The following is a 57671-nucleotide window of genomic DNA, read 5'->3' as shown; positions in this document are numbered from 1 at the left end:
CGTGCTGCTGCTGCCGCACGGCCTGGAGGGTCAGGGCCCCGACCACAGCTCCGGCCGCATCGAACGGTTCCTCCAGCTGTGCGCCGAGGGCTCGATGACCGTCGCCGTGCCGTCCACCCCGGCCAACTACTTCCACCTGCTGCGCCGGCACGCGTTGGACGGGGTGAAGCGGCCCATGGTCGTGTTCACGCCGAAGTCCATGCTGCGCCTCAAGGCCGCCGCCAGCCCGGTGGAGGACTTCACCAACGGGCGGTTCATGTCGGTCATCGACGACCCGACGCAGCCCTCGCCCGAGCAGGTCGACCGGCTGCTGCTGTGCAGCGGCAAGATCTACTACGAGCTGGCCGCCGAGAAGGAGAAGCTGGGCGCCACCAACGTGGCCGTGGCCCGCATCGAGCAGCTCTACCCGCTGCCCGAGCGCAAGCTGAAGGCCGTGCTGGACCGCTACCCCAACCTCACCGACATCCGCTGGGTCCAGGAGGAGCCGGCCAACCAGGGCGCGTGGCCGCACCTGGGCCTGGTCATCCCGGAGGCGCTGCCGCAGGTGCAGGGCAAGCTCACCCGCGTGTCCCGCCGCCCCATGGCCGCCCCGGCCTCGGGCTTCAGCAAGGTGCACGAGGTCGAGCAGCGCGCCGTGGTCACCAAGGCCTTCAGCTGACGTTGTAGTTTCCAACGGCCGGGTTCAGCGCCTTCTGGCGGGAACCCGGCCGTTGTTCGTAGGAGGAAAGCCTTGTACTTCACCGACCGTGGCATCGAGGAGCTGGAGCAGCGCCGGGGCGAGGAGGAGGTCACCCTGGCCTGGGTGGCCGACCGCCTGCGGGCCTTCGTCGACCTCAACCCCGAGTTCGAAACCCCCGTCGAGCGCCTGGCCACCTTCCTGGCCCGCGACGACACCGACGACATCGACTGAGTTTTTGCCGCGCGTTCCGCGCGGGGCGGGTTCGCCTCTAAGCCACTGCCTTCCCTTGTCTCGCGACGATCGATGAAAAGACTCGATCGTCGCGAGCCTGCGGTCCAGGCAGTGGCGCGAACCCGCGACTCGCTGGCATCCGACCCCTCCCGCCGGTAGGACAGAGGGGTGAACTCTCCTCTGCGCGTGCTGGTCACCAATGACGACGGCATCGACTCCCCCGGACTGATCGCCCTGGCGCGGTGTGCGGTGGAGCTGGGGCACGACACGATCATCGCGGCGCCCAGCGTCGAAGCGAGCGGGACGGGGGCGGGGCTGACGGCCTCGGGCGGACACCGGAGCGTGGGGGTGTCGCGGCGGATCGTCGAAGAGCTGCCGGACGTGCCCGCGTACGCCGTGGACTCCCACCCGGGGCTGATCGCGCTGCTGGCCTGCCGAGGGGCATTCGGGGACCGGCCGGACCTGGTGCTGTCGGGCATCAACTTCGGCGCGAACATCGGCCGCGCGCTGATCCACTCCGGCACGGTGGGCGCGGCGCTGACGGCGCACGTGAACGGGGTGACGGCGCTGGCGGTGTCGCTGGACGTGCCCTGGGACCCGCCGGGCACAGCGCTGTGGGACGTGGTCGACCCTTACGTGAAGGACGTGCTCGGCCTCATCGAGCCGGGCACGGTGCTCAACCTGAACGTGCCCAACCGCCCGGACCCGGGCCCGCTGCGCTGGGCCACGCTCACCCGGTACGGCCGGGTGCAGAGCCGGGTGGTGCAGCAGCACGAGGACCGGATCGAGCTGGCCACGGTGATCCTGGACGACGAGGTGGAGCCGGGTTCGGACGCGGCACTGCTGGAGCAGGGCTACGCCACCGTCACCGAGCTGCGGTCGGTCAGCGCTGTCGAGCGCCCGCGCGCCACACCGCCCAGGTGAGCGGCACGCCGGGCCGGTAGGCGAGGTGCGTGGTGGACGGCGCGTTGAGCACGTGCACGTCCGCCCGCGAACCGGGCCGCAGCACGCCGATGTCGTCCCGACGCAGGGCCTGCGCGCCGCCGAGCGTGGCGGCGCGCACGGCCTCCTCCACGGTCATCCGCATCTGGAGCACGGCCGTGGTCACGCAGAAGGCCATCGAGGACGTGTACGAGGAGCCGGGGTTGCAGTTGGACGCCAGCGCGACGGTGACGCCGGCGTCGAGCAGGGCGCGGACCTCGGGCAGCGGCTGCCGGGTGGACAGGTCGCAGGCCGGCAGCAGCGTGGCGACGGTGTCGGAATCGGCCAGCGCGGCGACGTCGGCGGGCGTTAGGTAGGTGCAGTGGTCGACGCTGGCGGCGTCCATTTCCACGGCCAGCCGCACACCGGGGCCGGGGCCGAGCTGGTTGCCGTGCACGCGAAGGCCGAGGCCCTTCTTGCCGGCGGCGGTCAGCACGGCCCGGGACTGCTCCTCGTCGAAGGCCCCGGTCTCGCAGAACACGTCGGCCCAGGTCACGTGCGGGGCCACGGCGTCGAGCATGGGCCCGCACACCAGGTCCACGTACTCGTCGGCGTCGGTGCCCGGCGGCACGAGGTGCGCGCCGAGGAAGGTCACCTCGTCGGCGTACCGGCCGGCCAGCGTGGCCGACCGGAGCTCGTCGGCGACCGTCAGCCCGTACCCGGTCTTGGTCTCGATGTACGTGGTGCCTTGGGAAACAGCCTCGTCGACGTGCTTGCGCAGCCCCGCGGCGAGTTGCTCGTCGCTGGCCGCGCGCGTGGCATCGTCGGTGACGGCGATGCCGCCGGCGGCGTAGGGCTGGCCGGACATGCGGGCCCCGAACTCGGCGGTGCGGTCGCCGGCGAAGACCAGGTGGGTATGGCTGTCCACCCAGCCCGGCAGCACCGCGCGACCCTCGACGTCGACGCGCTCGTCGGCGGCCGGGGCGTCGGCGGCGGCCCCGACCCAGGCCACCCGGTCGCCGTCGAGCACCACGGCCGCGTCGCGCAGCTTGCCCAGTTCGGCGTCGTTGGTGGTCAGCTCGGCGATGCCGGTGATAACTACCGCCACAGTTCCCCCATCACGTCCGCGAGAAGAGGTCCTACCTCCCCTAGCGTCGCATGACGTCCCCGGGTGGCCACAACCCGCCCTTCGACTATTACCGAGTCCACATCGGACGAATTCGCGGACAGCAGAACCTGTTCCGGTCGGCTACCCGCCGTTCGTAGTGAATCCAGGCCGACCGCGACGAGATCGGCCGGCGCGCCGACGGCGATCCGCCCGGCTTCGGGCCAGCCCAGGCAGGCGTGGCCGGCCGCGGTTGCCGCAGCAAGCAGCTCCTCGGGGCTGAACCGCCCGCGCTGCCCGGTGCGCAGCCGCTCGCCGTGTTCGAGGGCCCGGGCTTCGGCCAGCGGGTCGATCACGACATGTTGGTCGCTGCCAAGGGAAATCGGGCTGCCGGCGTCGAACAGCTCGCGCGCCGGGCCGATGCCGTCGGCGAGGTCGGCCTCCGTGGTCGGACAGAAACAGGCGGTGGTGGTGGACCCACCGAGCAGCGCGCGGTCGTGCTCGGTGAGATGGGTGGCGTGCACGGCGGTGGTCCGCGGCGACAGCACGCCGGCCTCGGCCAGCAGCGCGGTCGGCGTCATTCCGTACGCCGCAAGGCAAGCCTCGTTCTCGGCCGGCTGTTCGGAAAGGTGGACGTGCAGCGGCCCACCGATCGCGGCGACCTCGGCCAGCTGCTCGCGGGGCACGCCACGCACCGAGTGGATGGCCGCGCCGACGCGCATCACGTTGTCCGACTTCAGCCCGGAAACCCGGGCCGCCCAACGGGTCGCGTCGCCGTCGCTGAACCGGAGCTGGGTTCCTTCGAGTTCCGTGCCGATTCCCCCGGCCACGTAACAGGTGTCGAGCAGCGTGATGCGAATACCTGCCGTAGCGGCAGCTTCCCGCAGCACATGGCCCATCTCGTTCGGGTCGGCATACGGGGTTCCGCCGGGACCGTGGTGCAGGTAGTGGAACTCGCCGACACACGAGATGCCGGTGACGGCCATCTCCGCGAAGACGGCGGTCGCCAGCTTGAGGTAGCTGTCCGGCGTCAGCCGCTCGGCCAACTGGTACATCGCCTGCCGCCACGTCCAGAACGTGCCGCCATCGGCGTGGGTGCGGCCGCGAAGCGCCCGATGAAAGGCGTGCGAATGCGCATTGGCGAAGCCTGGCAACACAATGCCGTTCAGGCGCTGCGCACCGAACGGCGGTGAGTCCGAAGTGGACACTTCGGTTATCCGGCCGTCGTCGCCGACGTGCACCAGCACGCCGGCGACCACACCTTCGGGCAGCCAGGCCCGCTCACACCAGTAGTTCACGACGCCAGGTGCTCCAGCGTCGTGGCCAGCGCGGCGACCCCGGCCTCGCAGTCGTCCGGCTCCGCATACTCCTGCGGCGCATGGCTGACGCCGGTCGGGTTGCGCACGAACAACATCGCCGTCGGCACGCGGTTGGCCAGGATGCCGGCGTCGTGCCCGGCACCGGTCGGCAATGCCGGCACGCCACCGAGCACAGTGGACAGATCGTCCCGCAGCACCGGGTCGAACACCACGGTGTCGCCGTACGACTCCTGCGTGACGCGAACTCCGCAGCCTTCGTCGGCGGCGGCTTGTCTTGCCAGGGCTTGGATCTCGGCCACCACCGACTTCGTGGTGGCATCGTCCGAAGCCCGAGCGTCCAGCCAGACGTTGACCTCGGACGCGATCACGTTGGTGCCACCCGGAACCGGCACGATCCGGCCCACGGTCGCCCGCGCGTCGCCGACGGCCGCCTTGCGAGCGGCCAACACCAGTGACGCCGCCGGTACCATCGGGTCACGCCGGTCGGACATCAGCGTTGCCCCGGCGTGGTTTCCCTCGCCGGTGAAGGTGAACCGCCACCGGCCGTGGGCCAGGATCGACGAGGCCACGCCGACCGGAACCGTGAGGCCACGGCCCTGCTCCACGTGCAGCTCGACGAAACATCCGATGCGTGCCAGCGCTTCCTCGTCCGGCCCGAGCGTCGTCGGGTCAGCGCCGGCCTTGGCGATCGCGTCGGCCAACGACACCCCGTCCGGATCGAGCAGCGACCGTGCCTGGTCGGCGCCGATGGCCCCGGTCATCAGTCGGGATCCGAGGCAGGGCACGCCGAACCGGCCGCCCTCCTCCTCGACGAACACCACGACGGCCAGCGGCTTGCGAGGCTTGAATCCCTTGGCCTGCAACACATCCACCGCCGCCAACGACGACACCACGCCCAGCGGGCCGTCGAAGGCCCCGCCACCCGGCACGGAGTCGAGGTGGCTGCCGGTGATCACGGCGTCCGGGCCGGGGTTTCCCCACCACGCCCAGATGTTGCCGTTGCGGTCGGTCTCCACGGCCAGGCCCCGCTGGGCGGCCTCGGCGACGAACCACTCCCGCAGTTCCAGCTCGACCCGGTCGAACCCGTGGCGGGAGTACCCGCCCCGGGCGCGATCCGCGCCGACGTCGGCAATCGCGGCCAGCAGGCCGGTAGCCGTAGCCGCCATCAGTTGGCCTTCATCGGGATCTTGACGCCCTTGTCCTCCGCCACCTGGTCGGCCAGCTCGTAGCCGGCGTCGACGTGGCGCAGCACGCCCATGCCCGGGTCGTTGGTCAGCACCCGCTCGATCTTCTGCCCGGCCAGCGCGGTGCCGTCGGCCACGGTGACCTGGCCGGCGTGGATGGAGCGGCCGATGCCGACGCCGCCGCCGTGGTGGATGGACACCCATGTGGCGCCCGACGCGGTGTTGACCAGGGCGTTGAGCAGCGGCCAGTCGGCGATGGCGTCCGAGCCGTCGGCCATGCCCTCGGTCTCCCGGTACGGGGACGCGACCGAGCCGCAGTCGAGGTGGTCGCGGCCGATGACCACCGGCGCGGACAGCTCGCCGCTGGCCACCATCTCGTTGAAGCGCAGGCCGGCCAGGTGCCGCTCGCCGTAGCCCAGCCAGCAGATGCGGGCCGGAAGCCCTTGGAAGGCAACGCGTTCGCCGGCCATCTTGATCCAGCGCTTGAGCGGCTTGTTGTCCGGGAACAGCTCCAGGATGGCCTTGTCGGTGGCCGCGATGTCGGCCGGGTCGCCGGACAGAGCCGCCCAGCGGAACGGGCCCTTGCCCTCGCAGAACAGCGGCCGGATGTAGGCCGGCACGAAGCCGGGGAAGGCGAACGCCCGGTCGTAGCCGCCGAGCTGGGCCTCGCCGCGCAGCGAGTTGCCGTAGTCGAAGACCTCGGCGCCGCCGTCCTGGAAGCCGACCATGGCCTCCACGTGCTGGGCCATCGACGCCCGCGCCCGCTCGGTGAACTCCTCGGGCTTCTTGGCGGCGTAGTCGTGCCAGTCAGCCAGATCCACGCCGATCGGCAGGTACGACAGCGGGTCGTGGGCCGAGGTCTGGTCGGTGACGATGTCGATCTCGACGCCGCGGCGCAGCAACTCGGGCAGGATCTCGGCGGCGTTGCCGACGACACCGACCGACAGCGCCTTGCGGTCGCGCTTGGCCGCCTCGACGCGGCGGATGGCGTCGTCCAGGTCATTGGCGACCTCGTCCAGGTAGCGGTGCTCCACCCGGCGCTGCGCGCGCACGGGATCCACGTCGATGCACAGCGCCACACCGTCGTTCATGGTGACGGCCAGCGGCTGCGCGCCGCCCATGCCACCGAGGCCGGCGGTCACGGTGAGCGTGCCGGCGAGCGTGCCGCCGAAGCGCTTCTCGGCCACCGCGGCGAAGGTCTCGTAGGTGCCCTGGAGGATGCCCTGGGTGCCGATGTAGATCCACGAGCCGGCGGTCATCTGGCCGTACATGGTGAGGCCGGCGGCCTCCAGGCGGCGGAACTCGGGCCAGTTGGCCCAGTCCGGCACCAGGTTCGAGTTGGCGATCAGCACGCGCGGCGCCCACTCATGGGTGCGCAGCACGCCGACCGGACGGCCGGACTGCACCAGCAGCGTCTCGTCGTCGGACAGCGTGGTGAGCTCGCGGGAGATGGCGTGGAAGCTCGGCCAGTCGCGGGCGGCCTTGCCGGTGCCGCCGTAGACCACCAGATCCTCGGGGCGCTCGGCGACCTCGGGGTCCAGGTTGTTGTGCAGCATGCGCAGCGGCGCCTCGGTCTGCCAGCTGCGCGCGGTGAGCTGGGTGCCCCGGGCGGCCCGGATCTCGGTCATCAGGAGTTCTCCTCGACGGTGCGCGCGATCAGTCCACTTCGGACGAGCGCTTCGGTGGCCGCGATCTCCGGGGCCAGGTGACGGTCGGGTCCGGGACCCTGGACGTGCTCCCGGAGCAGCGCGACGACGGCGGCGGTGGCCGGCGCCGGCTTGAGCGGGGCACGCAGGTCGAGCGCGCGGGCCGCGGTGAGAAGTTCGATGGACAGCACGGTGGTCAGGCCGTCGACGGCCTTGCGCAGCTTGCGCGCCGCCGACCAGCCCATCGACACGTGGTCTTCCTGCATGGCACTGGACGGGATCGAGTCCACACTGGCCGGCACCGCCAGGCGCTTCAGCTCGGAGACGATGGCCGCCTGCGTGTAGTGGGCGATCATGTGGCCGGAGTCCACGCCCGGGTCGTCGGCCAGGAACGGCGGCAGGCCGTGCGAGCGGGCCACATCCAGCATCCGGTCGGTGCGGCGCTCGGCCATGCTGGCCACGTCGGCGACCGGGATGGCCAGGAAGTCCAGCACGTACGCCACGGGCGCGCCGTGGAAGTTGCCGTTGGACTCCACACGGCCGTCGGCCAGCACGGCCGGGTTGTCGATCGCGGAGTCCAGCTCGCGGTCGGCGACCAGCTCGGCGTGGGCCAGGGTGTCGCGGGCGGCGCCGTGCACCTGCGGGGAGCAGCGCAGCGAGTACGCGTCCTGCACGCGGGTGCAGTCCGGGCCGCGGTGGCTCTCCATGATCTCGGAGCCGGCCAGGATCTTGGTCATGCGGGCGGCCGACCGGGCCTGCCCGGGATGCGGGCGCAGGGCCTGGAGGTCGGCGGCGAAGACGCGGTCGGTGCCCAGCAGGGCCTCCACGCTCATCGCCGCGGTGAGGTCGGCGATGTCCAGCAGGCGGGCCAGGTCGGTGATCGCCAGCACCAGCATGCCGAGCATGCCGTCGGTGCCGTTGATCATGGCCAGGCCCTCCTTCTCGGCCAGCGCCACCGGCTCGATGCCGGCCTCGGCCAGGGCGTCGGCGGCGTCTCGCAGCTCGCCTTGAGCATCCCGGACCTGACCTTCGCCGATCAGGGCCAGCGCGACCGAGGACAGCGGGGCCAGGTCGCCGGAGCAGCCGAGGGAGCCGTACTCGTGCACGATCGGCGTGATGCCGGCGTTGAGCATGCGGGCCATCGTGTCCACAGTGGACGGCCGGACGCCGGTGTGGCCGGTGGCGAGCGTGCGCAGCCGCAGCAGGGCCAGCGCACGGATCACCTCTCGCTCCACCTCGGGGCCGGCACCGGCCGCGTGCGAGCGGATCAGCGAGCGTTGCAGCTGCGCGCGGCGGTCCGGCGGGATGTGCCGGACGGCCAGCGCCCCGAAGCCGGTCGACACGCCGTAGGTGGGCGTCGTCGCGTTGGCCAGCTCCTCGATGTGCGCCCGGGCCGTGGTGACGGCCTCGACCGCGGCCGGTTCCAGCTCGACCGCCACGCCGTCGCGGGCGACCGCGACGACCTCGTCACGCCGCAGCGGCTTCGCGCCGAGCTGCACTGCCTCCGGGTGTGCCATGGGTTCATCACAGCTGGTGGCGGGCGGTTGCACGAGTCCAAGGCGGGTGACAGTGTCTGAGATACCAGACAACGCGAGGTGTACCCGTGGGTAGCAGCAGTGACGTGCCGGCATTGCGCCGAGGACTGGCCGTGCTGCGCCTGTTGTCCACCCGGCCGGGGCCGATGTCCGCCGCGACGATCGCCCGCGAGTTGGATCTGCCCAGGTCGACGGCCTACCACCTGCTGGCCGAGCTGGCCGACGCGGGCTTCGTGACGCACCTGCCCGAGGAACGCCGCTACGGGCTCGGGGTGGCGGCCTTCGAGCTGGGGTCGGCGTACCTGCGCCACGACCCGTTGGAGCGGCTGGCCCGGCCCCTGCTGCGGCGGCTGGTCGACCGAGTGGGGGCCACCGCCCATCTCGGGGTCCTGCACGGGGCCGAGGCGCTCTACCTGCTGCGGGAGCAGCCCCGGCAGCCCAACACCCTCGTCTCCGACGTCGGTGTGCGCCTACCGGCCCATCTCCCCGCCTCCGGCCGGGCCATGCTGGCTTTTCTGCTCCCCGCCCAGGTCAGGGCCCTGTTCCCGGGAGTGGGCAGCTTCGTCGACCGCACCGGCCGCGGCCCCCGGGATCTGCCCTCGCTGCGTCGGCTCCTGTCGTCGGAACGCCAGCGCGGCTGGTTCGTCGAGGACGGCTTCGTGACGGCGGATTTCGCCTCGGTCGCGGCCCCCGTCTTCGACCACGGCGGCCGCCCCATCGCCGCCATCAGCACCACCTTCCGCCACGTCTGCCCCGATGCAAGCGCTTGCGGCACCGACTGGCCTGAGGTGGCGGCGGAAGTCCGGCGAACCGCCGAAGAACTGACCCTCAGAATCGGCGGCCACAGGTAGGCCCCCCAATGCAGGGAAGGACGCCTTACCCGCGTTGAACGAGGGTAAGGCGTCCTTCCCTGCATCAGGTGCAGCTTTTACAGGCCGGCGCTGGCCAGCCAGTCGGTGGCGATCTTGGAGGCGTCGGGCTTGTCGGGGGCACCGAGCTTGGTGTTCAGCTCGGTCAGCGTCTTCGTGTCGAGCTTGGTGGCGATGGCGTTGAGCGTCTTCTTCACCGTGTCGCTGGCCTTGCTGGTGTTGATCAGCGGCAGTACGTTCTGCGCGGCGAAGTTGAACTTCGGGTCCTCCAGCACGACCCAGCCGTTCTTCTCGATGGTGCTGTCGGTGGTGAACATGTCGGCGGCCTGGATGGTGCCCTGGGTCAGGGCGGCCACGGTCAGCGGGCCGTCGGCGTCCAGCGACTTGAAGTCCTTGAACGTGCAGTTGTAGGTCTTCTGCAGGCCCGGGACGCCGTCGGGGCGCTTCTGGAACTCCGGCGCGGAGCCGAGGATCAGGTCGCCGCAGTGCGGCGCGAGGTCGGACAGCGACTTCGCGTTGTACTTGTCGGCCGTCTCCTTGGTGACGACGATGGCGTCCTTGTCCTCGGCCGCCGACTTGTCCAACACGGACAGACCGCTGGGCAGCGCCTTGCCCAGCGCCGTGTACACGTCCTCGGCGCTGGTGGCGGTGGCGCTCTTGTCGAAGTACTGCAGCAGCACGCCGCTGTACTCCGGGATCAGGTCGATGGAGCCGTCCTTGAGCGCCGGGATGTAGGTCTCCCGGCTGCCGATGTTCAGCTTCTTGCTGACCTTCACGCCGGCCTTGGTCAGCGCGGCGGCGTAGATCTCGGCGAGCAGCTGGCTCTCCGGGAAGTTGGCCGACCCGACGGTGATCGTGTCCGACGGGGACTGGGAGCCGCTGTTGCCGCCGGCGAGCGGGTCGCCACCGCCGCCCCCACCGCACGCGGTCAGGCCCAGCGCCGCCACCAGGACGGTGACCAGGCCGGCTACGGTTCGCTTCATCTCTGGATTCCTCCACTCGTCCTCACCGGGCGCAACCCGGGTGAGACAACCAGCCGTTGCACGCCGGTGAGCACCAGCTCGACCAGCACCGCGAGCACGGCGACCAGGATCGCGCCGCCCGCCATCTGGGGATAGTCGTGCAGCGCCAGGCCGTCGAACACGTACCGTCCGAAACCGCCGAGTCCCACGTAGGCGGCGATGGTCGCGGTGGCCACCACCTGCAGGGCGGCGCTGCGCACGCCGCCGAAGATCAGCGGCATCGCGTTGGGGATCTCGACCTGGAACAGGATCTCCCGCTCGGTCATGCCCACGCCGCGGGCCGCGTCGACCACGACCGGCTCGACGGCGCCGATGCCGGCGTAGGCACCGGCCATGATCGGCGGGATGGCCAGCAGGGTCAGCGCGGCGATCGGCGGGATCAGGCCGATGCCGGCCAGCAGCACCACCAGCGTCAGCACGCCGACGGTGGGCAGCGCCCGCAGCACGTTGGCCGCGCCGACCAGCACGAAGCCGCCGCGCTTGGTGTGCCCGACCATCGCGCCCAGCGGGAAGCCGATCACGACGGCGATGACCAGGGCCAGCGCGGTGTACCAGAGGTGCTCCACCAGCCGTGCCGGCACGCCGGTCGAGCCGCTCCAGTTGGCGGGGTCGAACAGCCAGCTCGTCAACAGGTTCACGGCCTACCTCCCCACCCTGGTCCAGGGCGTCACGAGCCGCCCGATCAGCTGCAGCACCAGGTCCGCGATCAGGGCCAGCACCAGCGTCGCGACGATGCCGGTGACGATCTCGGTGACGAACTGGAGCTGGAAGCCGTTGGTGAACAGCTGCCCGTAGCCCGCGATGCCGATCAGCGCGCCCACGCTGACCAGGCTGATGTTGGACACCATGGCCACCCGCAGGCCGGCCACGACGACCGGGATGGCCAGCGGGAACTCGACGCCCACGAAGCGCTTGAGCGGCCGGTAGCCGATGGCCGTGGCCGCCGCGACGATGGTCGGCGGCACCGACGACAGCGCGTCGGCGATGGACCGGACCAGCAGCGCGATGGTGTACACGGTCAGCGTGATGATCACGTTGACCGGGTCGAGCGTCTTGGTGCTGATCAGCGCGGGCAGGATGACGATCAACGCCAGCGACGGGATCGTGTAGAGCAGGCCGCTGACCGTCAGCAGAATCGCCCGCGCGGGCCGCCAGCGGCTGGCCGCCCAGCCCAGCGGGATCGCGATGATCAGGCCGATCACCACCGGCAGCACCGACAGGTAGACGTGCGTCACCGTGAGGTCGCCGAGCAACCCCAGGTGGTCGAACACCCACGTCATTGCGGGACCTCGCCGGAGGTGCGCGCGGCGGCCAGCGCCCGGAGCACCTCGTCGGCCGTGATCGAGCCGACGAGCTCGCCGCCGCCGTTGACGGCGACGCCGTGTGCGGACGGGGAACTCAGGGCCGAGTCGAGGGCGCTGCGCAGTGAGCCGTGCTCGGTGTCGTACAGGGATCCGCCCGACATCACCAGATCCGCGTCGACGGTGGCGTTCTCGTCCACACCGGACAGACGGTCGGCCGACAGCCAGCCGCACGGGTGCCGGCGCTCGTCGACGACGACAATCCAGCCGTCGCTCAGCTTCCGCCGCGCGTCGCCGGCCGTGTCGCCGAGCTGCACGCTGGCGATCTCGCCGACCGTCAACCCGGACGCGGTGAGGAAGCCCAGCGCCCGGTAGCCGCGGTCGCGCCCGACGAAGTTGCTCACGAAGTCGTCGGCCGGGCGGGCCAGCAGCTCCGAGGGCTTGTCGTACTGGGCCAGGATGCCGCCGGTGCGGAACACCGCGACCTTGTCGCCCAGCTTGATGGCCTCGTCGATGTCGTGCGTGACGAAGACGATCGTCTTGTCCAGCTCGCCCTGCAGCCGCAGCAGCTCGTTCTGGAGGTCCTCGCGGACCACCGGGTCGACCGCGCTGAACGGCTCGTCCATCAGCAGCACCGGCGGGTCGACCGCCAGCGCGCGGGCCACGCCGACGCGCTGCTGCTGGCCGCCGGACAGCTGAGCCGGGTAGCGGCCGGCCATGGTGGCCGGCAGGCCCACCGTCTCCAGCAGCTCCGCGGCCCGCTTGCGGGCCTTGGCCCGGCTCCAGCCGGCCAGCACCGGCACGGTGGCGACGTTGTCCAGCACCGTGCGGTGCGGGAACAGCCCAGCCTGCTGGATCACGTAGCCGATGCCCCGCCGCAGCAGCGGCGGGTCCGACTGGCGCACGTCTTTTCCGTCGACCAGGATGGCGCCCGAGGTGGCGTCGATCATCCGGTTGATCATGCGCAGGGAGGTCGTCTTCCCGCAGCCCGATGGTCCGACGAACACCGTGATCCGTCCTGGATCCACGGTCAGGTTCAGTTCGTCGACGGCGACGGTGCCGTCATCGAACCGCTTGGTCACGGCCTGGAACTCGATCACCCCGAGGTCCTTCCGGTCGTTGCGGTAGTGCGGACGACAGTAGCCGCATGCTCTGACAGCGGCACTCCGTTCCACGATGTGCGAACCAGTAGGCTTACCCGATTGTGACCCCACTCGACCAGGCCCGCGCGGTCATTTCCGGCCACGGAGCGCGCACCGGGCCGGCACGGCGCGTGATCGACATGCTGTGCCGGCGCCCGCATTCGCTGGCTGAGCTGGTGCGCGACTCGGCCCTGCCACGGCGCGGGGTCGAGGAGTTGCTGTCCGCGCTGGACGGTGACCTGGTGCGAAACCGTGACACGTACGAGATCCGGGCCTCGGCCAGAGCCTCGTACACCGAGGCTTTCGCGGTTCCCCCGATCGTTGAGCCGGATCTCGCCATGATCCGTTCCGATGTGGACTCCGTGCCGCCGCCGCTGGCCGCGCTCGACCATGTGCAGGCCACGCCGGACACCGTGGCGCGGCGGGCGAAGTGGCTGAACGAGCAGTATGAACTGTCCGGGCGTACCGTGCTCTGCCTCGGCGACCACGACCTGACCTCGCTGGCGGTGGCCGCGGTCAACCCGGCCGCCGCGGTGATCGTCGTCGACCTGGACGACCGTGTGCTGGCCCACATCGACACCCGCGCGCGGGAGCGGGGCCTCAACATCCGCTGCCTGCACGCGGATCTCCGCTTCGGACTGCCGCCTGCCGTAACGGAATCGTCAGATCTGGTCTTCAGCGACCCGCCCTATACGCCGGAAGGCATGGCGCTGTTCGCCGGCCGCGGCATCGAGGCGCTGCGCGACACCGCTTCCGGACGGCTGCTGCTGGCCTACGGCTTCAGCGACCGGACGCCCGCGCTGGGCCAGAAGGTGCAGCAGGAACTGCTCGGCATCGGGCTGGCGTTCGAAGCGATCCTGCCGGGCTTCCACCGGTTCGACGGGGCGCAGGCCATCGGCAGCGCCGCCGATCTCTATGTGTGCCAGGCGACCTCTCGCGGCCGCAAGGCGGCGCAGCGCACCGGCATCTACACCCACGGCCCGCAGTCCATCGAGGCCACGTCCACTATGGACAACTCGGCGCTGCTGGCGTTCACCGGGGATTCCGTTGTGCAGCAACCGGATTGGACCCAACCGATCACCGGACGTGCCCTCACGGTCGACGCCTCGGCCGACCCCGGCCCGTGGCTGCTGCGAATTCTGTTGGCCTGCAACGCGGAGAAGCTGTCGGTGCTGGTGCCCAACAACCATGTGGACGTCCGCGACGAGCGGGGGCAGAAGTCACTGTCCACTGTGGTCGCCTCGAAGTACCGGCTGCGGTTCCATCGCAGCACCCCCGACGGCAAGCACGCGGTCGTGGTGGCCACGCGCAGCGGCGCCGGGTTGTTGGACCGGGTGCACGGCAAGCTCGGCAACATGATGCGGGAGGCCATGATCACCGAGTCCGGCGGCACGTTGACGAAGCGTGAGGCCAAGGAGCTCGTGGCGGCCAGGATCCCGGGCGAGACGGACCTCCGGCTGATCGACCTGCCGCGGCACCGGATCGAGGCTCTGGTCGCCTGAGAGGGTCAGCCGGCGCGGGGGACGTGGAGGGGGCCAAGGGCCAGGACGGCGCGGAACTCGCGTGGGGGGACGGGGCGGGAGAAGAGCCAGCCCTGGTAGGCGTCGACGCCGACGCCGTGCAGCACGTGGAACTGGGTCGCGGTCTCCACACCCTCGGCGACGCAGCTGCGGCCCATCGCGCGGGCCATGTCCACCACCGCGCGGGCGACCGCGAAGTCGGACGGGTCGTTCCCCACGCCGGACACGAACCGCCGGTCCACCTTGATGATCTGCGCCGGCAGGTCCTTGAGCCGGGCCAGCGAGGAGTAGCCGGTGCCGAAGTCGTCCACGGCGAACCGGACACCCTTGGCCACCAGGATGTCCATCTGCTGCATGGTCTTGCACGGCAGGTCGACCAGCGCAGTCTCGACCAGCTCCAGCACCACCCGGTCCCACGCGATGCCGGACTCGGCCACGGCGTTGGACACCGCGTCCACGAAGTCCGGGTCGCCTGGAACAAGCCCGGAAAGGTTTACAGCGACGGCGACGGGCTTGCCGTTCGGCACCGGCCATGTCGAAGCCTCGCGCAGCGCGGTGCGGAGCACCCATCTGTCCAGCTCACGCATCATGTCGGCCTGCTCGGCCACCGGCAGGAACGCGTCCGGCGCGAGCAGCCCGCGGTCCGGGTGCGGCCAGCGGACCAGCGCCTCGGCCGTCTGCACGGTGCCGTCCACGCCGACCACCGGCTGGAAGTGCAGCGTCAGCCCGTCCTTGGCCAGCGCCTCACGCAGCTGCCCCTCCAGGTGCACCTGCCGGTCGGCCGACGCGATCAACGCCGCCGAGGCCAGCGACACCCGCCCGGCGCCACGCCGCTTGGCCTCGAACATCGCGGCGTCGGCGAAGCGCAGCAGGTCGGCCCCGCTGGTCCGGGAGCCGTTGGGGATCGCGGCGCCGATCGACGCCGACACCCGCACCAGCTGACCGTGCACCGGCACCGCGGCCCGCAGCAGGCTGGCCACCCGCGTGCCGAGGGCCTCGACCCCGCCGGCCGCGTCGATGTCGTCGCAGATGATCACGTACTCGTCGCCGGACATGCGCGCCGCCGTGCAGCCGGACGGCAGGCCGCCCTCCAGCCGCCGGGCCAGCGCCACCAGCAGCTCGTCACCGGCGTCGTGGCCGAGGGAGTCGTTGACCCGCTTGAAGTTGTCGATGTCGCAGAACAGCACCGCGATCTTCTCGGCGCCCTCGCCGGCCAGCAGCCGGGTCAGCGTCTCCTTGACCGCGGCGCGGTTGGGCAGGCCGGTGAGCTCGTCGTGATGGGCCTGATGCCGCAAGGATTCCGCGACGCGGCGGCGCTCGGTGATGTCCTGGAACACGACCAGCCAGAACCGGCGGCCGTCGTCCTGCACGGAGATCGCGATGTGCAGCTCGCAGTACACCAGCTCGCCGTCCGGACGGAGCAGAATGCGTTGCGGCACCTTGAATCCGCCCTCGCGCTCGGACGTGAGGCGGGCCGCCGCGGACAGCCAGCCCACCGGCTCGTCCGGGTGCGTGATGCTGCTCGCGGTCATGCCGCGCAGCTGCTCCAGTTCGATACCGAGCAGGTCGCACAGCGCGTCGTTGGCGTCGACCAGGCGCTCGGCCTCGTCGAACAGGCCGATGCCGACCGGCGTCACCGCGACCAGGTCGGTGAAACGCTGGCTGGACAGCTTCATTCGCGCCTCGGCCGTGCGCTGCGCGGTGACGTCCTGCGCCGTGCCGACCAGCACCGGACCGACGCCCTGCACCGAAGCGCCGTGACAGCGCAGCACGCGGACCAGGCCGTCCGGGCGGACGATGCGGTGCTCGCACTCCACCGGCTCGCGATTGACCGCCAACTGCTGCCACAGCTCGTCCACCCAGCCGCGGTCGTCCGGGTGCACCAGGCTCATATAACGCTGGTAGGTGGCGCGTTCCTGCTCGTCCACGCCGAGCAGCTCGCGCATCATGCCCGACCAGTTGCAGTCGTCGGTGCCGGTGTTCCACTCCCAGGTGCCCAGGCTCGCCACCCGCTGCGCGTCGGAGAGCCGGCGGCGCTCGTCGCGCAGCTCGCGCTCCAGCGCACGCTGCTCGGTGACGTCCTGGATGGTGCCCAGCAGCTGTTCGACCTTGCCGTTGGAGGACAGCTGGGCCCGGGCGCGGCAGATGTACACGCGCTCGCGGACGTCGCGGATCTCCACCTCCAGCGGCTCGGTGGTCTGGGCCGCGAGCAGCTTGTCCCGCATCTCGGTGATCAGCAGCTGGTCGTCGGGATGCACGCCCGGCATCAGCGACGCGTCCGTCGCCGAGCCGCCCACCAGCTCGTACATCTCCCACAGCACCTCGCTGCGGTAGGTGTAGCCGGTGTTCACGTCCAGGGTCCAGCTGCCGATGCGGGCCATCCGCTGGGCCTCGACCAGCCGGGCCCGCTCGTGGGCCAGCTCGTCGTTGGTGCGGTTCCGCTCGGTGATGTCCCTGATGTAGCCGGTGACCAGGCCGAGCCGGCCGTCCACGCCGACCGTGGACCGGGCCTCGCCGCGCAGCCAGCGCACGTCCCCGTCCGGGCGCACGATGCGGTACTCGATGTCGATGGCCTCGCCCGAGAACTGGTGGTTGCTCCAGTAGTCCCGCACCATCTCGACGTCGTCGGGGTGGACCAGGTCCAGCACGGCCTCCGCGCCCGGCTCCACGGAGCCGCGTTCGATGCCGAGGATCTCGTAGTGGCTGTCCGACCACACCGTCTTACCGGTCGCCGGGTCGAACTCCCAGGAGGCGATGCCCGCAACGTGCTGCACGTCGGTCAGCCGCCGCTGCTCCTCGCGCAGCTCGGCCGCGGCGGAGGCGAGGTCGGAGACATCGACCAGCACGATGGCATGCAACCCGGTGCCGGGCACCGGCGTCTGAACCACACGGACCGGCAGTTCGCTGCCGTCCACACGACGGAGCCGGAGATCGGGCTCCTGCCCGGCGAACAGGTCGCGCAGCGCGACGCCGCCCAGCCGGTCGGGGTCCGTTGCGCCGATCATCGCGGCCGCGGCGGCGTTGGCCTGCATGACCACGCCCTTCGCGTCGACACGAAGGGTCGGCGGCTCGGACAGCGTCAGCCCGCCCAACTCGATCGGGCCACGGCGGGCGTTCGGCAGCCGGGCACCACCGAGCGTGACAGGTGCGCGTCCCGCCTGCCCGCTGCGCTCAGCCACGGCTCCGCCCTTCCGCGTCGGCCACCGGGGCGGCATGGGTGGGCCAAGCCGGCGACTGCATCACAGTGCGCCGGGGGCGCGTCGGTCACGACGCGCGGCGGGGGAGCACCTGACGCGAGCGACGGTATCGCGTCCACCGACGAACTCACAGCCGTCCCCGCCAATATCCTGGCGACGTATGAAAAAAGCGGATCGGCCGGCCGAGCGGGTCCGCGTTCGCGACTACGCTACTCCATCCGCCGCAGCGGCCGCGGCGACGGCCCGCGCGACCTCGACGGACACCCGCGGGTCCAGGGCGCTGGGCACGATGCGGTCCACCGCCAGCTCGTCCGTGGCGACCTGGAAGATCGCGTCGGCCGCGGCCAGCTTCATGTTCTCGGTGATCCGGCGGGCCCCCGCGTCCAGCGCGCCGCGGAACACGCCCGGGAACGCCAGCACGTTGTTGATCTGGTTGGGGAAGTCGCTGCGGCCGGTGGCCACCACCGCGGCGTGCCGGGCGGCGACGACCGGGTGGATCTCCGGGTCCGGATTGGACAGCGCGAACACGATGCCCTGCGGGGCCATGGTCGCGATCAGGTCCCTCCGCCACCCGTCGAGCCGGACAGGCCGAGGAACATGTCCGCGCCCTTGAGCGCCTCGGCGACGCCACCGCGCAGGCCCGAGGCGTTGGTGCGGCCGGCCAGCTCCCGCTTGATCGGGTTCAGGTCGTCCCGGTCGGTGTGCACGATGCCGCGCGAGTCGAGCATCGTCACCTCGCCCACGCCGCCGGCCATCAGGATGTTCGCGCAGGCCACGCCGGACGCGCCGGCGCCGGCCACGACCACCCGCAGGTCGGCGAAGTCGCGCCTCAGCACCGTGGTGGCGCCGCGCAGCGCGGCCAGCACCACGATCGCGGTGCCGTGCTGGTCGTCGTGCATGACCGGGCAGTCCAGCGCCTCGATCAGCTTCGCCTCCAGCTCGAAGCAGCGCGGGGCGGAGATGTCCTCCAGGTTCACCGCGCCGAACGACGGGCGCAGGCGGACCAGCGTCTCCACGATCTCGTCGACGTCGGTGGTGCTCAGCACCAGCGGGATGGAGTCAAGGCCGCCGAACTTCTTGAACAGCGCGGACTTACCCTCCATCACGGGCAGCGACGCGCTCGGACCGATGTCGCCGAGGCCGAGCACCGCGGTCCCGTCGCTCACGACCGCGACCAGGCGGTGCGCCCAGGTGTACTTCGCGGCCAGGGAGGGGTCCTCGGCGATGGCACGACTGACGCGCGCCACTCCGGGCGTGTAGGCGATCGAGAGCGCCTTGGGGTCGGCCAGCGGGGCCGTCACGGCGGTGCCCAGCTTGCCTCCCTCATGGGCGGCGAATATCTCGGTGTCGGTCAGTTCGGTGGCGGATTCGTTCACAGCAGTCACGGCGTCCCTCATCAGACACGGCGGCGTGGCGGGCGCGCGTGGTCGCGATCGACGCTGTCGCGTCGATCACTGCGCGTCGTGCAGTCGGTCCGAACACCGCGTTCCGGGTATCGAAACTGTGGTCGGACGACGCTGGGGTTGGCACAGTGTGACAGCCGATCACCGGTCTGTCTGCGGCGGGGATCACATTCTTTGCCCAGCTCAGAGGCGGTTCAGCAAGACGACCGTACGAATTGCTTGCACCGACCGGTCAGTTTCCGCAGGCAGTTCGGTTCACGATCGGTCAAGCGGCTAACCTCCGACGCCATGCAGGTTCGCGAGCTCGACATCGCAGGTTCTTGGGAATTCACTCCACCGGCCTTTCCGGACCACCGGGGCCGGTTCGCCGCCCCGTTCCAGGGGCAGGCGTTCACCGAGGCCGTCGGCCACCCGCTGCGTCTCGCGCAGACCAACCACAGCGTCTCCCGCCTGGGCACCATCCGCGGCGTGCACTTCGCCGACGTGCCGCCCAGCCAGGCCAAGTACGTCTACTGCCCGGCCGGCTCGCTGCTGGACGTGATCGTCGACATCCGCGTCGGCTCCCCGACCTTCGGGCAGTGGACCTCCGTGCTGCTCGAATCCGAGAAGCTCAACGCCGTGTACGTGTCGGAGGGCCTCGGCCACGCGTTCATCGCGCTGGCCGAGAACACCGCCATGGCCTACATCTGCTCCGAGGGCTTCAACCCCGGCGCCGAGCACGGCATCACGCCGATGGACCCGGCGCTGGGGCTGCCCTGGCCGTCGGACATCGAGCCGATCCTGTCCGACAAGGACCGCGACGCCCCGACCCTGGCCGAGGCCGAGGCCGCGGGCCTGCTGCCCAGCTACGACGACTGCGTCGCCTACCGGGACAAGCTGCGCGGCCTCAGCTGAGCCTTCCCGGGCGTGGCCACAGTCGCCAGGTGGCCACGCCCAGCACGTCCGCCGGTCCCAGGTCGCGGGAGTCCGTCGAGCCGAACTGGTTGTCGCCCACCACGAACCACTGCTCCCCGCGCTGGTCGACCGCGCGCTTCACCGACAGCTGCTCCGGTCTCTGCCGCCACCGGACCAGCACGATCGCGCCCGCCGTCGGCCGTCTGCGGAAGTTGACCAGCAGCACGTCCCCGTCCTTGAGGGTCGGCGCCATCGACGGGCCGCGCACCCGCAGTCGGCGCAGCGGCCAAAGATCTATTCCCACCGGTGCCAACGATCACCTCCACCTGCCCGCTCCGGCCGTCCGGAGTAGGGTTCCGCACGTCGGAGCATCCACTGTTTGGGAGGACCCATGCGACTGCTGTCGCGCATCCTCGGCCCACGCCTCGAGGCGACGGCGCACTGCGACCTTCCGTGCGGCGTTTACGACCCCGCCCAGGCCCGGATCGAGGCCGAGTCGGTCAAGGCGATCCAGGAGAAGTACCAGGGCAACGAGGACCCCGAGTTCCGCACCCGGGCGATCCAGATCAAGGAGCAGCGCGCCGAGCTGGTCAAGCACCACCTCTGGGTGCTGTGGACCGACTACTTCAAGGCGCCGCACTTCGAGAAGTACCCGGAGCTGCACACCTTGTTCAACAAGGCCACCAAGGCGGCCGGCGCCTCGGGCGCCAAGGGCTCCATGGACCCGGCCAAGGGCCAGGAGCTGCTGGACCTGATCGCCGAGATCGACAAGATTTTCTGGGAGACCAAGGCGGCCTGAGCACCATCGCCTGCTGACGGCGCCGACCAGCGGAGACGCGTTCCGCCGGTCGGCGCCGTTTTGTCGTTCCCGGCTAACGATCACCCGGTCGGGGACGAATGCTCTGCCGTACGGCCATTCGGTCGAGCCGCAGGGGAGCCGTCATGACGTATCAGATGCCCTATCGGGCCGCAGTCCAGCCGCCGGCCGTCTCGGACGGGCACGTGGTGTTCGCCTGGGTGGTGACGGTGCTGACGGTCGGCTACATGCTGCCGTGGGCGATCGCGGCGAGCGGACGCAAGTCCAACACGGCGTCGGTCGCGGTGATCAACCTGCTGCTGGGCTGGACGTTCGTCGGCTGGATCATCGCGCTGGTGATGGCCTGCTCGGCCGACCAGATGGCGCTGGCCGTGGCGCCATCGGTGCAGGTCAACGTCATGAACGCGACGCCGCCAGCCGGCTGGTACCCGGACGCGTCGGGGATGCAGCGGTACTGGAACGGCACGGCCTGGACGGGGCAGACGATCTAGGCTGGCCCTGTGACAACGGTCTGGATGCGCTACCTGTCCGGCGCCGACATCGACTCGCTGGGCATCACGGATGCCGAGATCGTGGCGGCGGTGGAGGACGTGCTGGCCGACCACGGCAACGACCGCGTGGTGTTCGAGCCACGGACCCACCTGGTGCCGGACAACGGCGGCCGGGGGCATTTCAACGTGCTCCGGGGCAGCCTGACCGACAAGGGCGTCGCCGGGGTGAAGGTGGTGGGCGACTTCGTCGCCAACTACGAGCGGGGCCTGCCCAGCGAGATGGCGCTGATCAGCCTGTTCGACCCGGAGACGGGCATGCCCAAGGCGATCGTGGACGGCACGATGATCACCGAGGCGCGGACCGGGGCGATGACCGCGGTGGGGGCGAAGTACCTGGCCCGCGCCGACGCCAAGGTGCTGGGGCACGTGGGAGCCCGCGGCACGGCCTGGTGGAACGTGGTGCTGCTGGACTCGGTCTTCGACTTCGACGAGATCCGGGTGACCAGCCGCCGGCCGGAGTCCCGGGAGCCGTTCGCCGAACGGCTGAGCGAGCATCTGGGCAAGCCGGTCACGGTGGCCACGACCTGGGAAGAGACGCTCGACGGGGCCGACGTGCTGGTCGAGGCGTCCCGGCTGAACGAGCCGGAGCCGTTGCTGCGCAAGGAGTTCCTCCGGCCGGGGAGCTTCCTCGTGCCGTACGGGACGATCAGCGCGCTGGCCCTTGACCTGCTCGACGACGTGGACAAGATCGTCGTGGACAACTGGCGGGAATCGCAGTCGGGCAACCCCAGGTTCGGCGCGCTGCGGCCGCACCTGAACGCGGGCCTGCTGACCGAGGACCGCATTCACGCCGAGATCGGCCAGATCGTGGCCGGCCACCGGCCCGGCCGCGAGAACGACAAGGAACGCACCCTGTTCTGGCATCGCGGACTGTCCACAACGGACCTCGCGGTGGCGAACATGATCCTGCACCGGGCCGAGGCGAACGACGTCGGCACGATGCTGCCGTACCGGTGAGGGACCTGGACATCCTGGCCGTGGCCAGGGGACAGCGGGTCGAACTGGGCCCGCTGGACGACGTCGCCGCCAACCGGCGGGCCATGCTGGCGGCGCTGGAGGCGGCCGACAAGCCCGTGTACGGCGTCAACACCGGCATGGGCCGGCTGGCCGGCGTCGCCCTCGACGCCGAGCAACAGGCCGCGCACCAACGGAATCTGCTCATCGGGCGGGCCGTCGGCGGACCGCCGTGGCTGCCCGAGCCGGATGTCCGTGCCCTGCTGGCGGTGAAGCTCCAAGGCCTGCTCGCGCCCACCACCGCCGCCGGCCCCGAGCTCGTCAAGTTCCTGGCCGACCGCCTGAACGACAACTTCGTGCCGGCCGTGCCACGCTCCGCGCTGGGCAGCGCCGGCGAGATCATCCCGCTGTCCCATGCCTTCCAGACCTTCGTGGGCATCGGCACGGTCCTGGAGGACGGCGTCGAGAAGCCGGCCGCCGAGGCGTTGAAGCGCCGCAAGGCGAAGCCGTTTGCCTTGGGCCCCAAGGAAGGCGCGAGCCTGATCCAGGGTTCCCCGCTGGCCCTGGCGCACGCCTACATGCGCGGCGCCGACGCCGCCCAGGCGCTGGAACTCCAGACCCTCGCCGCCGCCATGGCCATCGACGTGCTCGGTGCGCCCCGCTCGATCTACCACCCCGCGCTGGCCGGCCCCGACACCGTGCTCGCCGCCGTCCTCGATGACATCCGTTCCCGCACAACGGATTCCGCCACCCGCTCCGATCTCGTGCAGGCGCCGGTGTCGTTCCGCGTCGCCCCGCAGGCCATCGCCCACGCGCAGCGCACCCTCGACGACCTGACCGCCGCGCGGGGCCTTCTCCTTGCCGCGCCGACGGATTCCCCCTCCTTCCTGGATGGGCGCTTCACCTCCACCGCCGGCTACCACGCCGTCACCATCGGCCTGCGCCTCGACGCCGTCACCGCCGCGCTGACCCATCTCGCCGAGATCAGCGTGCAGCGGCTGCACCGCTTCATGGACACGCAGTTCACCGGCCTGAACGCCCAGCTCGCCGTCGATCCCGGCCCCCAGGCCGGCCTGTCGCCCATCCACAAACGGGCCGCCGGCGAGCTGCACGAGATCCGCCGGCTGGCCGCCCCGGCCACGCTCGGCTCCCTCGACACCTCCGCCGGCCAGGAGGACGTGCAGGCGCACGCCTGGGCCGCCGGCGAGCAGCTCCGGCAGGTGACCGACCACCTGTTGTCGATCACCGCCTGCGAGCTCATCGGCATCGCCCAGGCGCACCACCTCCGCGGCCTGCCCGGCGCTCCCCGCCTGCGCGGCGCCTACGCCTGGATCGCCGAGACCGTTCCCCCCGTCCTGGTCGACCGCCCCCTCGGGCCCGACATCGCACGCCTGCGGGCCAAATTCGCCGACGAGTGAACCGCGCCACCCCACGTGCGTCCAATGGGCAGCGAGTTCACTCGGACGGAGGAACGATGGGGCGTTGGCTGCCGGCCCGGCTTGTCGTGACACTGCTCGGCCTTGCCCTGCTCACTGCCTGCGGCGCCGGCCCCACCCACGCCCAGCCGCCCGCCGACTCCGGCTACACGCCACCGGTCGACTGCGGCCCCGTGAGCGGCCCCGCCGGCAAGCGCTCCCTCATCTCCCCTGCCTTTCCCGCCGGCACCGCCGCCTGCCCCGAGGCCATCTCCGTGCTCAGCTCCTACTACCGCGACGCCCCGCGCAAGGCCCAGGGCACGGCCCGCCGCCTCGTCGTCAACGGCTGGACCTGCGAGTCCGACACCGATTCCCACAACGCCCCCCAGGTCGGCTGCGACCGCAACGGCATCGCCTTCCTCACCCAGAACCACTGACTCACGCGATGGCGCGCCAGATCGCCGACCAGTGGGCGACGACGCCGGCGACGTCCGCGTCGAGACGCCTGTCGCTGCGGCGGCGGGAGGGGAGCAGGAGTTTTCCGCGCCGCACATCGAGAATCGCCGGCACGCCGTCCGGGAGGACCTGGTCCATCACGGATCGCATCATGTGCAGCGGGACGGCGGCGGCCTCGGGCCGCAGCTCCGGCTCCTTCATGTAGAGCTGGACGGCCAGCTTGGGGCCCTTGGCCGGCCGCAGGCCGAGCTGCGGGGCGACGTCGAACACGGCGTCGGACCCGACCCAGGTGCCCGTGCCGACCGGCACCAGCGTGCCGCGGAAACCCTCGTGCCAGCGCTGGAAACCCTTCTGCAGCTCGACGAAGTGCCCGCGCTTGGCCGAGTCCTCGACCTTGGCCACGGCCAGCTCCAACGCGATCTGCGGCGACGGATCGGCCAGCGCGCGGCGGATGGCCGCGACCATAGGACCGTAGTAGGCCCACGGCTGGCGGCCCTCGTCGAGATACATGCGCCGCTGGTCGGACACGATCCTGGTCTGCGAGCCGGGCCCGCAGTTGGCGAAGTCCACCACAACCCCGAGTTTTGGATGACGCACCGACGACACCGTCCTCCCCCCTGGACTACCTCCAAATTTTACCTCATCCAGCCCAATTGTTCGATCGCCTGTTCGATGCAGTGCGTTGGATCACACGACCGGCCGTGAGCGCACCGCGGGGCTACGATCCGCTGGGTGGCAGACGTGTACGTCATCAGGCACGGGGAAACCGAGTGGTCGCTGACCGGCAAGCACACCGGCAGCACGGACGTCCCCCTCACGGCTCACGGCGAGCAGCAGGCCCGCAAGGCCGGCGCCGTACTGGCCGAACTCCGAGGCACCACCGTCCCACCCAGACTCGTGCTCGCCAGCCCGCGCTCCCGCGCCGGGCGCACGGCGCAGCTGGCCGGTCTGACCGTGGACGAGGTGACCGAGGACCTCGCCGAGTGGGACTACGGCGACTACGAAGGCCTTACCACGGAACAGATCCGTGCGTCGGCGCCGGACTGGACGGTGTGGACGCACGAGATCCCCAACGGCGAGACCGCCAAGGAGGTCGGCGACCGCGCGGACGCGGTGCTGGCCCGGGCCCGCAAGGGGCTGGAGCGCGGCGACGTGGTGCTGATCGGCCACGGCCACTTCAGCCGCGTGCTGGTGGTCCGCTGGCTGGGGCTGGACCCCGCGGCCGGCGTGCGGATCGGGTTGGACCCCGCGGGCATTTCGGTGTTGGGTGACGAGCGAGGCCAGGCGCAGATCCGACGCCTGAACGTGCCGCCCCTGGGGGAGATCTGATGATCCGCGGCGTCCGTGAGTCCGATGTCGACGCGGTTGTGCAACTCGTGTACGACCTGGCGGAGTACGAACGGGCGCCGCAGGAGTGTCACCTCACGTCCGAGCAGCTGCGCACGGCCCTGTTCGGCCCGTCGCCCGCCCTGTTCGGCCACGTGGCCGAGGTGGACGGCGAGGTCGTGGGCATGTCCCTGTGGTTCCTCAGCTTCTCCACCTGGACCGGCACGCACGGCATCTACCTGGAGGACCTGTTCGTCCGCCCGGAGCACCGCGGCAGCGGCCTCGGCCGGGCGCTGTTCCTGGCCCTGGCCAAGGAATGCGCCGACCGCGGCCTCGGCCGTTTCGAGTGGTCGGTGCTGGACTGGAACCAGCCGGCCATCGACTTCTACGAGGCGATGGGCGCGGCCCGCGTCAACGACTGGTACCGCTATCGGCTGGCCGACGAGCCGCTGCTCAAGGCCGCGGCTCGGGCGTAGCCCCGTCCTCCTCGGTGATGCCCATCGCCCAGGCCCGTGAGGACGCGAGGAACAGCAGCAGGACGAGCACGGCCAGGCAGTAGGCCGTGAACAGGATGTCCACGGCCAGCGAGTCAATGGGGTCGAATCCCCACCAGATGCCGCCCAGCACCAGCAGCTGGAGGAAGACCGCGCCGTTGCGGGCGCCGCGCGTGCCGCGCCACAGCAGGATGCCGGGCACCAGGAACGCGGCGGCGATCACCACATAGACGCCGGCCTCACCGAAAGCGACGAGTGCCGGGGCTCCGCCGGACAGACCGAGCACAACCGTGACGATCGCGACCACCACGGCGGCGATTCCCTGCACGGTGACCAGCGCGCCGGCAGCGCGAACGGGTCCGGGGGCGGCGATTTCGCGTGACAACGGACACCTTCCTCGACCTGCTACCTGCGCACATCACGATCCGTGCGCACGGATCGATCGTAGGCCACCCGGACGGCCGGTCCCGCGGCGCCGACGCAGGGGGGAGGATTCCGGTGTTGTCGTAGAGCAGACGGTCGTCTGGGTGCACTCGCCGACAACGCAGGGTCCGAAGCGTCGTCGGCACGGAAGGGAGAGCTCCCTCACTTTCGATGAGCGACAGCCACCCGTACGGGGACGGAGGACCGGTCGCCGGTCACGGTCTGTCCTACGCTGCTGGTGTGCGTGCCCTTCTCGTGGTCAACCCGCAGGCGACGGCGACGTCCGCCGCCGGGCGGGACGTGCTGGCCCACGCGCTGGCCAGCGACGTGCAGCTGGAGATCGTGGAGACCAGCTACCGGGGGCACGCGGCCGACGCCGCCGCGCGTGCCGTGGCGGACGGGGTGGACCTGGTGGTCGCCCACGGCGGTGACGGCACCGTCAACGAGGTGGTCAACGGGCTGCTCTCGAAGTGCCCGGATCCGGCGGACACGCCCGCCCTGGGTGTGGTGCCCGGAGGCTCGGCGAACGTGTTCGCACGGGCGCTGGGGCTGCCGAGGGACCCGGTCGAGGCCACCCACCGGTTGCTGATGGCCATCGAGTCGGGCAGCCGCCGCGAGGTGGGCCTGGGCCTGGCTGAGCCGGCCGACGCCGACAGCCGCTGGTTCACGTTCAATGCCGGCCTCGGCTGGGACGCCGACGTGGTGGCCGAGGTCGAGCGCCGCCGGGACAAGACGGCCAGCCCCCTGCTGTACGCCTCGATCGCGCTGGCCAACTACGTCAGGCAGATGCTCACCGCCACCGACCTGGTGATCGAGCTGCCGGACGGCACGACGCAGAAGTCGCGGCTGGCGTTCGTCTCCAACACCGATCCGTGGACCTACCTGGGCGCCAAGCCGATCCACATGAACCCGGACTGCTCGTTCGACGGCGGTCTCGGCCTGTTCGCGCTGCAGAGCCTGGCCCCGCCGGTCATCGCGCGCACCCTGTCGCAGATCCTGCTGCCGCTGGGCCCACCCTCCGGGGGGAACCTGCTGCGACTCGACGATGTCGCCCAGATCAGGGTGACCGCGGACCGGCCCGTGCGCCTTCAGGTGGACGGCGACGACCTCGGTGAACACCGTCAGGTAAAGTTCACGTCAGTGCCGAAGGCGCTGAGGGTGGCCGTGTGAAGTGCCCGTGGCGTCATGCTGCGTTCGTGACCGGAGCGTAATAGACTGGTCGCGAGGCCGAGACGTACGGCATCATGGCTGGTCACGGACCGGCACCAGGGGTCAAACGCGCCGATCTTTCGGGTGAGTTCTCTCACCGAGTCGAGGCCGACCTCTTGACATCCCCGAAGTTCGTGAAAGCATTCACAAGCACCCCGACGACCGCTGACGACAACAGTGCGCTCGTAGCGCGCTTAGCGAGGAGCTAGAGAAATGGACTGGCGCCACCGCGCGGCCTGCCGTGACGAGGACCCCGAGCTGTTCTTCCCCGTTGGGAACAGCGGTCCCGCGTTGCTGCAGATCGCCGAGGCGAAGACCGTCTGCCGCCGCTGCCCGGTTGTGTCCGGTTGCCTGTCGTGGGCGCTGGAGAGCGGGCAGGACGCCGGCGTGTGGGGCGGTATGAGTGAGGACGAGAGGCGTGCGCTGAAGCGTCGCAACGCTCGTACCCGCGCTCGTAGCAACGCCTGACGAGAGCATTTCTTTTACAATTTCTCATCGCGCAAGAGGCCTGGAACCTTCCCCCGAGGTTTCCAGGCCTCTTGTACGTTGTTGACCATTTAACTCATCGATACCGGCGCTACGCCAGACATCTGTCGACCTATCGACTACGGCGGAGGGGAACCCGCAGGATCGCTTCGGTCCCGCGCGGGTCCCGCCGCCGCAGCGACAGCGAGCCGCGCAGCTCGGACTCCACCAGCGTGCGCACGATCTGCAGGCCCAGGCGCTCGGTGCGCTCCAGCGAGAAGCCCGGCGGCAGGCCGCGGCCCTCGTCGGACACCACCACGTCCAGATACTTGGCCGAGCGTTCCGCACGCACCACGACCTCGCCCGAATCACCAGCCGGATAGGCGTGCTCAAGGGCGTTCTGCACGAGCTCGGTGAGCACCATGACCAGCGGCGTCGCCAATTCGGCCGACACCACGCCGAGCTTGCCCTCCTTGCGCACGTTGACGCCGGTCTCCGCCGTCGCCACGTCCGAGAGCATCGGGAACACCTGGTCCAGCACGTCGTCCAGATTGGCCCGCTCATCCACCGACATGGACAGCGTCTCGTGCACGAGGGCGATCGAGGTCACCCGGCGCACCGATTCCTGGAGCACGTCCCGGGCCTCGGCATTGTTAGTCCGCCGGGCCTGCAGCCGCAGCAGCGCCGCCACTGTCTGGAGATTGTTCTTCACGCGGTGGTGGATCTCGCGGATCGTGGCGTCCTTGGACAACAGTGCCCGGTCCCGGCGCTTCACCTCCGTGACGTCGCGGACCAGCACCAATGCGCCCGCGGCCTTGCCCAATGGCCGCAGCGGCAGCGCACGGAACAGCACCGCCGCGCCGCGCCGGGACTCCGCCTCGATGCGCATGCTCGGGTTGCCGTCCAGCGCGGTCCGGATCCGCTGCGCCACCTCCGTCGCGTCGAACGGATCCGCCACGAGCGACCTGGTCAGCGGGGCCAGGGTGCACGCCGACAAGATCGGCCGCATGACCCATGCGGTGATACGCCGACAGCGCGTTGGGGCTGGCGAACACCACCGCGCCCGAGCTGTCGATGCGGATCAGGCCGTCACCCACGCGGGGGCTCGTGTGCACGTCGGGCCGACGGCTCGATGGCCGGGAACGTGCCGTCCGAGATCATCTGGCACAGGTCGGCGGCGCTGCCCAGGTAGGCGATCTCCAGCGGGCTCGGCACCCGCGGCACCGCCAGGTTGGTGTCCCGGGACAGCACCGCGATCGTGTCGCCGTTGAAGCGCACCGGGATCGTCTCGCGGCGCACCGGCACGCCCAGGTGCCAGCGCGGGTCCTCCTCGCGGCAGATCCGGCCCTCGACCAGGGCTCGGCGCACCTGCGGATGGTCGTCCGCGGTGACCGTGCTGCCCACCATGTCGTCGGGGTGGGCCGTCGGCCCGGTCGTCGGCCTGGCCTGCGCGGCGCACAGGAACTTGCCGGCCGGCTCGTCGTCGTCCAGCGGGACCCAGAGCACGAAGTCGGCGAAGGACAGGTCCGACAGCAACTGCCACTCGGCCGCCACCATCTGGAGGTGGTCGACCGCGGCGCCGGGCAGGCCGGTGTGCTCGGCCAGCAGGTCGGTGAGTGTTGACACGGTGCCGACGCTAGTCGGTCCGCTTACTCGACGACGGCGATGAGGTCGCCTTCCTGCACGACGTCACCCTCGGCGACCGCGACCTTGGTCACTCGGCCCGCGTGGTGGGCGACCGCCGGAATCTCCATCTTCATCGACTCCAGGATGACGATCTCCGCCCCGTCGGTCACGGAGTCGCCCTCGTGCGCCACGACCTTGCTCACGTTGGCCACCATCTCGGCCCGGATCTCCTCGGTCATGCCCGTCATGGAACCACGGATTCGGGAGCCCGCCACCGACGTGAGACAATCGGGGGACAGTTATACCTGCCAAAAATCTGGCACTGCCATGAGGGAGACAGCTATGTCGAAGCGTGCTCGCAAGCGCCGCGACCGCAAGAAGGGCGGCGCCAACCACGGGAAGCGGCCCAACGCCTGAGACCCGTGCGTGTGACGCACGAAGGCCCCGGTGACCTGGTCACCGGGGCCTTCAAACGTCTTCAGGCCAATGCATGACAGCTGCGCGCTAGGGCTCGACCTTCGCCTGCGTGCGCTCCAGCACCTTCTCCTTGATGCACGCCCGCAGCCGGTCCTTGAACTCGGCCGAGGCGTGGTCGCCGCCGCACTTGCGGGCCAACAGGATCTTCAGGTGCTCCTCGATGCCGTACTGCTCAAGGCACGGGCTGCACTCGTCCAGGTGATGGCGCAGGATCTCGCGCTGGTTCTGGTCGCACTCGTTGTCCAGGAAGGCCCAGACCTCGGCCAGCACCTCGCGGCAGCCCGCCTTGACGGAGTCGCCGCCGTGCAGTTCGTCGGAGCTCACGACCCGGTCACCTCCCGCTCGCGGGCCGAGCGCAGAAAGCCGCGGTCCCGGGCGACGTCGGTGAGCAGGTCCTTGAGCTGGCGGCGGCCACGATGCAGGCGGGACATCACGGTCCCGATCGGGGTGCCCATGATCTCGGCGATCTCCTTGTACGCGAAGCCCTCGACGTCGGCGAGGTAGACCGCGATGCGGAACTCCTCGGGCAGCTGCTGCAACGCCTGCTTGACGTCGTCGTCGGGGAGCCGGTCCATCGCCTCCACCTCGGCCGAGCGCAGGCCCTGCGAGGTGTGGCTCTCGGCGGCGGCGATCTGCCAGTCGGTGATCTCGTCCGCGGAGGTCTGGATCGGCTGCCGCTGCTTGCGCCGGTAGCCGTTGATGTAGGTGTTCGTCAGGATGCGGTACAGCCAGGCCTTGAGGTTCGTCCCGCTCGTGAACGACTCGAAGGCGCTGTAGGCCTTCAAGTAGGTCTCCTGAACCAGGTCCTCGGCGTCCGCGGGGTTGCGCGTCATGCGCAGCGCGGCCGAGTACAGCTGGTCGAGCAGCGGCATGGCGTCGCGCTCGAAGCGCGCGGCCCGCTGCTCGGCAGTCTCCTGCTCGACGATGTTGTTGTCGTTGACCTGGGCGGAACTACCCGGCACCTGGCTCCCTCCCCGCCGGCGCGCGAGCCGGGCGGACGCTGTCGACGCTCCCCGTGCGGGAAGCGTGTCGTTCGCCCCTGAGGATACGCGTCGGGCCGTGGAGCGGCCGAGCACAGCGCTTGAAGTAGCCACGTGGGGTTCAACACGACTGCCCCCGTGCGCATTCCTGGTGAGATCCGCGTCATAGGGTCTTCCCGTGGCAGGACAGGGAACCCCGGCGACCGCGCTGCTGGCCAAGCGCAAGGTGCCGTACACGCTGCACAGCTACGACCACGACCCCCGGCACGACTCCTTCGGCCTGGAGGCCGCCGAGGTGCTCGGCCTCGACCCCGCCCGGGTCTTCAAGACCCTCGTCGCCGAGGTCGACGGCCAACTCGCGGTCGGTGTCGTCCCCGTCACCGGACAGCTCGACCTCAAGGCCCTCGCCGCCGCCCTCAAGGGCAAGAAGGCCCGCATGGCCGAGGTCGCCGCCGCCGAGCGCGCCACCGGCTACGTCGCCGGCGGCATCTCCCCGCTGGGCCAGCGCAAGCGGCTCCCCATCGTCATCGACGCCTCCGCCTCCGCCTTCGACACCGTCTTCTGCTCCGCCGGCCGCCGCGGGCTTGAGGTCGAGCTCTCCCCCGCCGCCCTGGCCGACCTCACCGGCGCCGTCGTCGCCCCCATCGCCGGCTGACGCAGCTGCTCGGCGTGGGCCGGCGGTCCCGGCCCGCCTGCTGCCATGGGTGGTCCTGGCGGCTCCGCCCACCCACTTCTCTGCTGTCGGACCGCCCCAGTGCCAGCGGCGAAGTCCCAGCCCCTCGGCAGGCACACTCACCGCCCGCAACCGGCCCCATCGCCACCCGACCATGGCCCGCCCCGGCCATGGCCGCCCAACCATGGCCCACCCAATCCCAGGGGGCGTCCCCCAGCCCATTCTACCAGCGCAAACCCGTAGTCGATCTTGAAACGGTCTGGGCGCGTTGACTCATTGAAAATGCCCGGGAGGATGAGTCGTTGCCTCACGAAGGAATGCCCGCGGGCGGCGTGGCATCTCACCTTGACCAGCAGCGGTGACTCATCGTGATCGATGGGGTTGACGATGAGCGAACGCGAGGCCGTGACCAGGCAGCTGGCCCGGCGCTACCGATCAGCGTCCAAGACCGACAAAGCCAGGATCTTGGACGAATTGTGCGTGTTGACCGGCTGGCACCGCGACCACGCCCGCAAAGCCCTGCGCACCACACCCAGACCGAAACCCAGTGTTCCGCAACGAAAAACCCGCGAGCCCGTGTACAGCCCCGAGGTGATCACGGCACTACGCAAGGTCTGGGCGATCCTGGACGCGCCCTGCGGCAAACGCCTGGCCCCGTTCCTCCCCGACATCGTCGACCGCCTCCTGGCCTGCGGCGAGCTGTCGATCAGCGACGAGATCCGCTACCAGCTGGCGCGCATGTCCGCGGCCACCATCGACCGCCGCCTAGCCCCCGACCGCGCCCGCTGGCAACCCCACGGCCGCGCCCGAACCAAACCCGGCAGCCTGCTCAAATCCCAGATTCCCATCCGCACCTGGGCCGACTGGGACGAGGACCACCCCGGCTTCGTGGAGATCGACCTGGTCAGCCACGACGGCGGCAACGCCACCGGCGAACACGCCTGGACCCTGACCGTCACCGACATCGCCACCGGCTGGACCGAAAACCGCGCCGTGCGCAACAAGGCCGAGGTCTGGGTCCTAGCCGCCCTCGACCAGATCGTGGCCGGGTTCCCGTTCCCCGTGCTGGGCATCGACTCCGACAACGGCAGCGAGTTCATCAACGCCCACCTACTGACCTACTGCCGCGACCACGAGATCACCTTCACCCGAGCCCGCCCCGGCCACAAAAACGACGGCGCCCACGTCGAACAGAAGAACTGGTCAGTCGTGCGCCAGACCGTCGGCTACCACCGCCACACCGGCGAGACCCAACTCGACCTACTCAACGGCGTCTACGCCCTACTCCGCGACCAGATCAACTTCTTCACCCCGCAACAGAAACTGATCTCCAAAACCCGCCACGGCGCCACCGTCCACAAGAAACACGACACCGCCCAAACCCCCTACCAACGCACCCTGACCCACACCACCGTCGACATCGTCGACACCGACGCCCTGCGCGAGCACTACCAGCGCCTCAACCCCGCCGCCCTCCGCCGCGAGATCGTCGCACTGTGTGACGCCCTGGCCCACGAAGTCCTCGCCCCCGACCTCACCCACCTCGCCACCGCCCTCGCCCACGCGGGCATTCTTCGTGAGGCAACGACTACCCCCAAGCGGGCATCTTGACATGAGGCAACAGGCTGGGCTGTGGACAACCGGATGACGGCGGCAAGTCTTGTGGACAACTGCCACATGCGCTTCCTATGTGGCGTCGAATGCCACATAGGAAGCGCATGCGGCGTCAGGCGGCAAATGGGAAGCCCATGTGGCGAAGCAACTAAGCGTCCAAGGTGTGCAGCACCCGGTTCAACCACTCCTCGACGGCCTTGGTCACCCCGTTGACGTCGGCCTTCAACGAATGGTCCCCGGCCAGCGCCACGACCTCACGGTGATGCGCGGACCCGGGCATCCCGAAGGGATCCCGAGACCCCTGCACGACCAGGGTGGGCACCTCGACGCCGTCCAGCTCCGGCAGCCGCGTCTTCTCCGGCTTGCCGGGCGGATGCACGGGAAACGCCAGGCACAGCACGGCAACGGCCTGACCGTCGCCGGCGGTCCGGCAGGCCACCCGAGCACCGGAAGAGCGGCCGCCGAACAGCAGCGGCAGGCCTTCGAACCAGCGCTCGCCGAGGTCCTCGACGACGGCGAGCCAAGCGGTGTCGAGCTGCTTGGCGGGGGCAGGGGCACGGCGACCGGCGACGCGGTAGGGCTGCTCGACCAACGCCACATGCACCCCGGCAGCGGTGGCGGCACGGGTGGCGGCGACGAGGTCGGGGGCCTCGATGCCACCGCCGGCGCCGTGCCCGAGGAGCAGGGCGGCGCGGCTCTCGGCGGCGCAGTGGAGCTCGGCCCGAGCGGGGCCGAAAGGCGTTTCGATCTGGGTCCTGGTCACGAGAACAGGTCCAGCTCGACGGGCTCGGGCACGGGCGGCTCCAACAGCGAGGGCCCGTTGTTGCGAATGCTGTTCACGGCCGTCGACACCGGCCGGATCTCGAAGCGAGACACGATGTCGGAGGACGGCTTGAGCAGGTCCATGACGTCGTCGCTGCCCTGGTCGGGGGCCAACCACTGCTCGTAGGACTCCCGCGGCAGCACGATGGGCATGCGCTCGTGGATCGACGCCAACGGCCCGAAGGCGTCGGCGGTCAGCACGGCGCAGGTGACCAGCCACGGCGACTGGGGCTCGTTGGGGTCGCGCCACGCGGTCCACAACCCGGCCATGGCCAGGCTGGAGGAGTCGGGACTGGTGACGTAGAAGGGTTCCTTGGCCCCGGCCTCGCGCCGCCACTCGAACCAGCCGTCGGCCGGGAGGATGCAGCGCCGGCGGGCCATGGAGTCCCGGTAGGCCGGCTTGACCGCGGCGGTCTCGGACCTGGCGTTGATCATCTTCACGCCGACGTTGCGGTCCGGCGACCAGGTCGGGATGAGTCCCCAGCGCATGACCCGGATGGTGCGCTCGACCCGCTCCACGTCCGGCTGCCCGTCGCCATCACGCGGATGGCGGGCCACGATGGCCAGCACGGGTTTGGTCGGCGCCACGTTGTAGTCGGCGCCGGGCGCGTCCGAGCCGCACGCGTCCAGCGCGTCGAACTCGACGGCCAGCTGCGCCGGATCCTTCGTGGAGGCATACCTGCCGCACACCCCTGACCACCTCCGAATTCCATCGTCGCACGTCACGGCCCCCGAGGAGGAGGCAAAGCGGCCGAGTAGGGAATCATCACCCCCATGACGCAGCCGTGGCCCACTCCGTCCGTCACCCAGCCCGTGCGCGCGACCGTGCCCGTGCCCGGTTCCAAGTCGATCACCAATCGTGCCCTGTTGCTCGCCGCGCTGGCCGACGGCCCCTCCACCGTGCACCTCCCGCTGCGCAGCCGCGACACCCAGCTGATGGCCGCGGCGCTGCGCTCGCTGGGCGTGCGCGTGGCCGACGGCCGGCAGGGATCGTGGGAGGTCACGCCGGGTCCGCTGCGGGGCGACGCCGACCTGGACTGCGGCCTCGCGGGCACGGTGATGCGCTTCGTGCCGCCGGCCGCGGCGCTGGCCGACGGGGACGTCCGCTTCGACGGCGACGAGCAGGCCCGGGTCCGCCCGATGAACACGGTGCTGGACGCGCTGCGCTCGCTCGGCGTGACGATCGACGGCGACTCGCTGCCGTTCACGCTGCACGGCAACGGCGCGGTGCGGGGCGGCGAGGTCACGATCGACGCCTCCGGCTCCTCGCAGTTCGTCTCGGCGCTGCTGCTGTCCGGCGCGCGCTACGAGCGGGGCGTCACCGTGCTGCACGACGGCAAGCCGGTGCCGTCGCTGCCGCACATCGAGATGACCATCGAGATGCTGCGGGCCGTCGGCGTCCAGGTGGACGACAGCGAGCCCAACCGCTGGCACGTCGCACCGGGCCCGATCCGCGCCCGGGACTGGCACATCGAGCCGGACCTGTCCAACGCGGCGGCGTTCCTGGCCGCGGGCGCCGTCACCGGCGGCTCGATCATCGTTCCGGACTGGCCGCTGGTCACCACGCAGCCCGGTGACGAGATGCGCGACGTCCTGGAGCGGATGGGCTGCCAGGTGTCCCTGTCGGACAACGGCCTGACCGTCACCGGGCCGGAGCGCCTCGACGGCATCGACGTCGACCTGCACGAGGCCTCCGAGCTGACGCCGACCGTGGCGGCGATGGCCGTGCTGGCCGACAGCCCCACCCACATCCGCGGCGTCGCGCACATCCGTGGCCACGAGACGGACCGCCTCGCCGCGCTGACCACGGAGATCCGCGGCATCGGCGGCGACGCCGACGAGACCGAGGACGGCCTGGTCATCCGGCCGGCCAAGCTCACCGGCGGCCTCTGGCACGCCTACCACGACCACCGGATGGCCACCGCCGGCGCGATCATCGGCCTCAAGGTGCCGGGCATCTCCGTGGACGACATCAAGACCACGACCAAGACCATCCCGGACTTCCCGGGCATGTGGGACGCCATGCTGCAGCTGGCGGAGCGGGTGTGACGCGCGGCGACTGGCGTCGGCTCGACGAGTCCGACGTCAAGGTCCGGCCGGGCAAGGGCTCCCGCCCCCGCAGCAAGAAGCGGCCCGAGCACTCCGACGCCGAGTCGGGCATGGTCGTCGCGGTCGACCGCGGCCGGTGGACCTGCGCGGTCGACGGCGACCCCGAGCACCTCGTGACCGCGATGCGGGCCAGGGAGATGGGCCGCACGTCGGTGGTCATCGGCGACCTGGTGGACATCGTCGGCGACACCTCGGGCACCCCCGACACGCTGTCCCGGATCGTGCGGCGCTCGCCGCGCAGCAGCGTGCTGCGCCGCACCGCCGACGACACCGATCCCTTCGAACGGGTCGTGGTCGCCAACGCCGAACAGCTGATAATCGTGACGGCGCTGGCCGATCCGCAGCCGCGGACCGGCTTCATCGACCGGTGTCTGGTCGCCGCCTACGCCGGCGGTCTGACGCCGGTGCTGTGCCTGACCAAGTCCGACCTGGCCAGCCCCGACGAGCTGCTCGGGGTGTACGCCGAACTGGACCTCGTGGTCGTGGTGACCCGGTCGGACCGGGAGCCGACGGTGCTCGCCGAACGCCTGGACGGCCGGGTGTCCGCGCTGGTCGGGCACTCCGGCGTCGGCAAGTCGACGCTGGTCAACAAGCTGGTGCCGGCGGCGGAGCGGGCGACCGGCGCGGTGAGCGGCGTCGGCAAGGGCCGGCACACGTCCAGCTCGGCGGTGGCGTTCCCGCTGCCGGCCGGCGGCTGGGTGGTGGACACCCCCGGCATCCGGTCGTTCGGCCTGGCGCACATCACGCCGGACGACATCGTGGCGGCGTTCCCCGGCATGGCCGAGGCCGCCGAGGAGTGCCCGTCGGGCTGCGGGCACCTCGGGCCGCCCGAGGATCCGGACTGCATGCTGGACACGGTCGTCGCCGAGGGGCTGGCGACCGAGGGCAGGCTGCGCTCGCTGCGTAGGCTGCTGGCCTCGCGGGCGGGGCTGGTCGAGGAGTAGGCAGTGGTGGAAGACGAGAAGCTGGCCAAGGTGCTGGTGGCGGTGCGGGACAGCTCGCGCTACGCCAGCGTCGCCGACGACACCGTGCGCCGCATCGCGACGGCTTCGCTGAGCGCGGCGCGCGGCGACGTCAACGACGCGGTCAAGCGCACCAAGCGCGGGCTGCACGAGATCTTCGGCGCGTACCTGCCGAGCACGCCCCGGTACGACAAGCTGCTCGGTCTGCTGCGGGAGGCCCAGAGCGTCGAGGAACGGCGGGACGTCCTGTCGCGGACGATGTCCTCGCACGCCTCCACCAAGGAGCGCCTGCCCATCCTGACGGAGTTCTACGCGGCGGTCTTCGAGCGGCTGCCGCAGCCGCCGCGGGTGATCGCCGACCTGGCCTGCGGCATGAACCCGCTGACCGTCGAGTGGATGCCGGTCGGCGAGGACGTGCTGTACCGGGCATCGGACATCGACAGCCGGCTGATGGCCTTCCTGGACGAGGCGCTGACCGTGCTGGGTGTGCCGCACGAGGTCGCCGTGCACGACCTGCTGACCGGCCCGGACCCCAAGCCCGCGGACGTGACGCTGCTGCTCAAGGCCGTGCCGTGCATCGAGACGCAGCAGAAGAAGCTCGGGTGGGGGCTGATCGACGCCATCAACTCGCCGGTCGTGGTGGTCAGCTTCCCGACGAAGACGCTGGGGCAGAAGTCCAAGGGCATGTACCGGACGTATTCCAGCGGCTTCGCCGCGCACGCCGAGGGGCGGCCGTGGCAGGTCGAGGAGCTGGAGTTCGGCAACGAGCTGGTCTACGTGGTTCAGAAGTGAGCCGTGTCGCCGGGCTGACCGTCGCCGCGGTCGCGGTGTTGGCGCTGACGTCCTGCACGTCGGCCGTCGACGGTTCCGGCTCGTCCGATCCCGCTGTCGTGCCGCCCGCGCAGGCCGAGCTCTCGGCGTTGTCGGCGGCGGTGACCGCCAGGCTGTCCGGCAAGGGCTCGGCGAAGTTCACCGTGGACTCCACCACCGAGCTGCTCGCCGCGCACTCCGTCACATCGGTGACCGGCGCGTTCCGCCGCGACGACCAGGGCCTGTGGATGACGGCGACGATGACCGTGAAGTCGCCTGACGCCACCACCCTGTCGTTCGTGCTCACGCCCGCCGCCGTCTATGTGCGGCCGCCGGCCGACCAGAAGCTGCCGGCCGACAAGCCGTGGGTGCGGGCCACCTCCGATGGCACCGACGACTTCTCGAAGGAGTTCGCGCCGCTGTTCGCGTCGTTGAAGCAGACCACGCTGTCGCCGCTGGCCATGCCCCTTGACGGCTCGTCGACCACCCTCATCGGCTCCGAGATCCAGCCCGTGGGCCTGATTCCCGCCCGGCACTACGCGTTCCGCACCGACCTCGCCGCCATGGCCAAGACCCTGCCCGACGGGCCGTTGAAGGACACGACGTTGTTGGAGGCCAAGCTCGGCGGCATGGTCGAGGAGCTGTGGGTCGGCAACGGCAACGTGCCGCTGCGCTCCGAGTCCAAGCTGGACATCCCCGCCACCAAGGGCACCCTGACCGTCAGCCGCACCTACTCCGGCTGGGGCCAGCCGGTCGACGTGCCGGTGCCCCCCGACAGCCAGCTCTCCCCGGCCCCCAAGGGCGGCTAGCCCCGTCCCGTTATGCAGGGAAGGACGCCTTACCTGCATGGCCGGATGCAGGTAAGGCGTCCTTCACTGCGTACAACGAGGGTAAGGCGTCCTTCCCTGCATCGGCCTCAGCCCATGTGCGGGTAGGTGTGGTTCGTGGGCGGGACGAGGGTCTCCTTGATCGAGCGGGGACTGGTCCACCGGGTCAGGTTGAGGATCGAGCCCGCCTTGTCATTGGTGCCGGACGACCGGCTGCCGCCGAACGGCTGCTGGCCGACCACGGCGCCGGTCGGCTTGTCGTTGACGTAGAAGTTGCCGGCGGAGAAGCGAAGCGCCCGGTGCGCCTGCTCGATCGCGGCCCGGTCGGTGGCGAAGATCGCCCCCGTCAGCGCGTACGGCGTGGAGGTGTCCACCACGTCCAGGATCGAGGCGAAGTCGTTGTCCTCGTACACATGCACGGACAGGATCGGCCCGAAGAACTCGGTCGTGAACACGTCGTGCCGCGGGTCCTGGCCCACCAGCACGGTCGGCTGCACGAAGTAGCCGACGCGGTCATCGGCGACGCCGCCGACCAGGATGTCCACCAACCGCTCGTTGCGCACCCGCTCGAACAGCTCGCTGTGCTTGCCGAACGCCCGTGAGTCGATCACGGCCCCGCCGAAGTGCGAGAAGTCGGTGACATCGCCGAAGCTGAGGCTGCGGGTCACGTCGGCGAGCCGGTCACGCACGCCGCCGTCCCACAGCGAGCGGGCGATGTAGGCCCGTGACGCCGCCGAGCACTTCTGGCCCTGGTACTCGAATGCGCCCCGGACCAGCGCCGTGACCAGGGCATCCGGCTCGGCCGACGGGTGCGCGACGACGAAGTCCTTGCCGCCGGTCTCGCCGACGATCCGCGGGTACGACCAGTAGTGGTCGAGGTTGTCGGCCATGGTGCGCCACAACCGCTTGAACGTGGCCGTGGAGCCGGTGAAGTGCAGCCCGGCGAAGTCCCGGTCGGCCAGGGCGACCTCGGTGACCGCGGCGCCGTCGCCCGTGACCATGTTGACCACGCCCGGCGGCAGACCGGCCGCCTCCAGCAGCTGCATGGTGAAGTGCGCGGCCAGCTGCTGCGTCGGCGACGGCTTCCACACCACGGTGTTGCCCATCAGCGCGGGCGACAGCGGCAGGTTGCCGGCGATGGCCGTGAAGTTGAACGGCGTGATCGCGACGACGAAGCCGTCCAGCGGCCGGTGGTCGAACCGGTTCCACACGCCCGGGCTGGACTGCGGCTGCTCGGCGATCAGCTGCCGGGCGAAGGACACGTTGAACCGCAGGAAGTCGATCAGCTCACAGGCGGCGTCGATCTCCGCCTGCTGCGCGGACTTGGACTGGCCGAGAATCGTCGCGGCGTTGAGCGTGTCCCGCCACGGCCCGGCCAGCAGATCGGCGGCCCGCAGCAGCACCGCCGCGCGCTCGTCGAACGGCAACTCGCGCCAGGCCGGCGCGGCGTCCTTGGCTGCCTGCACGGCGTCGGCGACGTCGTCCTTGCTGGCCTGCCCCGAAACGCCCAGCACATGGGCGTGATCATGGGGCTGCACCACGTCGATCGGCTCGCCGCCGGCCATGCGCCGACGGCCGCCGATCGTCATGGTCAGTTCGTGCTTGGCGCCTTCGAGTTCGGCGACGCGCCGCCGCAGCGACTCGCGTTCGGCGCTGCCGGGGGCGTAGGAGCGAACCGGCTCGTTGTACGGCTGGGGTACCGAGGTGACCGCGTCCATGCCCCCATCACATCAGCTCCAGCAGGAATGGCAACTCCTGCGGGGCATACCAGGCCAGGGCGTGATCCTCGGCGCTGCCGACCGTGAACTCCGCGTCCGGGTCGCCGAGATCGGCCGCGTCGACCACGGCCGAGGCCGCCCGGACCGCCGGCTCCGCCTCGGCCGTGTCCACGTGCACGGCGGCGATCATCTTCATCGTCACCATGCCGGGCACCTTGACCACCGAGTAGTCCAGATCCGGCCGCAGCTTCACGTCGTCGACGTCCGCGGCGATCACCGCGCGCCGCGGCAGCGCCTCCGGATTCTCCGACAGGTCCGCGGCCAGCAGCCGCAGCGAGGCACGGGCCGCGTCCAGCATCGCGATGTACTCCATGTCCTCGGCGTCGCCCGAGGCGTAGGACTCGCGCAGCGCCGGCGTCAGCGCGAACGCCGTGCCGCCGACCGGCCGAAACTCCTCGTCGGCCACCAACTGGTGCAGCATGCCGAGCGTGGCGGGCAGGTACACCCTCATGACGTGGCCACCGTTCCCACGAGTTCTTCCAACGATTCCTCGACCATTCCCGCCACGACGTCCACATCGGACATCGCGTCCCGGTCGGCGTTCAGTCCGAAGTAGACGCCGCCGTCGTAGGAGGTGACCCCGATGGACAGCGCCTGGTTCTTGGCGAGCGGGACGATCGGGAACATCTCGATCATCTTCGCACCGGCCGCGTACAGCGGGACCTGCGGGCCCGGCACGTTGGTCACCACGACGTTGAAGATGCGGCGGGAGAACGAGCTTGCCGCCCGTGCGCCTAACGCATGCAGTGTCGGCGGTGTGATGCCGCCGACCCGGACCAGCGTGTCCGCGGCCACCGACTGACCCGACTCCTTGTGCGCGCGCATGGCGTGACTGATGTGGTGCAGCCGGACCACCGGGTTCGGCTCGCCGACCGGCAGGTCCACCAGGTACGCCTGCACCTTGCTGCCGACGCCGTTCTCCGACGCGGTGTCCCGCACCGACAGCGGCACCAGCGCTCGGATCGTGTGATACGAGTTCACCGCCTCGCCGCGGGAGAGCAGCCACGTCCTGAGGGCGCCCGAGACCGTCGCCAGCACCGCGTCGTTGACCGTGCCACCGTGCGTCTTTCGGACCGCGCGGAAGTCGTCCAGCTTGGTGCGCGTCGTGGCGAAGCGGCGCTGGTGCGAGATCCGGACGTTCAGCGGGCTGCCCGGCGCCGGCCGGGCCGCCGCCTTCGCCGCCGACACGATGCCCGTGACCGCCTCCGCCACCTTCTGCACCGTCGCCGCCACGTCCAGCGCCGCCGAGCGGGCGTTCTCCACCAGCTCGCCGGGCCGCTGCACCATCTCGGCCACCGCGTCGAACACCAGCTGCGGCATGCCCGGCTCCGGCTGCGGCATCCACAGGCTCTCGGTCGGCGGGCGCGGCGTCGCCGACACGTCCAGGATCACCTGGCCGAGCTCGACCGCGCCGATGCCGTCGACCATCGCGTGATGGGTCTTGGTGATCACCGCGATCCGGTTCCGCTCCAGGCCCTCGACCAGGTACGTCTCCCACAGCGGCCGGCTGTGGTCCAGCGGCCGGGACATCAGCCGCGCCGCCAGGTCGTTGAGCTGCTCGTCGCTGCCCGGCTTGGGCAGGGCCGAGCGGCGCACGTGGTAGGTGACGTCGAAGTCGGGGTCGTCGGCCCAGACCGGGCGGGCCAGCCGGCCCGGCACCTGGACCACCTTCTGCCGGTAGCGGGGGACCAGCGACAGGCGCTGCTCGATCAGCGCGACCAGCCCGTCGTAGTCGAAGCCGGCCCGGGGCTTGCGGAAGACCGCGATCCCGCCGACGTGCATCGGGGTCGTCTGGTCTTCCAGGTACAGGAACGACGCGTCCAGCGCCGAGAGGCGGTCCGGCATATGCCGATCCTGGCACATCCGTACCGCTGTGCCATCCTGCTCGACGTGCGTGAGGTCTCCGATGTGTCCCCGAAGGATCGCTTCGTCACGGTGTACGGGCGCAAGCCGGTGTTGGAGGCCCTGGCCGACGACGGGCTGTCCGTCGACAAGGTCGTGCTGGCCGACACCGCGCGCGGTCCCGCCGCCCGGGAGATCCTCGACGCCGCGCGGGCCCGTGGCGTCCAGGTCCAGCGGGCGTCCGCCCAGCGGGTCAAGGTGCTCGCCGGCAACGGCAAGCAGGACCAGGGCGTCTTGGCCGACGTCGTCGCCCCTCGCATGCGGACCCTGGCGTCCGCTCTCGGCGACCGCCGCCCGCCCGCTTCCGTGCTGCTGCTCGACGGCATCACCACCCCCGCGAACGTCGGCATGATCCTTCGCACCGCCACCGCCGCCGGGCTCGAAGGCATCGTGGTTCCGCGCAAGGGCGTCGCGACCATCGACCCCCTCGTCGTCAAGGCCTCCGCCGGTGTCGCCTTCACCGCCCCCGTGCTGCGCTGCTTCACCGCCGAGGAGGCCGCCGCGTCGTTGCGGGACGCCGGCTACACCCTCATCGCCATGGACGCCGGCGCGCGCAACACCGTCTTCACCGCCGAGTTCCCCGCCAAGGTCGCCTTCGTCATGGGCAGCGAGACCTCCGGCATCACCGACGGCGTGCGGCCCCTCATCAACCGCTGGGTGTCCATCCCCATGTCCGGCGGCGTCGAGTCCCTCAACGTCGCCAGCGCCGCCGCCGTCCTCTGCTTCGAACTCGTCAGGCGGTCTGCACCACGTAGTCGATGATCCCGCTGTTCTCGCACCGGGCCGTCGACCCGTGCTTCCCGGCCAGCGGCCCCCGCACCACCCACCCGCCCTCCGGTCTGTCCACATCCCCGCACTTCGCGATCACCCGGTACACCGGCATCGGGCACACAGCCGTCACCGCTTGGCCGTGAGCAGTGGTCGCAAACGTGAAAACGCAGGCCAGCGCCGCTATGTCCATACCCCCGGACGCTAGCTCCGCCCCCTCCCGCCCATCCCCCACTCCGCCCTCGTTCCCCCGACCGAGCGACCCAGTTATCCACAGGCGCCCCCTTGTTCAAGATCACCCGCGCCCCACCGCAGGTACGATGGTCCAGGGCACGCCACCCCGGGAGTGGTGGGCGGCGGTCTTTGTCGGCTCCATAGGGGGCAGCTGCGTGGTTGGGGCTGTTTTGTCGGCCGTGTCGCGTGGTGGCCGCGAGGCCGGACCGTCTTCACCCGGCTCGGGCAGTCCGTCGTAGTTCACCCGGTGAAAGCGCTCTGGACGATGGCCGAACCGAGGACGCCGACAAAGCCGTCCCTCGGTCAGAGGTCCCGCCCACCCCTCGCCACGAGTGGCGCTGAAGGCTCAGCCCACCCACTCTCCTGAGCCGAGGTCACCAATCGCCGAACAGGGCGGAGAGCTCGGCCAGGGTGGACGCCACCGAGGTGTGGTGGATGCCGACCAGCCCGGTCGCGGCGGCGCCGCGGATGTTGACGGCGAGGTCGTCGACGAAGGCGCACTCCCCCGGCTGAAGGCCGAGGCGCTCGACGGTGAGGCGGTAGATGGCCGGGTCGGGCTTGGCCACGCCGACGTCGCCGGAGAAGACGAGGACGTCGAACAGGGCGTCCAGCCAGGGGATGGGCTCGCCGGGACCGTCGGCATTGGACAGCAGGGCGGTGCGGATGCCGGCGGCCCGGGCGGAGCGGACGGCGCCGATGAGCGGGGGCTCGCCGACGCCGTCGGGACCGCGGTCGGTGAGCACGCCGCCGAAGTCGACGATGAGTCCCTTCATCACCCGATCAGGCTATAGGTGTCCGTAAATCGCGCGCCCGCTGCTCTGTCTCGTGTGGGGGAACGAGAAGACGGGGGCAACAGTGGGTCAGCCATGGCGCGTGACCACGATCGAAACGCCGATAGTCGTGCGGGCGCTGCCCAGCTACGAACCGGAGCCGGGCCGACCGGCGATCGGGCTGGCAAGGCGGCGGCTGCGGCTGGTTGAGGATCCACCGCGGACACCGCCGGCGGTGGAGGAGCTGCCGGCGGCGCTGCGGGACCGGATCCGACACCTGGTCAACCAGGTGCTGGAGGCGATCGACGGGCGGCGGCCGGTGGGCCAGCTCAGGCCGCACTGCACGCCGCAGGCGTTCGCCGCGATCGAGACGAGGTCACGGGGACGAGCGGCGCCGAGCCGGAGCCGGCTGCTCAGCCTGCACGTGCGCCAGCCGTCGGAGGGTGTGCTGGAGACGTGCGGCCTGGCGGAGATCGACGCCAGGCCGAGGGCGATCGCGGCTCGCTTCGAGCTGCGGGAAAGGGTGCGGTGCATGGTGTTCCGAGTGCTGGAACGCGGAAAATGGACAAGTAAGGAGTAGCAGCCCTGACGACCTACAAGTTGTCATTATCCTAGACCGCGCCTGATACTGATATACGACCCGCCACGCATTCCGTCGTGCCGAGCCTTCACGGGAGTGTTGGATAAAGTTACCATTCGGGGTCACCGCTCGTTCCGCGACAAAACCTCAGCGACGCGGGCGCTTGCGGTCCTGCTTGGACTGGTTGCGGGCGGCGGCGCGGCGCTCACGACGCGTGCCGGCGTCGCCGTCGCCCTTGTCCTCGCGGGCGTTGGCCTCGCCGTCCTCGTTCGGGCCGCTGTAGGACAGCCGCTGCTGCTCGTGGTGGTCCAGGCCCTTGCCCCGCAGCGCGGGCGGCACCTGGGTGCCGGCGCGGGCTGCGGCGGAGCGGGCGGGGCCGGCGGAGCGGCGACGGAGCCCTGCTGCTGGTGCATGGCGATCGGCGGCACGTCGGACGCGGCGACCTGCACCGGCTCCGGCTCGGCCGCCTCGACCTGCAGGTTGAACAGGAAGCCGACGGACTCCTCCTTGAGGCCCTCCAGCATCCCGTTGAACATGTCGAAGCCCTCGCGCTGGTACTCGACCAGCGGGTCGCGCTGCGCCATGGCCCGCAGGCCGATGCCCTCCTTGAGGTAGTCCATCTCGTAGAGGTGCTCGCGCCACTTGCGGTCGAGCACCGACAGCACGACCCGGCGCTCCAGCTCGCGCATGGCGCCCTCGCCGACCTTGCCGTCGATGTCGGCCTCACGCGCGGCGTAGGCGTTGCGGGCGTCGGTGAGCAGGGCCTCAAGCAGGAACTCGGAGGTGAGGTCCTCGGCGTCCTCGGTCAGCGCGTCCCAGTCCAGCGACACCGGGTACAGCGTCTTGAGCGCGGTCCACAGCTTCTCGTGGTCCCAGTCCTCGGCGTAGCCGGCCTCGGTGGCGCCGTTGACGTACGCGGTGACCACGTCGGTGATCATGTCCTGCACGTTGTCGTGCAGGTCCTGGCCCTCCAGCACCAGCCGGCGCTCGGCGTAGATCACCTTGCGCTGCTGGTTCATGACCTCGTCGTACTTGAGGACGTTCTTGCGGATCTCGAAGTTCTGCTGCTCGACCTGGGTCTGCGCGCTGCGGATGGCCCGGGTGACCATCTTGTGCTCGATCGGCACGTCGTCGGGCACGCGCAGCCGGGTCATGACGACCTCGACCATGGAGGCGTTGAACCGCCGCATGAGCTCGTCGCCCAGCGACAGGTAGAACCGGGACTCGCCCGGGTCGCCCTGACGGCCGGAGCGGCCGCGCAGCTGGTTGTCGATGCGGCGGGACTCGTGCCGCTCGGTGCCGAGCACGTACAGGCCGCCGAGCTCACGGACCTCGTCCGCCTCCGACTTCACCTGCGCCTTGGCGGCCTCCAGCTCGGAGGCGTACGAGGCGCGCCACTCGTCCGGCGTCTCGTCCGGGTCGAGGCCGCGGGCCCGCAGCACCTCCTCGGCGATGGACTCCGGGTTGCCGCCGAGCATGATGTCGGTGCCTCGACCGGCCATGTTGGTGGCCACGGTGACCGCGCCCTTGTGCCCGGCCTGCGCGACGAACAGCGCCTCCTTGGCGTGGTTCTTCGCGTTCAGCACGTTGTGCGGGATGCCGCGCTTGACCAGCAGCTTCGACAGGTACTCGGAGCGCTCGACGCTGGTCGTGCCGATCAGGACCGGCTGGCCCTTCTCGTTGCGCTCGGCGATGTCGTCGGCGACCGCCTCGAACTTGGCCTCCTCGGTCTTGTAGACCAGGTCGGGCTTGTCCTGACGGATCATCGGCTTGTTGGTGGGGATCGGCACCACGCCGATCTTGTACGTGGTGTGGAACTCGGCCGCCTCGGTCTCGGCGGTGCCGGTCATGCCGCCGAGCTTGTCGTAGAGGCGGAAGAAGTTCTGCAGCGTGATCGTGGCCAGCGTCTGGTTCTCGGCCTTGATCTCGACGCCTTCCTTGGCCTCGATCGCCTGGTGCATGCCCTCGTTGTAGCGCCGGCCGGACAGCACGCGGCCGGTGAACTCGTCGACGATCAGCACCTCGCCGTCGCGGACGATGTAGTCCTTGTCGCGCTTGTACAGCTCCTTGGCCTTGAGCGCGTTGTTCAGGTAGCCGACCAGCGGGCTGTTCGCGGCCTCGTACAGGTTGTCGATGCCCAGCTGGTCCTCGATGAAGGTCACGCCGGCCTCGGTGACGCCGACGGTCCGCTTGCGCTCGTCCACCTCGTAGTGGGTCTCGTTGCGCATGAGCGGCGCCATCCGGGCGAACTCCTGGTACCAGCGCGAGGACTGGTCGGCCGGGCCCGAGATGATCAGCGGCGTGCGGGCCTCGTCGATGAGAATCGAGTCCACCTCGTCGACGATGGCGTAGTTGTGGCCGCGCTGGACGCACTCGTCCAGGCTCCACGCCATGTTGTCGCGCAGGTAGTCGAAGCCGAACTCGTTGTTCGTGCCGTACGTGATGTCCGAGGCGTAGGCGGCGCGGCGCTGCTCGGGCGTCATGTCGGAGATGATCACGCCGACGGTCAGGCCGAGGAAGCGGTGGATCCGGCCCATCCAGTCGGCGTCGCGCTTGGCCAGGTAGTCGTTGGTGGTGATGACGTGCACGCCGTCGCCGGAGATGGCGTTGAGGTAGGCCGGCAGCACGCAGGTCAGGGTCTTGCCCTCACCGGTGCGCATCTCGGCGATCTGGCCGAGGTGCAGCGCGGCGCCGCCCATCAGCTGCACGTCGTAGTGGCGCTGGCCCAGTACCCGCTTGGCGCCCTCGCGGACGACCGCGAAGGCCTCCGGCAGCAGCTCGTCGAGGCTCTCGCCGTCGGCGTAGCGCTTGCGGAACTCCTCGGTCCGGGCCCTCAGCTCCTCGTCGGTCAGGTCGACGACGTCGTCCTCGAGCGAGTTGATGAGCTTCGCGATATTGCGCAGGCGCTTGAGCATCTTGCCTTCGCCGGCGCGGAGCAATCGGGACAGGACCATCCGGGGGACCTCGCTCGTCGGGTTCTCGTCACGCGCCCTGGGTGCGGACGCCCTTTTCCGTCATCGTAGGCGGCGCGACCGTCAGCAGGTAACGGCCGGCCCCCACTACAACGTGGAAGCCGGCCGTCAAGGTTCCCGTGCGCGTCAGCCCAGCCTGATCACGCCGTAATCGAAGCCCTTCCTGCGGTAGACGACGCTCGCGCACTGCTTGTCGGCGTCGTGGAAGAGGTAGAAGTCGTGTCCGACCAGTTCCATCTCGTAGAGGGCCTGGTCGACGGTCATCGGTTTGGCGGGGTGCTCCTTCTCGCGGACGACCTGTCCGGGGAGCGATTCGTCGACGGCGTCGGCGTCCCAGCGCTGGGCAGGCACGTCGGCCAGGCCCGGGTCGTAGGCCGGGGCCATCTCCAGCACGGCCGTCGCGGCCATCTGGGCGCCGTCCTCCATGGGGGAAGCCAGGGCGCCGACAGCGCCAGTGGCCTCGGCGACCGACGCGGGACTGCGACGGCCGTAGTGCACACGGCGACGATCATGCATCTTGCGCAGCCGGTTCTCCAGCTTGGTCACCGCGCAGTCGAGCGCTCCGTAGAAGTCGCCGGCGCATGCCTCGGCACGCACCACGGGGCCCCGCCCCTTGGCTGTGATCTCGACCCGCTGGCAGTTCTTGGACTGACGGCGGTTGGGTTCGTGGAACAGTTCCACGTCGAATCGGATGACCTTCTTGTCGTAGCGCTCAAGACGGGCCAGCTTGTCGGCCACGTGCACCCGGTAGTGATCGGGCACCTCGACGTTGCGGCCCTTCACGACGATGTCCATACACGACCTCCCTCGCTGCTGCGAGAACATCAATGCTGGGGACGGAGTTCGGCGCCGGGTGGTGACCGAGGCGGCTCAGATGCCGCTGCTCGCCGGCGCCAGGGTCATGGGCTGTTCGCCTCCTCCCCGCGGGCCGGGATTGCTGATAGCGGAGCACGTTAGCCCCGGATTCGCCGTAGCGACAGACCCCGTTGCAGGGGAGTTCAAGCCACCACGTTGCGTGACCGAACATGTCGTGGGCGCGCGTCGGGAACGCGCCCGCCCCACGGGGCGCACCGAACGGGTGGAGCCCGCTTCACTCCGACGGCGCAGGACCCCGATCGACCGCACTCGCCGTGGCACTGCGGCGAACGGGCTGAGCAAGGGCCTCATATCGGGGCAACGTGCCAGTCCACTCAGGGGTTCCCGGTCACGTGTGCGATCTGCCGCCACCGATTCGGGTCGCCCCGATGGTGGTAGTCGCGGTGCGCGACCGGGCGGCGGCGCCGATCTTGGCCCGACCGGCCGGAACCGGGGACAGTGATCGAGACCCTGGTTTCAAGTTCACCCGACTGGGTGGTATCTCCCGGTCAGTCCCACCGAAGGTCGTGGCCAAAAACCCGACATTCGCTTCACGTCCACCCCCAGGTGTCGGTGTGAGGTTCTCTCACTCATGCGAAACCTCTTCAGGTTTGGGGCGGTACCCGAACCCGTCGGTAATAAACACAACCGCCCGGAACTGCCAGGTTCGAGGTGCATGCTCGACCCGTGACGACGAAACTGCTCGATCTTGTCCTGCCGGTCCGGTGCGTCGGTTGCCGAACGAATGGTCGGCTGTGGTGCGACGCCTGCGCGGCCGAATTCGGAGCGCTCATTCCGGTGCGGCGGCCGGCCCTGGACGGCGGGCCGCCGGCCTATGCGCTCGCGGCGTATCGCGGCCCGGCCCGTGACGCGGTCCTGGCCTACAAGGAGCGCGGCCGACGGGAATTGGCCGAGCCGCTGGGAGCGGCGGTGGGCCGAGCCCTGCCGTGGATGCCACGACCGGGGCCGGATCCGGACGGCGTGTGGTGGCTGGTGCCGGCCCCGTCGCGCCGGCGGACGTCCCGCCAGCGCACTCATCCGAAGCCGAAAGTGAGTAAAGCATCCGGGGTTAATGCAAGCAAATCGGCGTATTTCAGTGATCATAGACGGGTTGGAAACTTCGGCTTTTCTGTTCTCCATAGGCCAACCTGGCCGGACGGGTGCGGATCCGGCCGCGGGCGACGCCGCCCCGCGGCAGCCCGGTCGTGCTGCTCGACGACGTCATCACCACCGGGGCCACGGCCGCCGCGTGCTACCAGGTGCTCACCGAGGCCGGGCTGGAGGTGACCGCCGTAGTCGCACTGACCAGCACGTGTTAGCCCGGGTAGAAGGGTACGGCCGAGGATCCGCGGCCGACGTTGACGCCGCCCTGCACCCGCCACACCGATCCCGAGTCCGAGGAGGTCCACATACCCCCGGCGTCCACCACGATCACCGAACGGCTCGGCGCCGCCGTGACGGCCGTGACCGGCGCGGTCAGGTTGGCCGCGTTGTAGCGGGAGAACACCGGGTCGCCGTCGGCGGCGACCTGCACGATCGGCGACTCCGGCGACGAGGTCGCGACCACCAGCTGGTCCTGGAGCAGCCAGTCGACGCCCACGACGCTGGTGAGCGCGTCCGGCAGCAGCGGCCGTGGCGAGCGCAGCGCCACCGTGTCCGAGTTGGGCGTGCGGACGACCGCGCAGACGATCAGCTGCGAGTTGGCGATCACCGCCGCGCGAGTGCCGTCCCGGGACAGCCTCAGGTCGGTGATGGTGCCGAGCTGGCTCAGATCGTTGCTGTTGACCGACCGCGCCACCCAGGTGCCGTCGGCCGACTTGACCACGCGGGCCACCCGGCTGCCGTCGGCCACGGTCCAGACCTCGTTGCTGGGGTCGGTGGCCGAGTCGGCGGAGACCCAGGTGGGCCGGGTCAGGGTGCCCGCGGTCAGGTCGACCACGGACGCGGCCTGGGTGAGGCCACCCACCCTGAGCTCGGCGTTGGCGCCCGGCTTGCTGATCGTGGCCAGCTCGGTGCCGTCGATCGACTGGGCGGCGGTCAGCACGGTGTAGCTGCCGTTGCCGGCCGGCCCGTTGATCGGCTTGCCGTCGGCGAGCTGCTTGACCCGGCCGTCGTGCACGAGCAGGCCGGTCAGGTCGGGTCCGGGGCTGGTGCCGATGTCGTAGGCCGGCAGGTCGCCGATGCGCCAGTCCAGGCGCTCCGACGACAGGGCGGCGCCCTCCACCTCGACGCGGATGCGGTTGTTGGTCACACCGGCCAGCGACTGCACGATCTGGGCGATCATCAGCTTCACGTTGCCGGCCGAACCCGTGTCGCCGGGATGGCTGAGGTTGACCAGCACCGCGCCGTCACCGGTCTCGGTGACCCCGGTCGCCAGCACCGCCTCGGGGCTGAGCGCGCTGGTCACCGCGCCCTGCATGGCGTCGGACGGTCCGGCCAGCAGCCGGTCGATCACGCGCCCCGGCAGACCGCTGGCCGGCTGGGCCACGATGTAGCGCAGGTCGGGCACGAGCACGCGCTTCTGCGGGTCCAGGAAGTACACGCGGGTCTGCCGGTACACCTCGTTGAACCGGTCGAGCGTCATGAACACGCCCGGCGGCGGCGAGCTGATCCGCCACTGGCCGTCCTGCTTGTCCAGCTCGATGGTCAGCGTGGTGGGCGTGGAGGCCGGCACGAACGCGAAGTCCGAGCCCAGGCGGCCGATGATCTGGGCCGTCAACAGGACTTTGGCCTGGTCGGGCTTGGTCTGCTCGGGCAGCGTGTTGTACGTGTTCTGGATGATCGTGATCGAGGAGGCCGGCTGCCACCGCCCCTGCGCCGCCTTGGTCAGGTACGGACGGCCGGCGGCGTAGCTGCTTGTCGAATCCGCGTTGGCGTCCAGGAACGCCCGCACCAGATCCGCCGGCGCCAGTCCCGACGGCGGATCCGGCACCGGCGCTGCCTTGCCGCCCCCGTCGCCCGCCGCTATGCCCTGCGCCGGTGTCTCGTCCGGAATCGCCGCGCACCCCGCCACCACGACCAGTGCCATCAGCAGCGCCATCACCGCCGCGGCCGGCCGCCACCTGCGGATCACCGGGCCTCCCCCGCCGACTTCGAGGCCAACTCGCTCCCGCCGCCTCCCGGCACATCGTCGAACTCCGGATCGTGCCCAACCCCCGCCGACGCGGATGCCGGGCCAGGCACGTCATCGAACTCGGGGTCATGCCCGATCACCGCCGAACCGGCCCGATCGGGCACATCCCCGGACTCGGGCGCAGAGCTGGGCACATCATCGAACTCAGGATCATGACCGACCGCCGACGGATCCGACAGCGTGGGAACGCCGATGGGCGCGGAGGTGGGCACGTCGTCGAACTCGGGGTCGTGGCCGACGACGGCCGAGTCGGCCCGATCGGGCACGCCGGTGGGCGGCGGGCGGTGCACGTCGTCGAGTTCGGGGTCGGGGCCGATTTCGCCGTGGTCGGGGGCGGGCGACGCGGGCTCCGCGGAGGCGGAGTGCCAAGCGATGGGGAGGTCGGGGGTGGCCTCGTCGAGTTCGACGGAGTCGGCGGACTGCCAGGCGATATCCTCGACCTGGGCCTCGGCGTCGACCTCGGTGACGACGAGGGGGCTGACCTCGTCCTCCTCGCCCTCGCGGACGGGGCGGACCTCGTCGGGCGGCAGCGGCAGGGGGCTGTCGGTGAGCTCGGCGCCCTGGCGGCGGGGCAGGGTGAGGCGGAAGCAGGCGCCCTGGCCGAGCGCGCCCCAGGCCTCAAGCCAGCCGCCGTGCAGGCGGGCGTCCTCGACGCTGATGGCCAGCCCCAGACCGGTGCCGCCGGTGCGGCGGTTGCGGGAGGGGTCGGCCCGCCAGAAGCGGTTGAACACGAGCTCGGCCTCACCGTCGCGGAGGCCGACGCCGAAGTCGCGGACGACGATGGCCACAGCGTTCTCGTCGGCGGCGACGCGGACACGGACGGGGAGGCCCTCGCCGTGGTCGACGGCGTTGTTGAGCAGGTTGCGGAGCACGCGTTCGACGCGGCGGGCGTCGACCTCGGCGGGCACCTCGACGTCGGGCAGGTACATCTCGACGGGGCTGCCGGAGCTGGCGGCGACGGGGCCGACGGCGAGGACGGCGCGCTCGACGACGCCGCGCACGTCGACGAGGTCGGCAGCGAGCTCGTCGACGCCGGCGTCGAGGCGGCTGATCTCCAACAGGTCGCCGAGCAGGGCCTCGAAGCGGTCGAGCTCGTCGACGAGCAGCTCGGTGGAGCGGGCGAGACCGGCGGGGAACTGCTCGCGGGAGGCATGCAGCACGTCGGCGGCCATGCGGACGGTGGTGAGCGGGGTACGAAGTTCGTGCGACACGTCGGAGGTGAACCGGCGCTGCAACAGCCCGAACTCCTCCAGCTGACGGATCTGGGCCTGGATGCTCTCGGCCATCTCGTTGTACGACTCGGCCAGCCGGGCCACGTCGTCCTCGCCGACCACGGGCATCCGGTCGTCGAGCTTGCCGTCGGCGAACCGCTCGGCCACCTCGGCGGCCTGCCGCACGGGGCGGACCACCTGCCGGGTGACCAGGTTGGTGATGCCGGCCAGCAACAGCAGCAGGGCGATGCCGCCGACGATCAGGGTGTTCTGCACGACCTCGGTGGTGTGCTGCTCGGGGGTGAGCGGGAACAGCAGGTACAGCTGCACGGGGTGGTTGGTGCTGGGGACCTGGGCGCCGACCATGAGCATCGTGGTCGGCACGTTGTCGCGCATGACGGTGTGGATCCGGCTGGCGATCTCGTCGTTGAGCACGAAGCGTTTGAGATCGTCGGGGATGTCCGCGTAGTGCGTGGTCGCGGTGACGTTGCCGGCGGCATCGGTGGTGCGGGCGTCGGCCAGGATGGGCTCGAACGCGCCGGCCGAGGAGCCGTCGACGTTGGCCGAGCCGCTGCTGGTCAGGGAGTTGAGGGCGGCGTTGAAGCGGCTGCCCAGGCTGTCCGGGCCGGGGCTGACGCCGACCAGCTGGTGCTGCACGGCCTTGACGCTGGCCTTGATCTGCACGGTCGCGGCCTGCGTCTTGCTGCTGAGCATCTGGTCGGTGATCTGCGACTGCAGCACCATACCCAGCACGAAGACGACGGCCGAGGACAGCGCGAGTGTGCTCACCACCACCCGCAGCTGCAACGACCGCCGCCACAGCTCACTGGCCCGTTGCCAGCGCTCCCGCACCAGGGCCGGTGCCTCCTGCAGCCACCGGGTCACCGGCCTGGTGTCGACCCGCATCCGTCAGGCCCCGATCACGGAGGACCGGCCTTGTATCCGACACCACGGACCGTGAGCACCACCTCGGGGTGCTCCGGATCCTTCTCGACCTTGGAGCGCAGCCGCTGCACGTGCACGTTGACCAGCCGGGTGTCGGCCGCGTGCCGGTAGCCCCACACCTGCTCGAGCAGGACCTCGCGGGTGAACACCTGGCGGGGCTTGCGGGCCAGGGCCACCAGCAGGTCGAACTCCAGCGGCGTGAGCTGGATGGCCTGCCCCTCCCGGGTGACCTCGTGACCGGGCACGTCGATCGCCAGGTCGCCGATGGCCAGCACCTCGGCCGGCTCGGACTCGGTGCGCCGCAGCCGGGTGCGGATGCGCGCGACCAGCTCCTTGGGCTTGAACGGCTTCACCACGTAGTCGTCGGCGCCGGACTCCAGCCCCAGCACGATGTCCACGGTGTCGCTCTTGGCGGTGAGCATGACGATCGGCACGCCGGACTCGGCGCGGATCGCCTTGCACACGTCGATGCCGTTCATCCCGGGCAGCATCAGGTCGAGCAGCACGATGTCGGGTTTGAGCTCACGGAGCGCCGGCAGCGCTCGGGCGCCGTCGGCCACGACGGCGGTGTCGAAGCCCTCACCGCGAAGCACGATGGTGAGCATCTCCGCCAGGGCCGGGTCGTCATCGACCACCAGGACGCGTGCCTTCATGCCTACCATCGTCGCACTGCTGGCCGGGCGGCCGCGCGCACCCCAGCGATCACCACCGGCTGCGATCGGTCCGTTGCGCTCCGCCGTGGTGCTCCAGCGGTCGGTCATGAGCCATCACCACCCTCGTCCCCGTCGGGTTCACGAGCTACAGCGTGTAACGCTCACGGTTCGTTACCGAGGTTATAGTTGAAGCTTAAACAAGCCTCGGGAGGCAGCGATGGCGATCCGCCGGCTCAACCACGCGGTGCTGTACGTGCGCGACACCGGTCGCAGCGTCGCCTTCTACACGGAGGTGCTCGGCTTCCGGGTGGTGCACCAGTTCCCCGGCGCCGCGTTCCTCCAGGCGCCGGACTCGGACAACGACCACGACCTCGGCCTGTTCCAGGTCGGCCCGGACGCCAAGCCGTCGGGCGCCGGCAAGGAGACCGTCGGCCTGTACCACCTGGCCTGGTCGGTCACCACGCTCACCGACCTGGCCGCGCACGCCGACCGGCTGCGCGAGGCGGGCGCCCTCGTCGGCGCCTCCGACCACGTGACCACGAAGGCCCTGTACGCCAAGGACCCCGACGGCATCGAGTTCGAGGTGTCCTGGCTGGTGCCGCTGGACCGGGTCACCGACGCGATGCGGGACACGACCGGCACGGGTCCGCTCGACATCGACGCCGAGATCGAGCGCTGGGGCGCCGACCTGGTCGGCGCGCTCTGACCCAGAAGCCGATCTAGCCCAGGAGCTGGTCGGCGAGCGCCGCGAAGTCGGCGCCGCCGACCCCGTCGACCACGGTCCACGGGGCGAGCCATCCCGTCTCGACGAACTGGTCGTAGACCACGGCGCAGCGGGCCTGGAGGCCGTCGTCGGTCTCGTAGCTGTCCCGCTCGCGCTCGGTCTGCTCCCGGCCCGCGGCGCGGGCGGCGGCGACCTCGACGGGAACACGAAGCAGCAGCTGGCGGTCGGGCAGCGGGAGCTGGAAGCGCTCGACCTCAAGGTCATGAACCCAGCGCACGAAATCGCCGTTTACATCCTCATGGAGCCGCGCCGCCCCGTATGCCGCGTTGGACGCGATGTAGCGATCCAGCAGCACGACGTCGTGCTCGGCGAGCGCCTTGGCGATCACCGGCGCGGCCGCCTGGCGGTCGAGGGCGAACAGCACGGCCATGCCGTGCACGGACTTCACCAGGTCGCCCAGGCGCAGGTACATGGCGTCGCGCACGAGGTCGGCGTGCACGTCCTCGCCGTAGCGGGGGAAGGCGATCCGGGTCGCCGTCGCACCCCGCTTGTCCAGCTCCGCGGTCAGCGCGTCGGACAGCGTCCGCTTGCCCGCGCCGTCCAGTCCTTCGATCACGACAAGCCTCGCCATGGGCGTCCACGCTACGGACTTAACCGATCGGGTGATGAAACGGCCCTGGTTGGACGGGACTCTGACGGCTGGGCAACCTATCGTGTTCGTACCCGCGCCAGACGTAGCCGCAGATGGGAAGGGCCGTGGGCGGAGTCGACTACTACGAGTTGCTGGAGATCAAGCCTGGCGCCTCCCAGGCCGAGATCAAGTCTGCCCACCGTTCGCTGGTGAAGGTGCTGCATCCGGACGCCGGCGGCAGCCAGATCATGTTCCGGCTGGTCCAGGAGGCGTACGAGACGCTGTCCGACCCGGCCCGGCGCGCCGCCTACGACCAGCGCCGGGCCCGAGGCGTGCCCGAGCAGCGCCGGCCGCGGCCGGCGACGCCGGAGTGGGAGACGTGGGAGGAGTACCAGGAGGAGGCCGCCGACGCCGAGCGCGAGGAGCGGCCGCCCGAACCCCCGCCCAAGCCGGCGGGCTTCCCGTCCGGCCTGCGGACCATCCCGACCGACTCGATCCCGTGGTGGCAGCGGGTCAACCCGGACGCGCGGGTGCACTGGCGGCCCGGCTTCGGCTGGGCCCAGCGCTGGTTCTTCACCGTCGCGGCGGTGTGGACGGCGCTGCTGGTGGCCACCGTGGTGCCGATGCTGGCCAGCGGGTTCTCCTTCGTCGCGGTGATCGTGATCGTGCCCATCGCCTACGTGGCGGTGACGATCGCGGGCAAGGCGACGCCGAAGTTCCTGGCGGTGATCACCTACATCTGGGCCGCCGGCATGGCCGCGCTCGGCGGCTACGCGATCACCACCGGAGCGCTGTCCGGCATCGCCGTGGTGCTGCTGGCGGCCGGCGTGTTCGCGCTGCCGCCGCTGGCCCGCTGGTACCTGTCCTCGCGCGTGACCGAGCGGATCTTCACGCACGAGTTCCGCACGTTCAATCTGTTCGGCGCGCCGGGCACGCGGCTGCTGCCGTCCGAGGACGAGCCGGTCAAGGACTGCACCCAGAGCGAGTGGATGACGCTGGACCTGCTGTCCGGCTACCTGGGCCAGATCCCGGCCGCGCGCATCTTCCACGGCCTGGCCTGGCCCGGCTCCTCACGGGCCGAGGTCGATCACGCCGTCCTGTGCGGGCGCAAGCTGCTGCTGATCGAGTCCCGTACGTGGCCGGCCGGGCATTACACCAGCGACGGCAACGGCGGCCTGCTTCGCGACGGCGCGACCTTCGACGGCGCGTCGCTGCGGCTCGGGCGGACCGTCGCGGCCTACCAGATGCTGCTGCCGAAGGTTCAGGTCGAGGGCATCGTGCTGGTGCACACCGAGGAGCCGGGCCTGGTGACCTGCCGGATGCCGGACTCGATGCCGCTGGAGGTGCTCAGCCCGGAGACCTTCGTCCGCCACGTCGGGGCCCGGCTCGCGGAGGAGCCGGCCGTGGTGGAGCGGGATGTGTTCTTGACGCTGCTGGACCAGGTCAAGCAGTGACATGGCGCCGCCTCCGGCAGCGCGGCGAGGCCGCTCGTGACCGGTGCTGTGCTTGTCTCGCCGCGTCCCGCGGCGGGGCTCGG

54 protein-coding genes and 4 pseudogenes (1 of these 58 running past the window's edge) are annotated in these 57671 nt (G+C 70.6%); 28 read left to right on the top strand and 30 right to left on the bottom strand.

The genetic code is table 11. The features are described from left to right. The 3 genes from KUTG_RS32045 to surE form a co-directional block, all read left to right on the top strand. A protein-coding gene (locus tag KUTG_RS32045) for a multifunctional oxoglutarate decarboxylase/oxoglutarate dehydrogenase thiamine pyrophosphate-binding subunit/dihydrolipoyllysine-residue succinyltransferase subunit (RefSeq protein ID WP_043722093.1) crosses the window boundary here: on the top strand, positions 1-658 show its 3' portion. It extends 3035 nt beyond the left edge of the window; the window shows 658 of its 3693 coding nt (coding positions 3036-3693); the start codon falls outside the window, past its left edge; it ends in the stop codon at positions 656-658. Between the two features lie 72 nt (positions 659-730). Next, positions 731-910 (top strand): DUF6104 family protein, encoded by a 180-nt coding sequence (locus KUTG_RS32040; RefSeq protein WP_043722092.1) that lies wholly within the window; start codon positions 731-733, stop codon positions 908-910. A gap of 168 nt (positions 911-1078) precedes the next feature. Further along, entirely contained in the window at positions 1079-1834 is a 756-nt protein-coding gene (gene surE / locus KUTG_RS32035; protein WP_232241075.1) for a 5'/3'-nucleotidase SurE, read from the top strand. Here surE and hutI read toward each other — a convergent pair. The 5 genes from hutI to hutH are packed head-to-tail and all read right to left on the bottom strand — an operon-like array spanning position 1794 to position 8602. Next, entirely contained in the window at positions 1794-2939 is a 1146-nt protein-coding gene (hutI, locus tag KUTG_RS32030; protein ID WP_043722090.1) for an imidazolonepropionase, read from the bottom strand. The two genes, surE and hutI, sit on opposite strands and share 41 nt — an antisense overlap. Next, positions 2930-4234, bottom strand: coding sequence for a formimidoylglutamate deiminase (locus tag KUTG_RS32025; RefSeq protein ID WP_043722089.1), 1305 nt, complete (start codon positions 4232-4234; stop codon positions 2930-2932). Before KUTG_RS32025 ends, hutI begins: the two co-directional genes overlap by 10 nt. Then, the gene (locus KUTG_RS32020) at positions 4231-5421 is read right to left on the bottom strand and encodes an allantoate amidohydrolase (RefSeq protein WP_043722086.1); all 1191 of its coding nucleotides are present in this window, start codon (positions 5419-5421) and stop codon (positions 4231-4233) included. Before KUTG_RS32020 ends, KUTG_RS32025 begins: the two co-directional genes overlap by 4 nt. Next, a complete protein-coding gene (gene hutU, locus KUTG_RS32015; RefSeq protein WP_043722085.1) occupies positions 5421-7067 on the bottom strand; it encodes a urocanate hydratase in 1647 nt (548 codons plus the stop codon). The genes KUTG_RS32020 and hutU overlap by 1 nt, the downstream gene beginning before the upstream one ends. Then, a complete protein-coding gene (hutH, locus tag KUTG_RS32010; RefSeq protein WP_043722082.1) occupies positions 7067-8602 on the bottom strand; it encodes a histidine ammonia-lyase in 1536 nt (511 codons plus the stop codon). Before hutH ends, hutU begins: the two co-directional genes overlap by 1 nt. 86 nt (positions 8603-8688) lie before the next feature. Between hutH and KUTG_RS32005 the strand changes: the two genes are divergently transcribed. Next, positions 8689-9471, top strand: a complete 783-nt coding sequence (locus KUTG_RS32005) for an IclR family transcriptional regulator (protein WP_043722080.1) — start codon at positions 8689-8691, stop codon at positions 9469-9471. Positions 9472-9548: 77 nt separating this feature from the next. Here the strand turns inward: KUTG_RS32005 and KUTG_RS32000 are convergent, their stop codons facing one another. Genes KUTG_RS32000 through KUTG_RS31985 form a run of 4 tightly spaced genes read right to left on the bottom strand, consistent with a single transcriptional unit; the run spans position 9549 to position 12912 of the window. Beyond that, positions 9549-10472, bottom strand: coding sequence for an ABC transporter substrate-binding protein (locus tag KUTG_RS32000; RefSeq protein WP_043722078.1), 924 nt, complete (start codon positions 10470-10472; stop codon positions 9549-9551). Next, complete coding sequence (locus tag KUTG_RS31995) at positions 10469-11149, bottom strand: ABC transporter permease (protein WP_043731323.1); 681 nt, start codon at positions 11147-11149, stop codon at positions 10469-10471. Before KUTG_RS31995 ends, KUTG_RS32000 begins: the two co-directional genes overlap by 4 nt. 3 nt (positions 11150-11152) lie before the next feature. Further along, entirely contained in the window at positions 11153-11791 is a 639-nt protein-coding gene (locus KUTG_RS31990) for an ABC transporter permease (RefSeq protein WP_043722076.1), read from the bottom strand. Then, a complete protein-coding gene (locus KUTG_RS31985; RefSeq protein WP_043722074.1) occupies positions 11788-12912 on the bottom strand; it encodes an ABC transporter ATP-binding protein in 1125 nt (374 codons plus the stop codon). Before KUTG_RS31985 ends, KUTG_RS31990 begins: the two co-directional genes overlap by 4 nt. A gap of 104 nt (positions 12913-13016) precedes the next feature. Between KUTG_RS31985 and KUTG_RS31980 the strand changes: the two genes are divergently transcribed. Next, positions 13017-14456 carry a bis-aminopropyl spermidine synthase family protein gene (locus KUTG_RS31980; protein ID WP_232241073.1) on the top strand — a complete coding sequence of 480 codons (1440 nt, stop codon included), beginning with the start codon at positions 13017-13019 and terminating at the stop codon, positions 14454-14456. A 5-nt stretch (positions 14457-14461) separates the two neighbouring features. Here the strand turns inward: KUTG_RS31980 and KUTG_RS31975 are convergent, their stop codons facing one another. Both KUTG_RS31975 and KUTG_RS31970 read right to left on the bottom strand, forming a co-directional pair. Continuing rightward, positions 14462-17653, bottom strand: a complete 3192-nt coding sequence (locus KUTG_RS31975; RefSeq protein WP_232241071.1) for a sensor domain-containing protein — start codon at positions 17651-17653, stop codon at positions 14462-14464. 222 nt (positions 17654-17875) lie between these two features. Beyond that, positions 17876-19068, bottom strand: a pseudogene (locus KUTG_RS31970) (NADP-dependent malic enzyme). Between the two features lie 294 nt (positions 19069-19362). Between KUTG_RS31970 and KUTG_RS31965 the strand changes: the two are divergent. Continuing rightward, on the top strand, positions 19363-19968 hold the full coding sequence (locus KUTG_RS31965; protein ID WP_043722070.1) for a dTDP-4-dehydrorhamnose 3,5-epimerase family protein: 606 nt from the start codon (positions 19363-19365) through the stop codon (positions 19966-19968). Here the strand turns inward: KUTG_RS31965 and KUTG_RS31960 are convergent. Beyond that, positions 19961-20272 (bottom strand): S26 family signal peptidase, encoded by a 312-nt coding sequence (locus KUTG_RS31960; protein ID WP_043722067.1) that lies wholly within the window; start codon positions 20270-20272, stop codon positions 19961-19963. The two genes, KUTG_RS31965 and KUTG_RS31960, sit on opposite strands and share 8 nt — an antisense overlap. Before the next feature lie 93 nt (positions 20273-20365). On the opposite strand from KUTG_RS31960, the gene sodN reads away from it, so the two are divergent. From sodN to KUTG_RS31935, 5 genes are all read left to right on the top strand, one after another. Beyond that, on the top strand, positions 20366-20767 hold the full coding sequence (sodN, locus tag KUTG_RS31955) for a superoxide dismutase, Ni (RefSeq protein WP_198047823.1): 402 nt from the start codon (positions 20366-20368) through the stop codon (positions 20765-20767). A 143-nt stretch (positions 20768-20910) separates the two neighbouring features. Then, entirely contained in the window at positions 20911-21276 is a 366-nt protein-coding gene (locus tag KUTG_RS55490) for a superinfection immunity protein (RefSeq protein WP_063753588.1), read from the top strand. 9 nt (positions 21277-21285) lie between these two features. Continuing rightward, entirely contained in the window at positions 21286-22293 is a 1008-nt protein-coding gene (locus KUTG_RS31945; RefSeq protein ID WP_043722062.1) for an ornithine cyclodeaminase family protein, read from the top strand. Next, a complete protein-coding gene (locus tag KUTG_RS31940) occupies positions 22290-23708 on the top strand; it encodes an aromatic amino acid lyase (RefSeq protein ID WP_157494898.1) in 1419 nt (472 codons plus the stop codon). Before KUTG_RS31945 ends, KUTG_RS31940 begins: the two co-directional genes overlap by 4 nt. Positions 23709-23764: 56 nt before the next feature. Then, complete coding sequence (locus KUTG_RS31935) at positions 23765-24142, top strand: hypothetical protein (RefSeq protein ID WP_052395634.1); 378 nt, start codon at positions 23765-23767, stop codon at positions 24140-24142. A gap of 1 nt (position 24143) precedes the next feature. Here the strand turns inward: KUTG_RS31935 and KUTG_RS31930 are convergent, their stop codons facing one another. Continuing rightward, the gene (locus KUTG_RS31930) at positions 24144-24758 is read right to left on the bottom strand and encodes a hypothetical protein (protein WP_157494897.1); all 615 of its coding nucleotides are present in this window, start codon (positions 24756-24758) and stop codon (positions 24144-24146) included. Positions 24759-24893: 135 nt separating this feature from the next. Between KUTG_RS31930 and KUTG_RS31925 the strand changes: the two genes are divergently transcribed. After that, the gene (locus tag KUTG_RS31925) at positions 24894-25490 is read left to right on the top strand and encodes an acid phosphatase (protein WP_043722059.1); all 597 of its coding nucleotides are present in this window, start codon (positions 24894-24896) and stop codon (positions 25488-25490) included. Next, entirely contained in the window at positions 25490-25963 is a 474-nt protein-coding gene (locus KUTG_RS31920) for a GNAT family N-acetyltransferase (RefSeq protein ID WP_043722057.1), read from the top strand. Before KUTG_RS31925 ends, KUTG_RS31920 begins: the two co-directional genes overlap by 1 nt. On the opposite strand, the gene KUTG_RS54105 is transcribed toward KUTG_RS31920, so the two are convergent. After that, complete coding sequence (locus KUTG_RS54105) at positions 25941-26366, bottom strand: hypothetical protein (RefSeq protein ID WP_157494895.1); 426 nt, start codon at positions 26364-26366, stop codon at positions 25941-25943. The two genes, KUTG_RS31920 and KUTG_RS54105, sit on opposite strands and share 23 nt — an antisense overlap. 278 nt (positions 26367-26644) lie before the next feature. Between KUTG_RS54105 and KUTG_RS31910 the strand changes: the two genes are divergently transcribed. Next, positions 26645-27574 (top strand): diacylglycerol/lipid kinase family protein, encoded by a 930-nt coding sequence (locus KUTG_RS31910; protein ID WP_043722055.1) that lies wholly within the window; start codon positions 26645-26647, stop codon positions 27572-27574. 252 nt (positions 27575-27826) lie between these two features. Beyond that, entirely contained in the window at positions 27827-28081 is a 255-nt protein-coding gene (locus KUTG_RS56825; protein WP_043722052.1) for a WhiB family transcriptional regulator, read from the top strand. A 130-nt stretch (positions 28082-28211) separates the two neighbouring features. Here the strand turns inward: KUTG_RS56825 and KUTG_RS31900 are convergent. Both KUTG_RS31900 and KUTG_RS31895 read right to left on the bottom strand, forming a co-directional pair. Beyond that, positions 28212-29704 (bottom strand): annotated as a pseudogene (locus KUTG_RS31900) (sensor histidine kinase). Between the two features lie 23 nt (positions 29705-29727). Beyond that, the gene (locus KUTG_RS31895) at positions 29728-29943 is read right to left on the bottom strand and encodes a biotin/lipoyl-binding carrier protein (RefSeq protein WP_043722050.1); all 216 of its coding nucleotides are present in this window, start codon (positions 29941-29943) and stop codon (positions 29728-29730) included. A 103-nt stretch (positions 29944-30046) separates the two neighbouring features. On the opposite strand from KUTG_RS31895, the gene KUTG_RS66485 reads away from it, so the two are divergent. Then, positions 30047-30121 (top strand): 50S ribosomal protein bL37, encoded by a 75-nt coding sequence (locus KUTG_RS66485; RefSeq protein WP_096498094.1) that lies wholly within the window; start codon positions 30047-30049, stop codon positions 30119-30121. Positions 30122-30208: 87 nt separating this feature from the next. Here KUTG_RS66485 and rsrA read toward each other — a convergent pair whose 3' ends face one another. Both rsrA and KUTG_RS31885 read right to left on the bottom strand, forming a co-directional pair. Continuing rightward, positions 30209-30505 (bottom strand): mycothiol system anti-sigma-R factor, encoded by a 297-nt coding sequence (gene rsrA / locus KUTG_RS31890; protein ID WP_232241067.1) that lies wholly within the window; start codon positions 30503-30505, stop codon positions 30209-30211. Then, positions 30502-31143: a sigma-70 family RNA polymerase sigma factor gene (locus KUTG_RS31885; RefSeq protein ID WP_043722047.1), complete on the bottom strand. Its 642-nt coding sequence runs from the start codon at positions 31141-31143 to the stop codon at positions 30502-30504. The genes rsrA and KUTG_RS31885 overlap by 4 nt, the downstream gene beginning before the upstream one ends. Before the next feature lie 196 nt (positions 31144-31339). On the opposite strand from KUTG_RS31885, the gene ybaK reads away from it, so the two are divergent. Both ybaK and KUTG_RS31875 read left to right on the top strand, forming a co-directional pair. Then, on the top strand, positions 31340-31816 hold the full coding sequence (gene ybaK / locus KUTG_RS31880; RefSeq protein ID WP_043722046.1) for a Cys-tRNA(Pro) deacylase: 477 nt from the start codon (positions 31340-31342) through the stop codon (positions 31814-31816). A gap of 405 nt (positions 31817-32221) precedes the next feature. Beyond that, entirely contained in the window at positions 32222-33445 is a 1224-nt protein-coding gene (locus KUTG_RS31875) for an integrase catalytic domain-containing protein (protein WP_157494705.1), read from the top strand. A gap of 151 nt (positions 33446-33596) precedes the next feature. On the opposite strand, the gene KUTG_RS31870 is transcribed toward KUTG_RS31875, so the two are convergent. Next, the gene (locus KUTG_RS31870) at positions 33597-34211 is read right to left on the bottom strand and encodes an alpha/beta hydrolase family protein (RefSeq protein WP_043722044.1); all 615 of its coding nucleotides are present in this window, start codon (positions 34209-34211) and stop codon (positions 33597-33599) included. Beyond that, the gene (locus KUTG_RS31865; protein ID WP_043722041.1) at positions 34208-34960 is read right to left on the bottom strand and encodes an SOS response-associated peptidase; all 753 of its coding nucleotides are present in this window, start codon (positions 34958-34960) and stop codon (positions 34208-34210) included. Before KUTG_RS31865 ends, KUTG_RS31870 begins: the two co-directional genes overlap by 4 nt. A gap of 84 nt (positions 34961-35044) precedes the next feature. On the opposite strand from KUTG_RS31865, the gene aroA reads away from it, so the two are divergent. The 4 genes from aroA to KUTG_RS31845 are packed head-to-tail and all read left to right on the top strand — an operon-like array spanning position 35045 to position 38960. Next, a complete protein-coding gene (gene aroA / locus KUTG_RS31860) occupies positions 35045-36319 on the top strand; it encodes a 3-phosphoshikimate 1-carboxyvinyltransferase (RefSeq protein WP_043722040.1) in 1275 nt (424 codons plus the stop codon). Next, positions 36316-37323: a ribosome small subunit-dependent GTPase A gene (gene rsgA, locus KUTG_RS31855; protein ID WP_043722038.1), complete on the top strand. Its 1008-nt coding sequence runs from the start codon at positions 36316-36318 to the stop codon at positions 37321-37323. Before aroA ends, rsgA begins: the two co-directional genes overlap by 4 nt. 3 nt (positions 37324-37326) lie before the next feature. Next, a complete protein-coding gene (locus tag KUTG_RS31850; protein ID WP_043722036.1) occupies positions 37327-38133 on the top strand; it encodes a class I SAM-dependent methyltransferase in 807 nt (268 codons plus the stop codon). After that, a complete protein-coding gene (locus KUTG_RS31845; protein WP_043722023.1) occupies positions 38130-38960 on the top strand; it encodes an SCO4651 family lipoprotein in 831 nt (276 codons plus the stop codon). Before KUTG_RS31850 ends, KUTG_RS31845 begins: the two co-directional genes overlap by 4 nt. A gap of 107 nt (positions 38961-39067) precedes the next feature. Here KUTG_RS31845 and pruA read toward each other — a convergent pair whose 3' ends face one another. From pruA to KUTG_RS31830, 3 genes are read right to left on the bottom strand one after another with little or no spacing between them, the layout of a single operon-like run. Then, on the bottom strand, positions 39068-40696 hold the full coding sequence (gene pruA, locus KUTG_RS31840; RefSeq protein WP_043722021.1) for an L-glutamate gamma-semialdehyde dehydrogenase: 1629 nt from the start codon (positions 40694-40696) through the stop codon (positions 39068-39070). Between the two features lie 7 nt (positions 40697-40703). After that, on the bottom strand, positions 40704-41207 hold the full coding sequence (locus KUTG_RS31835) for a DUF6912 family protein (RefSeq protein WP_043722019.1): 504 nt from the start codon (positions 41205-41207) through the stop codon (positions 40704-40706). Further along, positions 41204-42601 carry a WS/DGAT/MGAT family O-acyltransferase gene (locus KUTG_RS31830; RefSeq protein ID WP_043722016.1) on the bottom strand — a complete coding sequence of 466 codons (1398 nt, stop codon included), beginning with the start codon at positions 42599-42601 and terminating at the stop codon, positions 41204-41206. Before KUTG_RS31830 ends, KUTG_RS31835 begins: the two co-directional genes overlap by 4 nt. Positions 42602-42646: 45 nt before the next feature. Here KUTG_RS31830 and KUTG_RS31825 point away from each other — a divergent pair, with 45 nt between their 5' ends. After that, on the top strand, positions 42647-43420 hold the full coding sequence (locus tag KUTG_RS31825; protein WP_043731313.1) for a TrmH family RNA methyltransferase: 774 nt from the start codon (positions 42647-42649) through the stop codon (positions 43418-43420). Continuing rightward, entirely contained in the window at positions 43417-43572 is a 156-nt protein-coding gene (locus KUTG_RS59215) for a hypothetical protein (protein ID WP_157494893.1), read from the top strand. The genes KUTG_RS31825 and KUTG_RS59215 overlap by 4 nt, the downstream gene beginning before the upstream one ends. A 462-nt stretch (positions 43573-44034) precedes the next feature. Here KUTG_RS59215 and KUTG_RS31815 read toward each other — a convergent pair whose 3' ends face one another. Next, complete coding sequence (locus tag KUTG_RS31815) at positions 44035-44436, bottom strand: HAD-IA family hydrolase (RefSeq protein WP_232241065.1); 402 nt, start codon at positions 44434-44436, stop codon at positions 44035-44037. A gap of 97 nt (positions 44437-44533) precedes the next feature. On the opposite strand from KUTG_RS31815, the gene KUTG_RS54100 reads away from it, so the two are divergent. Next, positions 44534-45010: an Rv3235 family protein gene (locus tag KUTG_RS54100; RefSeq protein ID WP_052395632.1), complete on the top strand. Its 477-nt coding sequence runs from the start codon at positions 44534-44536 to the stop codon at positions 45008-45010. A gap of 147 nt (positions 45011-45157) precedes the next feature. Here KUTG_RS54100 and secA read toward each other — a convergent pair. Continuing rightward, positions 45158-47964: pseudogene (gene secA / locus KUTG_RS31805) on the bottom strand (preprotein translocase subunit SecA). A gap of 144 nt (positions 47965-48108) precedes the next feature. Then, on the bottom strand, positions 48109-48777 hold the full coding sequence (hpf, locus tag KUTG_RS31800; RefSeq protein WP_043721995.1) for a ribosome hibernation-promoting factor, HPF/YfiA family: 669 nt from the start codon (positions 48775-48777) through the stop codon (positions 48109-48111). A gap of 1220 nt (positions 48778-49997) precedes the next feature. On the opposite strand from hpf, the gene KUTG_RS59210 reads away from it, so the two are divergent. Continuing rightward, on the top strand, positions 49998-50156 hold the full coding sequence (locus tag KUTG_RS59210; RefSeq protein ID WP_157494891.1) for a hypothetical protein: 159 nt from the start codon (positions 49998-50000) through the stop codon (positions 50154-50156). On the opposite strand, the gene KUTG_RS31790 is transcribed toward KUTG_RS59210, so the two are convergent. The 3 genes and pseudogenes from KUTG_RS31790 to mtrA all read right to left on the bottom strand — a co-directional run bounded on the left by KUTG_RS31790 (position 50153) and on the right by mtrA (position 54779). Continuing rightward, positions 50153-51910 (bottom strand): LpqB family beta-propeller domain-containing protein, encoded by a 1758-nt coding sequence (locus tag KUTG_RS31790; protein WP_052395631.1) that lies wholly within the window; start codon positions 51908-51910, stop codon positions 50153-50155. The genes KUTG_RS59210 and KUTG_RS31790 overlap by 4 nt on opposite strands. 494 nt (positions 51911-52404) lie before the next feature. Then, positions 52405-54087, bottom strand: a pseudogene (gene mtrB, locus KUTG_RS31785) (MtrAB system histidine kinase MtrB); the annotation flags it as partial. Between the two features lie 14 nt (positions 54088-54101). Next, on the bottom strand, positions 54102-54779 hold the full coding sequence (gene mtrA, locus KUTG_RS31780) for an MtrAB system response regulator MtrA (protein ID WP_043731303.1): 678 nt from the start codon (positions 54777-54779) through the stop codon (positions 54102-54104). 217 nt (positions 54780-54996) lie between these two features. Between mtrA and KUTG_RS31775 the strand changes: the two genes are divergently transcribed. Then, positions 54997-55485 carry a VOC family protein gene (locus KUTG_RS31775; RefSeq protein WP_043721993.1) on the top strand — a complete coding sequence of 163 codons (489 nt, stop codon included), beginning with the start codon at positions 54997-54999 and terminating at the stop codon, positions 55483-55485. Positions 55486-55498: 13 nt separating this feature from the next. Here the strand turns inward: KUTG_RS31775 and KUTG_RS31770 are convergent, their stop codons facing one another. Next, complete coding sequence (locus tag KUTG_RS31770) at positions 55499-56134, bottom strand: dTMP kinase (protein WP_043721992.1); 636 nt, start codon at positions 56132-56134, stop codon at positions 55499-55501. A gap of 125 nt (positions 56135-56259) precedes the next feature. On the opposite strand from KUTG_RS31770, the gene KUTG_RS64120 reads away from it, so the two are divergent. Continuing rightward, complete coding sequence (locus KUTG_RS64120; protein ID WP_232241064.1) at positions 56260-57588, top strand: J domain-containing protein; 1329 nt, start codon at positions 56260-56262, stop codon at positions 57586-57588. Positions 57589-57671 lie beyond the last annotated feature (83 nt).

Source organism: Kutzneria sp. 744, from assembly GCF_000568255.1.
Classification (GTDB): domain Bacteria; phylum Actinomycetota; class Actinomycetes; order Mycobacteriales; family Pseudonocardiaceae; genus Kutzneria.
This window is presented reverse-complemented; position numbering and strand designations above follow the sequence as displayed.

Bases quoted from the DNA above. Each gene is read 5' to 3' on its own strand.
- KUTG_RS31965 (WP_043722070.1), top strand. From the start codon at position 19,363: ATGCAGGTTCGCGAGCTCGACATCGCAGGTTCTTGGGAATTCACTCCA.
- KUTG_RS31895 (WP_043722050.1), bottom strand. From the start codon at position 29,943: ATGACCGAGGAGATCCGGGCCGAGATGGTGGCCAACGTGAGCAAGGTC.
- hpf (WP_043721995.1), bottom strand. From the start codon at position 48,777: ATGGACATCGTCGTGAAGGGCCGCAACGTCGAGGTGCCCGATCACTAC.
- hutH (WP_043722082.1), bottom strand. From the start codon at position 8,602: ATGGCACACCCGGAGGCAGTGCAGCTCGGCGCGAAGCCGCTGCGGCGT.
- KUTG_RS31775 (WP_043721993.1), top strand. From the start codon at position 54,997: ATGGCGATCCGCCGGCTCAACCACGCGGTGCTGTACGTGCGCGACACC.
- KUTG_RS31830 (WP_043722016.1), bottom strand. From the start codon at position 42,601: ATGCCGGACCGCCTCTCGGCGCTGGACGCGTCGTTCCTGTACCTGGAA.
- pruA (WP_043722021.1), bottom strand. From the start codon at position 40,696: ATGGACGCGGTCACCTCGGTACCCCAGCCGTACAACGAGCCGGTTCGC.
- KUTG_RS31920 (WP_043722057.1), top strand. From the start codon at position 25,490: ATGATCCGCGGCGTCCGTGAGTCCGATGTCGACGCGGTTGTGCAACTC.
- KUTG_RS31990 (WP_043722076.1), bottom strand. From the start codon at position 11,791: ATGACGTGGGTGTTCGACCACCTGGGGTTGCTCGGCGACCTCACGGTG.
- KUTG_RS59215 (WP_157494893.1), top strand. From the start codon at position 43,417: ATGATCCCGCTGTTCTCGCACCGGGCCGTCGACCCGTGCTTCCCGGCC.
- KUTG_RS31770 (WP_043721992.1), bottom strand. From the start codon at position 56,134: ATGGCGAGGCTTGTCGTGATCGAAGGACTGGACGGCGCGGGCAAGCGG.
- hutU (WP_043722085.1), bottom strand. From the start codon at position 7,067: ATGACCGAGATCCGGGCCGCCCGGGGCACCCAGCTCACCGCGCGCAGC.
- KUTG_RS55490 (WP_063753588.1), top strand. From the start codon at position 20,911: ATGACGTATCAGATGCCCTATCGGGCCGCAGTCCAGCCGCCGGCCGTC.
- KUTG_RS32020 (WP_043722086.1), bottom strand. From the start codon at position 5,421: ATGGCGGCTACGGCTACCGGCCTGCTGGCCGCGATTGCCGACGTCGGC.
- aroA (WP_043722040.1), top strand. From the start codon at position 35,045: ATGACGCAGCCGTGGCCCACTCCGTCCGTCACCCAGCCCGTGCGCGCG.
- KUTG_RS31875 (WP_157494705.1), top strand. From the start codon at position 32,222: ATGAGCGAACGCGAGGCCGTGACCAGGCAGCTGGCCCGGCGCTACCGA.
- mtrA (WP_043731303.1), bottom strand. From the start codon at position 54,779: ATGAAGGCACGCGTCCTGGTGGTCGATGACGACCCGGCCCTGGCGGAG.
- KUTG_RS32000 (WP_043722078.1), bottom strand. From the start codon at position 10,472: ATGAAGCGAACCGTAGCCGGCCTGGTCACCGTCCTGGTGGCGGCGCTG.
- KUTG_RS31935 (WP_052395634.1), top strand. From the start codon at position 23,765: ATGGGGCGTTGGCTGCCGGCCCGGCTTGTCGTGACACTGCTCGGCCTT.
- KUTG_RS31835 (WP_043722019.1), bottom strand. From the start codon at position 41,207: ATGAGGGTGTACCTGCCCGCCACGCTCGGCATGCTGCACCAGTTGGTG.
- KUTG_RS56825 (WP_043722052.1), top strand. From the start codon at position 27,827: ATGGACTGGCGCCACCGCGCGGCCTGCCGTGACGAGGACCCCGAGCTG.